Annotated in this window: 48 protein-coding genes; 23 read left to right on the top strand and 25 right to left on the bottom strand. The window is 35.2% G+C overall.

Features of this window, described 5'->3' with window-relative positions; translation table 11 throughout:
• Positions 1–690 precede the first annotated feature (690 nt).
• Entirely contained in the window at positions 691–2,787 is a 2,097-nt protein-coding gene (recG, locus tag VB776_RS13135) for an ATP-dependent DNA helicase RecG (protein ID WP_323330361.1), read from the bottom strand.
• A gap of 249 nt (positions 2,788–3,036) precedes the next feature.
• Here recG and VB776_RS13140 point away from each other — a divergent pair, with 249 nt between their 5' ends.
• The 4 genes from VB776_RS13140 (at position 3,037) to VB776_RS13155 (ending at position 7,363) form a co-directional block, all read left to right on the top strand.
• Complete coding sequence (locus VB776_RS13140) at positions 3,037–5,466, top strand: gliding motility-associated C-terminal domain-containing protein (protein ID WP_323330363.1); 2,430 nt, start codon at positions 3,037–3,039, stop codon at positions 5,464–5,466.
• 87 nt (positions 5,467–5,553) lie between these two features.
• Positions 5,554–6,108: an NADH-quinone oxidoreductase subunit NuoB gene (nuoB, locus tag VB776_RS13145; RefSeq protein WP_323257304.1), complete on the top strand. Its 555-nt coding sequence runs from the start codon at positions 5,554–5,556 to the stop codon at positions 6,106–6,108.
• Positions 6,109–6,113: 5 nt separating this feature from the next.
• Positions 6,114–6,602 (top strand): NADH-quinone oxidoreductase subunit C, encoded by a 489-nt coding sequence (locus VB776_RS13150; RefSeq protein WP_323330365.1) that lies wholly within the window; start codon positions 6,114–6,116, stop codon positions 6,600–6,602.
• 17 nt (positions 6,603–6,619) lie between these two features.
• Complete coding sequence (locus VB776_RS13155) at positions 6,620–7,363, top strand: glycosyltransferase family 2 protein (RefSeq protein WP_323330367.1); 744 nt, start codon at positions 6,620–6,622, stop codon at positions 7,361–7,363.
• Here the strand turns inward: VB776_RS13155 and VB776_RS13160 are convergent.
• Genes VB776_RS13160 through VB776_RS13170 form a run of 3 tightly spaced genes read right to left on the bottom strand, consistent with a single transcriptional unit; the run spans position 7,326 to position 10,217 of the window.
• Positions 7,326–8,117 carry a polysaccharide deacetylase family protein gene (locus VB776_RS13160; protein ID WP_323330370.1) on the bottom strand — a complete coding sequence of 264 codons (792 nt, stop codon included), beginning with the start codon at positions 8,115–8,117 and terminating at the stop codon, positions 7,326–7,328. The genes VB776_RS13155 and VB776_RS13160 overlap by 38 nt on opposite strands.
• Positions 8,092–9,051, bottom strand: a complete 960-nt coding sequence (locus VB776_RS13165; protein WP_323330372.1) for a glycosyltransferase family 2 protein — start codon at positions 9,049–9,051, stop codon at positions 8,092–8,094. The genes VB776_RS13160 and VB776_RS13165 overlap by 26 nt, the downstream gene beginning before the upstream one ends.
• Positions 9,033–10,217, bottom strand: a complete 1,185-nt coding sequence (locus tag VB776_RS13170) for a glycosyltransferase family 87 protein (RefSeq protein ID WP_323330374.1) — start codon at positions 10,215–10,217, stop codon at positions 9,033–9,035. The genes VB776_RS13165 and VB776_RS13170 overlap by 19 nt, the downstream gene beginning before the upstream one ends.
• A gap of 121 nt (positions 10,218–10,338) precedes the next feature.
• Here VB776_RS13170 and VB776_RS13175 point away from each other — a divergent pair, with 121 nt between their 5' ends.
• From VB776_RS13175 to VB776_RS13190, 4 genes are all read left to right on the top strand, one after another.
• Positions 10,339–10,500, top strand: a complete 162-nt coding sequence (locus VB776_RS13175; protein WP_323330375.1) for a hypothetical protein — start codon at positions 10,339–10,341, stop codon at positions 10,498–10,500.
• Between the two features lie 240 nt (positions 10,501–10,740).
• A complete protein-coding gene (locus tag VB776_RS13180; protein WP_323330377.1) occupies positions 10,741–12,576 on the top strand; it encodes an ABC transporter ATP-binding protein in 1,836 nt (611 codons plus the stop codon).
• Between the two features lie 285 nt (positions 12,577–12,861).
• A complete protein-coding gene (locus tag VB776_RS13185; RefSeq protein WP_323330379.1) occupies positions 12,862–13,068 on the top strand; it encodes a cysteine-rich CWC family protein in 207 nt (68 codons plus the stop codon).
• Between the two features lie 222 nt (positions 13,069–13,290).
• Entirely contained in the window at positions 13,291–14,133 is an 843-nt protein-coding gene (locus VB776_RS13190; RefSeq protein WP_323330381.1) for an endonuclease/exonuclease/phosphatase family protein, read from the top strand.
• A 122-nt stretch (positions 14,134–14,255) separates the two neighbouring features.
• Here VB776_RS13190 and prmC read toward each other — a convergent pair whose 3' ends face one another.
• Positions 14,256–15,116, bottom strand: a complete 861-nt coding sequence (gene prmC / locus VB776_RS13195) for a peptide chain release factor N(5)-glutamine methyltransferase (protein ID WP_323330383.1) — start codon at positions 15,114–15,116, stop codon at positions 14,256–14,258.
• Between the two features lie 245 nt (positions 15,117–15,361).
• Between prmC and ribD the strand changes: the two genes are divergently transcribed.
• Positions 15,362–16,408 (top strand): bifunctional diaminohydroxyphosphoribosylaminopyrimidine deaminase/5-amino-6-(5-phosphoribosylamino)uracil reductase RibD, encoded by a 1,047-nt coding sequence (ribD, locus tag VB776_RS13200; protein WP_323330386.1) that lies wholly within the window; start codon positions 15,362–15,364, stop codon positions 16,406–16,408.
• On the opposite strand, the gene VB776_RS13205 is transcribed toward ribD, so the two are convergent.
• From VB776_RS13205 to VB776_RS13255, 11 genes are all read right to left on the bottom strand, one after another.
• Complete coding sequence (locus tag VB776_RS13205; protein WP_323330388.1) at positions 16,392–16,763, bottom strand: DMT family transporter; 372 nt, start codon at positions 16,761–16,763, stop codon at positions 16,392–16,394. The two genes, ribD and VB776_RS13205, sit on opposite strands and share 17 nt — an antisense overlap.
• On the bottom strand, positions 16,764–17,675 hold the full coding sequence (locus VB776_RS13210; RefSeq protein WP_323330390.1) for a sterol desaturase family protein: 912 nt from the start codon (positions 17,673–17,675) through the stop codon (positions 16,764–16,766).
• A 237-nt stretch (positions 17,676–17,912) separates the two neighbouring features.
• Positions 17,913–18,818 carry an N-acetylneuraminate synthase family protein gene (locus VB776_RS13215; RefSeq protein ID WP_323330392.1) on the bottom strand — a complete coding sequence of 302 codons (906 nt, stop codon included), beginning with the start codon at positions 18,816–18,818 and terminating at the stop codon, positions 17,913–17,915.
• A gap of 145 nt (positions 18,819–18,963) precedes the next feature.
• Complete coding sequence (locus VB776_RS13220; RefSeq protein ID WP_323330394.1) at positions 18,964–19,455, bottom strand: KdsC family phosphatase; 492 nt, start codon at positions 19,453–19,455, stop codon at positions 18,964–18,966.
• 177 nt (positions 19,456–19,632) lie between these two features.
• Positions 19,633–20,463 carry an SDR family oxidoreductase gene (locus VB776_RS13225; RefSeq protein ID WP_323330396.1) on the bottom strand — a complete coding sequence of 277 codons (831 nt, stop codon included), beginning with the start codon at positions 20,461–20,463 and terminating at the stop codon, positions 19,633–19,635.
• 195 nt (positions 20,464–20,658) lie between these two features.
• Positions 20,659–22,002 (bottom strand): aminotransferase class III-fold pyridoxal phosphate-dependent enzyme, encoded by a 1,344-nt coding sequence (locus VB776_RS13230; RefSeq protein WP_323330398.1) that lies wholly within the window; start codon positions 22,000–22,002, stop codon positions 20,659–20,661.
• A gap of 144 nt (positions 22,003–22,146) precedes the next feature.
• Entirely contained in the window at positions 22,147–23,061 is a 915-nt protein-coding gene (locus tag VB776_RS13235; protein WP_323330400.1) for a transketolase family protein, read from the bottom strand.
• A 155-nt stretch (positions 23,062–23,216) separates the two neighbouring features.
• Complete coding sequence (locus VB776_RS13240; RefSeq protein ID WP_323330401.1) at positions 23,217–24,074, bottom strand: transketolase; 858 nt, start codon at positions 24,072–24,074, stop codon at positions 23,217–23,219.
• 21 nt (positions 24,075–24,095) lie between these two features.
• The gene (locus tag VB776_RS13245; RefSeq protein WP_323330404.1) at positions 24,096–24,899 is read right to left on the bottom strand and encodes a glycosyltransferase family protein; all 804 of its coding nucleotides are present in this window, start codon (positions 24,897–24,899) and stop codon (positions 24,096–24,098) included.
• A gap of 17 nt (positions 24,900–24,916) precedes the next feature.
• Complete coding sequence (locus tag VB776_RS13250; protein WP_323330406.1) at positions 24,917–25,954, bottom strand: hypothetical protein; 1,038 nt, start codon at positions 25,952–25,954, stop codon at positions 24,917–24,919.
• Positions 25,955–26,162: 208 nt separating this feature from the next.
• Positions 26,163–28,727 carry a DUF5686 and carboxypeptidase-like regulatory domain-containing protein gene (locus VB776_RS13255; RefSeq protein WP_323330408.1) on the bottom strand — a complete coding sequence of 855 codons (2,565 nt, stop codon included), beginning with the start codon at positions 28,725–28,727 and terminating at the stop codon, positions 26,163–26,165.
• A gap of 286 nt (positions 28,728–29,013) precedes the next feature.
• Between VB776_RS13255 and VB776_RS13260 the strand changes: the two genes are divergently transcribed.
• On the top strand, positions 29,014–30,192 hold the full coding sequence (locus tag VB776_RS13260; RefSeq protein ID WP_323330412.1) for an alkaline phosphatase family protein: 1,179 nt from the start codon (positions 29,014–29,016) through the stop codon (positions 30,190–30,192).
• Positions 30,193–30,289: 97 nt separating this feature from the next.
• Here the strand turns inward: VB776_RS13260 and VB776_RS13265 are convergent, their stop codons facing one another.
• The 3 genes from VB776_RS13265 to VB776_RS13275 form a co-directional block, all read right to left on the bottom strand.
• Positions 30,290–30,745: a hypothetical protein gene (locus VB776_RS13265; RefSeq protein ID WP_323330414.1), complete on the bottom strand. Its 456-nt coding sequence runs from the start codon at positions 30,743–30,745 to the stop codon at positions 30,290–30,292.
• A gap of 173 nt (positions 30,746–30,918) precedes the next feature.
• Positions 30,919–32,067 carry a TIGR03364 family FAD-dependent oxidoreductase gene (locus VB776_RS13270; protein WP_323330416.1) on the bottom strand — a complete coding sequence of 383 codons (1,149 nt, stop codon included), beginning with the start codon at positions 32,065–32,067 and terminating at the stop codon, positions 30,919–30,921.
• Between the two features lie 330 nt (positions 32,068–32,397).
• A complete protein-coding gene (locus VB776_RS13275; protein ID WP_323330418.1) occupies positions 32,398–33,180 on the bottom strand; it encodes an HAD hydrolase-like protein in 783 nt (260 codons plus the stop codon).
• Positions 33,181–33,428: 248 nt separating this feature from the next.
• On the opposite strand from VB776_RS13275, the gene VB776_RS13280 reads away from it, so the two are divergent.
• The 9 genes from VB776_RS13280 to VB776_RS13320 all read left to right on the top strand — a co-directional run bounded on the left by VB776_RS13280 (position 33,429) and on the right by VB776_RS13320 (position 43,373).
• Positions 33,429–34,724 carry a DUF5690 family protein gene (locus VB776_RS13280; RefSeq protein ID WP_323330421.1) on the top strand — a complete coding sequence of 432 codons (1,296 nt, stop codon included), beginning with the start codon at positions 33,429–33,431 and terminating at the stop codon, positions 34,722–34,724.
• A 134-nt stretch (positions 34,725–34,858) separates the two neighbouring features.
• Positions 34,859–35,404: a hypothetical protein gene (locus tag VB776_RS13285; protein WP_323330423.1), complete on the top strand. Its 546-nt coding sequence runs from the start codon at positions 34,859–34,861 to the stop codon at positions 35,402–35,404.
• Positions 35,405–35,504: 100 nt separating this feature from the next.
• Positions 35,505–36,047: a carboxymuconolactone decarboxylase family protein gene (locus tag VB776_RS13290; RefSeq protein WP_323330425.1), complete on the top strand. Its 543-nt coding sequence runs from the start codon at positions 35,505–35,507 to the stop codon at positions 36,045–36,047.
• 240 nt (positions 36,048–36,287) lie between these two features.
• Positions 36,288–36,743 carry a Panacea domain-containing protein gene (locus tag VB776_RS13295; RefSeq protein WP_323330427.1) on the top strand — a complete coding sequence of 152 codons (456 nt, stop codon included), beginning with the start codon at positions 36,288–36,290 and terminating at the stop codon, positions 36,741–36,743.
• A gap of 24 nt (positions 36,744–36,767) precedes the next feature.
• The gene (locus tag VB776_RS13300; protein WP_323330429.1) at positions 36,768–37,142 is read left to right on the top strand and encodes a hypothetical protein; all 375 of its coding nucleotides are present in this window, start codon (positions 36,768–36,770) and stop codon (positions 37,140–37,142) included.
• A 224-nt stretch (positions 37,143–37,366) separates the two neighbouring features.
• Entirely contained in the window at positions 37,367–40,660 is a 3,294-nt protein-coding gene (locus VB776_RS13305; protein ID WP_323330431.1) for a SusC/RagA family TonB-linked outer membrane protein, read from the top strand.
• Between the two features lie 63 nt (positions 40,661–40,723).
• A complete protein-coding gene (locus tag VB776_RS13310; RefSeq protein ID WP_323330432.1) occupies positions 40,724–41,272 on the top strand; it encodes a hypothetical protein in 549 nt (182 codons plus the stop codon).
• A gap of 31 nt (positions 41,273–41,303) precedes the next feature.
• Positions 41,304–42,782 carry a SusD/RagB family nutrient-binding outer membrane lipoprotein gene (locus VB776_RS13315; RefSeq protein WP_323330434.1) on the top strand — a complete coding sequence of 493 codons (1,479 nt, stop codon included), beginning with the start codon at positions 41,304–41,306 and terminating at the stop codon, positions 42,780–42,782.
• A 15-nt stretch (positions 42,783–42,797) separates the two neighbouring features.
• Positions 42,798–43,373, top strand: a complete 576-nt coding sequence (locus tag VB776_RS13320; protein WP_184129843.1) for an HD domain-containing protein — start codon at positions 42,798–42,800, stop codon at positions 43,371–43,373.
• 94 nt (positions 43,374–43,467) lie between these two features.
• Here the strand turns inward: VB776_RS13320 and VB776_RS13325 are convergent, their stop codons facing one another.
• Entirely contained in the window at positions 43,468–43,866 is a 399-nt protein-coding gene (locus tag VB776_RS13325) for a DUF3244 domain-containing protein (protein ID WP_323330439.1), read from the bottom strand.
• 606 nt (positions 43,867–44,472) lie between these two features.
• Between VB776_RS13325 and VB776_RS13330 the strand changes: the two genes are divergently transcribed.
• Positions 44,473–46,506, top strand: coding sequence for a serine hydrolase (locus VB776_RS13330; RefSeq protein WP_323330441.1), 2,034 nt, complete (start codon positions 44,473–44,475; stop codon positions 46,504–46,506).
• 92 nt (positions 46,507–46,598) lie between these two features.
• Here VB776_RS13330 and VB776_RS13335 read toward each other — a convergent pair whose 3' ends face one another.
• From VB776_RS13335 to VB776_RS13345, 3 genes are all read right to left on the bottom strand, one after another.
• Complete coding sequence (locus tag VB776_RS13335; protein ID WP_323330443.1) at positions 46,599–47,774, bottom strand: acetyl-CoA C-acyltransferase; 1,176 nt, start codon at positions 47,772–47,774, stop codon at positions 46,599–46,601.
• A gap of 202 nt (positions 47,775–47,976) precedes the next feature.
• Complete coding sequence (locus tag VB776_RS13340; RefSeq protein ID WP_323330444.1) at positions 47,977–50,376, bottom strand: 3-hydroxyacyl-CoA dehydrogenase/enoyl-CoA hydratase family protein; 2,400 nt, start codon at positions 50,374–50,376, stop codon at positions 47,977–47,979.
• 197 nt (positions 50,377–50,573) lie between these two features.
• Positions 50,574–51,104 carry a GNAT family N-acetyltransferase gene (locus VB776_RS13345; protein WP_323330446.1) on the bottom strand — a complete coding sequence of 177 codons (531 nt, stop codon included), beginning with the start codon at positions 51,102–51,104 and terminating at the stop codon, positions 50,574–50,576.
• A gap of 159 nt (positions 51,105–51,263) precedes the next feature.
• On the opposite strand from VB776_RS13345, the gene VB776_RS13350 reads away from it, so the two are divergent.
• Together VB776_RS13350 and VB776_RS13355 are read left to right on the top strand one after the other, a co-directional pair.
• The gene (locus VB776_RS13350) at positions 51,264–52,166 is read left to right on the top strand and encodes a LysR family transcriptional regulator (RefSeq protein ID WP_323330448.1); all 903 of its coding nucleotides are present in this window, start codon (positions 51,264–51,266) and stop codon (positions 52,164–52,166) included.
• Positions 52,167–52,183: 17 nt separating this feature from the next.
• Positions 52,184–52,651, top strand: coding sequence for an Lrp/AsnC family transcriptional regulator (locus VB776_RS13355; protein ID WP_323257228.1), 468 nt, complete (start codon positions 52,184–52,186; stop codon positions 52,649–52,651).
• Positions 52,652–52,716: 65 nt separating this feature from the next.
• Here VB776_RS13355 and VB776_RS13360 read toward each other — a convergent pair whose 3' ends face one another.
• Positions 52,717–53,676: an MlaD family protein gene (locus VB776_RS13360; RefSeq protein ID WP_323330451.1), complete on the bottom strand. Its 960-nt coding sequence runs from the start codon at positions 53,674–53,676 to the stop codon at positions 52,717–52,719.
• Between the two features lie 74 nt (positions 53,677–53,750).
• Positions 53,751–54,563, bottom strand: coding sequence for an N-acetylmuramoyl-L-alanine amidase family protein (locus VB776_RS13365; protein WP_323330453.1), 813 nt, complete (start codon positions 54,561–54,563; stop codon positions 53,751–53,753).
• A 176-nt stretch (positions 54,564–54,739) separates the two neighbouring features.
• On the opposite strand from VB776_RS13365, the gene VB776_RS13370 reads away from it, so the two are divergent.
• A complete protein-coding gene (locus VB776_RS13370) occupies positions 54,740–57,544 on the top strand; it encodes a putative LPS assembly protein LptD (RefSeq protein WP_323330455.1) in 2,805 nt (934 codons plus the stop codon).
• Positions 57,545–57,671 lie beyond the last annotated feature (127 nt).

The following is a 57,671-nucleotide window of genomic DNA, read 5'->3' on the forward strand; positions in this document are numbered from 1 at the left end:
AGTCAAATAAAATTGTATTTTTTTAATAAATCACCGTAAGTGAAATGAAAAATCCACCCAGAATATGAGTGGATTTTATTCTAAATCAATATCGAAAAACAATTTTCAAGGGAAGCCTATTCTGTTCAATGTTCTGAAATTAAGTCAAAGATGATTTCTATGACCTTAAAAATGAGAAGTTTTGTTCGACTTAAAAAAGAAATTACGATAAGTATTGAAGTTGAAAATACAGGATAAATAAACTTATTAATTTAATAAACGCTGTTAATTTAAATTTTCAGAAAAATTCCCATCGTTTCTTCCACTTCTAAAATTCAAAATTCAACTTTAGTGTAAGAGTAAGTCAATAGCTCGTATATAGTTAGTTACAGTGTTAACTTGCGTAAAATTTCATACTTCATCACACCAAATAAATCTATAAAATACTCATTTTACAATTTCTATTTACGGGGAACAGTACCATGTTGTTTGCAGAAGCAACTAAGCAACTGTAAAAATATAATTGCATTTTACAAAACGTTAAAATTATGACTAAGCGAAAAATCTCTTTGTTTGCTGTATTAATCTTACTTTTTTTGGTATGTATGGTAATGTCTGCCTCCGTTCTCATTTGGGGATACGTAGAGTTTGCCTCATTGCTTTTATCCGATAATTTTTAAAAGATTGCTATCCATACCAATTGTTAATCTTTTAACTAATTCTCGCCCAGTTGCTGGCATTGGCTCTTTGGTTTTCTACTTGCTCTTTTATCATAGCATTTTTGGGCAATTCTAAATCGTTGTCTTCTTCCAAAATAGCAGTTGCAGATTCTCTGGCTACTCTCAGTATTTCCCCATCTTTAGCCAAGTCGGCAATGAGCAAATCTATCACACCACTTTGTTGCGTTCCCGATAAATCGCCAGGTCCACGTAATTGTAAGTCAACATCAGCAATTTCAAAACCATCTGTTGTTCGTACCATGGTTTCTAAACGAATACGAGTATCTTTTGACAATTTTACGTCCGTCATCAAAATACAATAACTTTGCTCTGCACCACGACCAACTCGTCCACGTAATTGGTGCAATTGTGCCAAGCCAAAACGTTCGGCACTTTCTATCACCATAATTGAAGCATTCGGTACATTTACGCCAACTTCAATCACAGTAGTTGCTACCATAATTTGCGTTTCTTTTTTGATGAAACGTTGCATTTCAAAATCCTTATCAGCAGGTTTCATTTTTCCATGAACGATACTTACATGATATTCTGGAAATGCACGAACGATACTTTCATAGCCATCCGTCAGGAATTTATAATCTAATTTTTCAGATTCTTCAATCAGTGGATAAACTACATATACTTGTCGCCCTTTTTTGATTTCATCTCGCATGAAACCAAAAACATTCAAACGATGCGAGTCGTAGCGATGGACAGTTTTAATCGGTTTTCGTCCTTTAGGTAGTTCATCAATGATTGAAACATCTAAATCTCCATAAAGTGTCATCGCCAAAGTTCTTGGAATTGGCGTAGCTGTCATCACCAAAATATGTGGATGTATCACTGAATTTTTCTCCCAAAGTTTTGCACGTTGTGCTACGCCAAAGCGATGTTGTTCATCAATTACGACAAAACCTAAATTCTGAAATTGTACAATATCTTCCAAAATGGCATGCGTACCAACAAGTATTTTGAGCGAACCATCCAGCAAACCTTCATGAATAATACCACGAGCTTTTTTACGAACAGAACCTGTTAATTTATCAATTTTAATACCAAGACTTTCGGCAAAATCTTTTAAACCTTGATAGTGCTGGTCAGCTAAAATTTCAGTAGGAGCAATGATACAAGCCTGTGTCCCATTACTGATTGCCAAAAGCATACAAATAAATGCGACAATGGTTTTACCAGAACCCACATCTCCTTGCAATAATCGGTTCATTTGTTTGCCCGATTTCATATCTTCAAAAATCTCTTTAATTACTTTCTTTTGAGCATTGGTTAAATCAAAAGGTAAGTGATTTTTGTAGAATTCTGTCACCAAACTTGTACTCTTAAATACTTGTCCGTTGTAATCAATTCTTCGGCTCAACTTTTGTTTGATAAGTCTGAGCTGATTATAAAAAAGTTCTTCAAACTTCAATCTACGTTTTGCTTGATGTAGCCAAGCTTCTGATTGTGGAAGATGAATGTTATAAACAGCATCTTTTTTTTCAACCAAACGGAATTTTAGTCTGAGATTATCAGGAAGCGTTTCTCGGATTTTATCGTAAGCCAAATCCAACAAATTGCGTTGCATAGTCGCAATTACTTTTGAGTCGATATAACGTTTTTTGAGCTTTTCAGTTAAACTATAAACAGGCTGAAAGTAACCACCTTTTTCATTGATAGGATTTGGTAATTCCATTTCTGGATGTTGCATTTGCGGGCGACCTTGAAAAAAAGCAGGTTTTCCATAAATGATATATTCAGTACTAGGTCTTAATTTTTTCTCTAAAAAACTTACTCCTTGAAACCAAGTAAGTTCCATTGAGCCTGTTCCATCCGAAAACTGAGCCGTCAATCTGGCTTTGTGTCCTTCGCCAATTTTTTCTACAAAATGTAGTCTCCCTTTAATTTGGGCAACATCCATACCATCATATAAGTCGGAAATTTTATGAAACTTAGTGCGGTCTTCGTAGCGAAAAGGATAGTATTGAATTAAATCTCCATAGGTGAAAATTTGTAGTTCGGTATTCAATAGTAAAGCTCTTGCAGCACCTACTCCTTTGAGAAATTCTATACGAGTATCGAAAAAATTGTTTTGCATAATTTACACTTAATTGCAACGTTATTAGTAAGTTAGTAGTCTTAAATGTATCCTTACAGATTATCCCTTCAATCGTTCTTCTCTCTATCAAACACATAATTTTTATTACCAAGAAAAAACAATTATGTGAAAATACTGATTTTTAAATCAAAATACTCAAGACCTTCCCCTCATAATTCGCCTAAATATCCTTCATACCTTTTTATTTCTACTTTTTGAATACTCAATATGCTCTGAAATCCAAAAACTATGAAGAAAATTTACAGCATTTTTATACTGTTTACGTGCCTTTTATTGAGCTTTGAACTTAAAGCTAGTCATATTCTTGGAGGGAATTTTAGCCTTGTCAGAGGGAGTACACATGGTGCATTTACTTTAACGATGCACGTGTATTTTGATAAAGTACGTAGAACCCCTAATCAGGAAGATAATGGATTAAAAGTTGGTATTTTTAGGAAAAGAGACAATGTTCTGATGAGAACGCTAGTTTTATTTGCTAATGATTTGAATGGACAACCATTTGTTTACAACAACGCCGCTTGTGCTACTACTCAAGGCTTAGATATTGTCAATATTACTTATACACAAAATTTACAGCTAGACCCAACTCAATATACTGATGCAGAAGGTTATTATATTATACATGATAGATGTTGTAGAAATGTAGCTAATAATATTCGTAACTCAGAAAATACTGGCATGCTGTTTTATTTGGAGTTTCCAGCTTTAAAGAAAAATGGAGCAGATTTTGTTAATTCTTCTCCAGAGTTTTCTTTTCCTAAAGGTGAATATATTTGTAAAGGACAGCCATTTAGTTTTGATAATTCTGCTACAGATGCCGATGGCGACCAATTGCGTTACTCTTTTGTAACACCTTACAGAGGGTTTAGCTCACCAGGAATGAATGGTACTCCTAACCCAATTGGCTCTTCTAATATGCCAACTATTACATGGAATAGTGGATATAGTGCTACAACTGCCATTCCAGCGGAAAGCCCAGGCATGAAGATTGATAATCAAGGAATAATTACGCTCACGGCTACCGAACTTGGGCTTTTTGTCTATTCTGTTTTGGTTGAAGAAATACGAAACGGCGTAGTGATTGGTCAGACCCGAAGGGATTTTCAATTGAAAGTAATAGACTGTTTTGATGCTCCAGCAAAACCTGCTGTTTTTAGAGATTTAGCTCCTGTGAAAATTCATGCAACCACGATTGATTTCTGTCATTATGGTTTTGTAGAACTCGCTACTGAAATTAATGTAAGATATACCTATCAATGGCAAAAAGACAATGTTAATCTAGCCAACGAAAATCGCTATAAAATTAGAGTGGATGAGCCTGGGAAATATACTGTGATTATTGGCTACAATACAGGTTGTAGCGAAACATCAACTTCTGATGAAACCATCGTAAAAAAAGTAACAGGGGAACAATATGCTATTAGTCCTGATGAAAAAAAGGTTTGTCTTGATGAGATTCCAGTTAAACTAACGATTCAAAAACAAGATGGAAGTACTTTTGCGACAAGTGCGTATAGTTATTCTTGGACTCGTAATAGTTTTGATGTTCCAAACAGTGATAGTCACGAAATGGAAGTTAGTATTTCTGGAGAATATCGGGCAAGAATGACTCAAATTGGAGGTATTTGCGAATATGAACCAATTACTAAAGTAACAGTTTATGCTTTACCTGATGCTTTGTTTACAAACCGAATTGATAAAAAGGTAATCTGCGATGGAGAAAGTATTCCATTAATTGCTAATCAAGGCTACAATTTAAAGTATGATTGGTATAAAGATGATGTTTCCATTCAAAATTCAGCCGATAATAAATTTGATGTGAAAACTTCAGGTATTTACAAAGTACAGGTTACGGATGAAAACAATTGTAAAAAAATGTCGGATACTTTAAAACTGACAGTCAATCCATTAACGACCATCAAATTTGATACAATTTCCCCCTTTTGTGGTACGGCAAATCTGAAACTTGATTTACTAAATTATGTTACCCCTTATGATGCAACGATGGCAAAATTCATAGGTAGAGGAGTAAATGGCACTACTTTTTCTCCTTTGATTTATGGTGCTTCGCCCATTACTTATCAATATACCAATGGTTTTGGTTGTGTTTCTAAAATCACTAGAATCACTTTTGTGGATTTGCCCCCCAAAGTATTATTGGGCAACGATGTAGTGATTTTCAGAGGAGATACTATTACGCTAAAAAGCCAAGCAAGCGGAGGTTTTGATAATAATCTAACTTACGAATGGTCGCCAGCCAATAGTTTAAATAATGCTAATATTCCAACGCCAATAGCTTCGCCAATTGCAGATACTGAATATACATTAAAAGTAACCTCATCCCTAAGTAATTGTACCAATACTGATGATATTTTGGTGAAAGTAAAAGCAAAAATTATTGTTCCTTCAGGTTTTACTCCTAACGAAGACAATGTGAATGATGTTTGGGTGTTGGAAGGAATCGAAGAATATCCCAATGCTGAAGTGAAAATTTATAACCGTTGGGGAAGTGAAATTTTTAGCACAATAAATTATTCGTCCAATCCTTTTAATGGGCGAAAAGACAGTGAAAATTTGCCAGCAGCTACTTATTATTACGTCATCAAAGCAGATGATGACATTCGTCCAATTACAGGATATTTAACCATTGTTCGATAATTTTTGAGAATAAACCAATAAAATGCAGGATTGAGATTAAATTTGCAGTTCGGGATAAGTTATTTTATCCTCAAAATCTAAATCATTATGCAAGGATTACTCGATCAACAGTTCAATGAAGGCGGTGTTGTAATTACCAAAGTAGATGACCTCATCAATTGGGCAAGGCTTAGCTCGCTTTGGCCTATGGGTTTTGGTTTGGCTTGTTGTGCTATTGAAATGATGCAAACGATGGCTTCTGGCTATGATTTAGACCGTTTTGGGGTTTTTCCGAGACCTTCGCCACGCCAGTCAGATGTGATGATTGTAGCAGGAACAGTTACTTTCAAAATGGCTGATAGAATTCGTCGCCTTTATGAACAAATGCCCGAACCTCGTTATGTAATTTCGATGGGAAGTTGTTCAAATTGTGGAGGTCCTTACTGGGAACATGGTTATCACGTTGTAAAAGGTGTTGACAGAATTATTCCAGTAGATGTATATGTGCCAGGTTGTCCACCTCGTCCAGAAGCTTTAATTGGTGGTTTTTTACAGTTGCAAGAAAAAATCAGAAATGAAAGCTTGGTTGCTCCTAAAGCATTATTAGAAATGGAAGCAGAAGAGGCAAGAAACCAAAAACCAGCCTTTGCTGTGAAAGCATAAACAAGATGAACATAGAGAACTTTAAAAATATTCTGATAGAAAAATTCGGAGAAGCGATCATACTTCAATCCGATTACCAAAGTATTACAGTACCCACGGCAAATATTGCAGAGGTGTGCAATTTGATGCTTGAACATGAAGAATGTTATTTCGATATGCTTTCTTGTTTGACGGCTTTAGATAATGGTGTGGATAAAGGTACGATGGAAGTAATTTATAATTTGTACTCCATTCCCTACGAACATAAATTGATGCTGAAAGTGATTTTTCCAAGAAATGAAAAAGGCGAAGCTTTACCAGAAGTACCAACAGTAAGCCATATTTGGAAAACGGCTGATTGGCACGAAAGAGAAGCTTTTGATTTAGTAGGAATTAATTTTATAGGTCATCCAGATTTACGAAGAATTCTTTTGCCAGAAGATTGGGACGGGCATCCGCTCAGAAAAGATTACCAAGCACAAGAATATTATCACGGCATTCAAGTAAAGTATTGATTTCAATTTAAAACCAAATGAAAATTAGCGTAGTTCTGATTACTTTTAATTCTGAAAAAACACTGGCTAAAGTATTGGAAGCCGTTACTTGGGCAGATGAAATTGTGCTGGTGGATTCTGGAAGTAGTGATAAAACGCTAAAAATTGCTGAAGTTTTTAAGGCAAAAGTAATATACCGAAAGTTTGATAATTATGGTAGTCAAAAGAATTTTGCTACACTTCAAGCATCAAACGATTGGATTCTTTCTTTAGACGATGATGAAATTTTAAGTACTGAATTACAAACAGAAATTCAGAATTTATCCCTTGAAAATACTGAATTTCAAGCGTATAAAATCCCTCGCTCTCTGATTTTTCTTGGTAAATTATTGCGTTTTAGTGGCGAATACAAAAGACTTACGCTACGACTTTTCAACAGAAATTTCGGCAATTGGAATACTGAACACGTTCACGAAAGTGTGGAAATAAAAGGGAAAATTGGTGTGTTAGCGAATCATATTTTACACGATAGTTATCGTGATTTGACGGATTACTTCAATAAATTCAATAAATATACTTCGCTCGGAGCAAAAACGTTGGCGGAACGTGGAAAGAAAGCTTCCGTTTCAACCATCGTTTTGCGTTTCCCGATTACTTTCCTAAAAGTTTACTTCCTAAAAGCCGCCTGTTTAGATGGCTACGCTGGTTTTATGTGGGCATTGCTTTCGGCGATGAACCCCGTCATTAAATATGCGAAACTGAAGGAATCAGAAAGTCTTTAGTCGTTTTAAATTCAAAACCTTCTTTTTGTAAAAAAGCCATCAATTTATCGAATCGCTCCAACATTTTTTTGCCGTTATTTCTGTGCAAATAAAATGGATACTTAGCTCCGTTGGGCAAATCTGTATAATCGGTAAACTCCCAAGGATGAAAGTATAAATGCAAATAACCATCAGCTTCCACTACTTTTTTGCATAAGTAAAAGAAGTAAGACAATGGAAAATTATGAAAAGCAATCCAAAACAAAGGTACACGCCAAGCAGGCGAAACCGAAGCTGGAAAATGAATTAAATCATTTTCAGTAAAAAAGGTACGAGAAATATGTCGGTAATCGTATCGTCCCGGCAAATAAGTCGGATTGATAGAAGCATTATACAAATAACCCGCTTCCAACAAATCAGCATCCGAAACGGGTGCCATTCTTGGCATTCTAAAACCTACAACTTCTTTTTGCGTAATGTTTTCTAAAATAGCTTTAGAAGTACTCAAATCCTCTTTTTTATGACTTGAATGATAATGATTATGCGAAGCAATTTCATGCTTTTTGCTTAAATCTTTGATTTGTTCGGTTTTTGCCAAAGCGTAAACGCCCGTGCAATAAAACGTTGCGGAGGCATTGTACTTGTCCAAAACAGAGGTAATGGTTTGTAAACCTTGATTAGAAGTAGCGATTTGTTCATCCATCGCAGGTTTTCCACCATATTCAAAAGGCATATCAAACTCTTCTACATCAAAACTCAACAAGGCTATTTTCATGAATATTTTGTTCTTGTATAATGTACAAAGGTCTTTCTTTATTTTGGATTAAAATTTTACCAATATAAATTCCTAAAACACCGAGTACAATTAAATTTAATCCTCCAAAAAAGGCAATCGTCATTAAGATTGAAGCCCAACCGTCAACAGCCTGCCCGATTGCAAAACTATAAAGTACATAAGGCAAATACAAAAATGACATCAATGCAAAAAAGAAACCAATATAAATTGCAGTATAAAGTGGTTTGATACTGAACGAAGTAATGCCCGCCAAAGCCAACCGCATCATTTTAGCGAAAGTATATTTACTTTCTCCAGCAAAACGCTTGTTAGCTTTGTATTTTATGGTGGCTTGGTCGTAGCCAATCCATTGAATCATTCCTCTTAAAAAAACATCTTGTTCTTTGGTGTTTTTTAAGGTTTCTGTTACTTGTCGGTCGATTAAACGGAAATCAGCCTGACCAGGTTCTAACTTTAAATCGCTTACTTTATTCAATACTTGATAAAAACCTTTGCTTGACTGTTTTTTGAACCATGATAAATCTTGGTCTTCTTCACGAAGTGTATTGACCATGTTCACTTTTTTCTTCAACCAAAGGTCAATCAATTCGGGAATCATCTCAGGCGGATGTTGCAAATCGCTATCCATCATAATAATGGCGTCGGCATTGATGGTATCAATGCCAGCTTTTAAAGCAATTTGTTGTCCGAAATTCCTAGAAAAGGAAAGATATTTAACGGATTCATCTTTCTTCGCTAATGTTCTAATTACCGAAAGCGTATCATCTTTACTGCCATCGTTTACAAAACAAAACTCAAAGGAATAAGGAAGTTTATCAATTACTTTTTTTACGGCATGATAAAAAACTAAAAGGTTTTCACCTTCATTGTACGCTGCCGAGAGGATACAAATGTTTAGTCTTGATTGATCCATAATGTTTTAATTTCTGAGGTTTCATCGAATAAGAGTTGGTAAACACAAGCAAACCAAACCAAACAACATGGAAAGGCTTTGATTGAATACAAAATGATTTTCATTCGTAACCAATCTGGAAAAACATCGGTTGCCGTAAGGGAAGTCACGAGCGTAACATTAATCAGTAAAATCCAAACCCATTTTTGTATCGGAAAATCCTGAGTGATAAACCAAATTGCCACACCCGTTACTGCAATAATAAATGTTGGAGATTCGGATGAAGAAGAAAAAATAACTACAAAAATGGACAGGGAGGCAAGGAATCTTAATTGAAAGAGTAAGTTTTTATATTGTTTAAATCTTAATAAAGGAAGTATTTGTAAAATAAAGCCTGGAATGATAAAAAATAGATTAGATAGCTGTGGGAAACCGCCTACTCGTCTCACCAAACCCATTAGCGAAACATCTTGCATACTTGTTCCCATACCATTTGCTACTCCTTGATTTTGGATGTTTTTATGCACCAAGCTGTTGAACCAATCGAAGTAAGATTGCACAACAAACGACGGGGAACTAATTGCCATCGGTAACACAAACAGTACTATTGCCCATAAAAAACAATAAGCAATGTATTTGATTTTACTTTCTGAAAATACCCAGAATGCTAAACCAACAATTCCGTACAGTTTCACAAAAGCACCAAGCATTACGAACAATGTAGCCCAAATTACTTGGTCTTTTTTAACAAAATGCCAAGAGAAAATAATAAAAGCTACTACTGTAGCATTAACCTGAGCACTGTGTGCTGCGGTATTTAAATCTACCAAGCAAATAGCCAGTAAAATCCATTGGTAAGCAGGTTTTATAGGTAAAAGCGTAAGTGCTTTATAGAGTGCAAATGCTTGTAAACAATTCCAGAGAGGTATGCCAAAACCTTTAGGAATAAAAGTAAATGGCATAATAATAAGACTAAACAAAGGACCGTAATGATTGCTGTCAAAATATTCCTGTGGATAAAAATCATACAAATTGATACCCGCCACCAAGTGGTGGTAAACACCTATAAAAATATTATAATTATTAACTTCACCTAGTCGCCACTTTAGAAAGCCTGCAAGTAGGGGCGTGAAAAACCATAAAAATGGAAAGAGCTTTCGCTTATCTTTAAATAGAGAAAATGTCATTTTAATCGGTATATATTTATATTAGCAATTAGTACTTTATCATAAAAATCTTCCTTAATCGACCTGACTTTTGGGTATTCTTCCAATATTTTAGCCAGAAAAATTATAACAAAGTGCTATAATGGACGCTAATTCGGTCGAGAAGGTTGGATTTGAAACAATAAAAAGAGTGAAAGAAATGCTGAATAGCATTACAAGGAAAGGTTTGGTTCGAGAAAACCTTTTGCCAGAAAGAATAGAAAGTAAATTCTACCTCATAAAACCTCAACCCGAAAACAGGTAAAGGTCTTAATGGTTGTAAAGACATTTTCATAAAAGCAATTAGTATATTAAAGAGATTTCAAAGCCTTAGTGAGAGCTTATATACAAAACTAGTATTAATCTTTTACAATTTAGTGATTTTTTAGCGAATCCTTAAAGTACTATTTTACAGATATAATGTTCTAGGAAAATAGTCAACACATTTTTACTAAATTTGTATGAGTTATTTTTAATTAACGTTCAAAATCTGAAACAATTTTCATTGAAAACTTACTTTCGTATTCTTCAATATGCTGAGTCTTTAAGAGCCTTTGCATTTCCATATTTTATACTTTCATTGCTCGCAAGCTTATTTGGTATTCTTAATTTTACTTTACTAATTCCTTTACTTGATGTTCTTTTTGATAAAGTGCAAGCTGCTGATTTACAGAAATTTAGTATAAAACCTGAGTTTTCTCTTGAATCAGATTACTTTAAAGAAATCTTCAATTATTACTTCTATCAAATCATTGGTTTGTATGGTAGAATGGGTGCGTTGAAATTTGCCTGTGTTGCCATTGTAGTATCGGTAGTTTGTTCTAATATTTTTAGGTATTTCTCTCAAAGAATTCTTAAAACAGTAGAAGCACAAACCATTGCTTCATTACGTCAAGCCATTTTTGAAAAGACACTTAACCTACATTTTGGTTTCTTCAATAATGAAAGAAAAGGGAACCTGATGGCACATCTCACTACCGACGTTCAAGAAGTAGAAAACTCTGTCGGTAGAGCTTTTACAGCAAGTTTTAAAGAAGTATTTACTTTGGTAATGTACTTTGTTTTTTTGTTCAATATGTCGGTGAAGCTGACGCTTTTCTCATTATTAATTTTACCAATCTCTGGTGGAGTAATTGCCACGATAAGTCGTCGTTTACGTCGTGCCGCTCGTGAAGTACAGGAACGCCAAAGTGCCATGATTGGCACGCTTGATGAAGTATTCGGCGGAATGAGAATTGTAAAGGGTTTCAATGCTGAAAAAGTAGTAGCTGAAAAATTCAAGGAGCAAAATTATGGTTACAAATCAGCGGTATTACGCATGGTCTATCGTCAAGAAATGACTTCTCCAGTTTCAGAAGCTTTGGGAGTAACCGTTATTGCTGGAATTTTATTGTATGGCGGTTCTTTGGTGATTAATAACGACGAAAGTTTGAGTGCTTCTACTTTTATTTCATTCATTATTCTGTTTTCGCAAGTAATGCGACCAGCCAAAGTAATTGCGGATGCTTTTAGTGGTGTACAAAGAGGCATTGCTTCGGCAGAAAGAATCTTGAAATTGATTGATACAGTTCCTGCCATTCAAGATGCGAAAGATGCTGTTGCCATTCCAGAATTTAAGGAAGAAATAGAATTCAAAAATGTAAGTTTTGAATACCAAGAAGGTAGAAAAGTACTAGATAATATTTCTTTCAAAATCCAAAAAGGAAAAACCATTGCTTTGGTGGGAACTTCGGGCGGAGGAAAATCAACCCTAGCCGACCTTGTACCAAGATTTTATGACCCGACGGAGGGACAAATTTTAATGGACGGTATCGACCTAAAACAAATCCAACAGGCTTCATTGAGCAAGCAAATCGGTATCGTTACCCAAGAATCTATTTTGTTTAATGATACCGTTGCGAACAATATTACTTTCGGTTCAGTAGCGACGGATGCCCAAATTGAAGAAGCTGCGAAGATTGCCAATGCACATCAATATATTTCACAATTGGCTGATGGCTACCAAACTTTTATTGGCGACCGAGGAGGACGTTTGTCGGGCGGACAACGCCAGCGTTTGAGTATCGCAAGAGCAGTTTTGAAAAATCCTCCGATTTTAATTTTGGACGAAGCTACCTCTGCTTTAGATACTGAATCAGAAAAGTTAGTGCAAGAAGCCCTGACGCACTTGATGAAAAATCGTACAACTTTGGTAATTGCCCATAGACTGAGTACAATTCAACATGCAGATGAAATTTTGGTCATCAATCATGGTAAAATTGTAGAAAGAGGAACGCATAACGAGCTTTTGGCAAATGAAAATGGTTTTTATAAAAAGTTGAATAGCATGCAGGAAATATAAAGCGACTAAGAGGAAGATTCAATAGCCTCAGCGGAAAATTATTTCTGGATTGTGTAAGATTCAATAGCTTCAGCGGAAAAATATTTCTGGATTGTGTAAGATTCAATAGCCTCAGCGGAAAATTATTTCTGGATTGTGTAAGATTCAATAGTCTCAGAGGAAAATTATTTTTGAATTGTGTAAGATTAAATAGTCTCAGCGGAAAAATATTTCTGGATTGTGTAAAATTCAAAGTAAAAGACAAGACAGTAGCACGAGTTTCCAACTCGTAAAACAAGAAAAATCATGGAAAAACACGCTCAAGAAAGTTGTCCAAGATGCCAGAAACTGTTTACCTGCAAAGTAAACAACATTCTACAATGCGACTGCATGAAAGTAAATCTCACAAAAAAGCAAATAGAATACATCGCCGACGTCAGTCAATGGGAATTTGACGGAGCTTGTTTGTGCAATAATTGTTTAGAAGAACTGAAAGCGATTTCAGATTTGTGATTTCGGAAGTTGGATTTTTAAATAGATACTATACTCCAACCTTCCGCCTAAAATCTTACTTCTTTCGTTTTAATCTTCTGTCTTGATTCTTTCATCTTAAATCTTCTGTCTTACTTCTTGTCTCTTACTTCTCAACATTCTTTACACAAATTTTATCCATATCAGGGCAAGCCTATGATTGGAAATGAATAGTTTTGCTGAAAATATCCAAACAATCAGCAAATGAAAAAAACTTTCTATTCTCTGCTATTAATACTTTTGATAAGTACTTCTATGAGCAGTTTTTCTCAGCAAAAAATCAATATAATGACCTTCAATATCCGTCTGGAAACAGTACAAGATGGTGAAAACCAATGGTCAAAACGCAAAGAAAACCTTGCCAGTATGCTTGAATTTTACGAAGCAGATATTTGTGGAATGCAAGAAGTATTAGTCGGACAAATCAGAAACCTAAGTACTTTATTACCAAGCTATGCTTATGTAGGCGTTGGGCGTGATGATGGTAAAGAAGCAGGCGAATTTTCTCCTATTTTTTACAGAAAAGACAAATTTACAGTCTTAGAAAGCAATACATTTTGGTTAAGTCAAACGCCAGAAACACCCAGTAAAAGTTGGGATGCAGCTTTGAATCGTGTGGTGACTTATGCCAAATTCAAAGACAATAAAACAAAAAAAGTATTCTATGTTTTCAACACACACTTCGACCATATCGGACAAGTAGCTCGCCGTGAAAGTGCAAAAATGTTAGTCGCAAAAATCAAGGCAATCGACCCGAAAATACCAGTGATTTTGACAGGAGATTTCAATAGTACGCCACAAGAAGAGCCAACTATCATTATTAACGAAGGTTTGATAGATGCACAGAAAGTAACCAAACAGCCGCATTTCGGACCAATCAGTACATTTAATGGTTTTCAGGCAAAAGAAATTGAAGGAAAATTGATTGACTATATTTTCCTGAACACTGATAAAATTAAAGTATTAAAACACGGAACATTAAGCAATACTTGGGGCGGTCGTTTTGCTTCAGATCATCATGCAGTGTTTGCGGAATTAATGTTTTAGTTTTTGTTGGCTTTCGGTCTTCGGAAGTCGGATTTCAGATTTTAAAATGATTAATTTTAGATAAGTAAAAAATCTGAAATCCGACATCCGAAAGCCGAAGACCGAAATCCGACAGCTAACCGCTATATCATCGCTTTCACCATTCTATCTTTCCCAAAGAAATCCTTGATTACTTCTACACTTTTAAAACCTTCTTTCCAGAACAAATCAGCCGTTTCAATCCCAAAAGCTTGATTAATTTCTACGATACAAAAACCATTTTCAGTCAAATGTTTTTTAGCAAATTTGGCAATAGCTTTATAAAAAATTAGCGGATTATCGTCTTCCACAAACAGTGCTAAATGCGGTTCAAAATCCAGTACATGATGTTCCATTTCCTGTTTTTCAAAGTTTGTAACATAAGGTGGATTTGAAAGAATAATATCAAAAACAGGTAAAGAATCGTGGATTGATTCATCCAAGAAATCAACCTTTTCAAAGTTTATTGTTACTTCATTCAATACAGCATTTTGCTTTGCCATTTTCAAAGCTTCCTCCGAAATATCAAAAGCCGTAACAACGGAATGTTGAATATTAGCAGCCGTCGAAATCGCAATACAGCCTGTTCCTGTACCAATATCTAATATTTTGGGAGACGAAGAAATGAGTTGCTTTTTAACTAAATCTTGAAAAGTATGAATCGTTAATTCAACCAGTTCTTCTGTTTCTGGTCGTGGAATTAAAGTAGCAGGACTTACTTTAAAAACTCTACCATAAAATTCTGTTTCGCCAATAATGTATTGAACAGGTTCATGTTGTTTGATTCTATGAATAATTGCTTGATAATCGAAAGTTTTTTTCAGCGGATTGTCTAATAAAATATCCGTTTTAGAAATACCTTGAAAGTATTCTAAAAGTAAATAAACGATGCTTTTCGCTTCGTTTTCATCGTAAACAGCCTTAATTTCGGAGAAAAGTTCTTGGAATATTTTTTTAGTGGACATACAGGTTAGGTATGAGTTATGAATTATGAGTGAGGAGTTTATTGTGTAATAACATGATTTACTACTTGTATTCGTATTTTTTGCTTGATTACTGAACAAATTCAAAAATAACGTAGTATTTCAAAGAAAAATGATGAAACTATTATCCTTTTTTCTATTAGCAGGCGAATTAATTCGCCTGCTAATAGAAATTTGTCTAGGAATAAGATTTTTTACTTTTATAGAGTAACAATCAATAAACATTTATGCAAAGTTACGAAGAATATTACGCCAAGCCTGCTGAAATGTGGATGGCTCGTGCATTACAATTGGCTCGTTTGGGTGCGGGAACGGTTTCGCCGAATCCGATGGTGGGCTGTGTGATTGTGCATGAAGGCAAAATTATTGGCGAAGGATGGCATAAAAAATATGGCGAAGCTCACGCAGAAGTAAATGCCGTGAACTCGGTTGAAGATAAATCATTGTTGTCCGAATCGGAAGTTTATGTGACGCTTGAGCCATGTTCGCACTTCGGGAAAACGCCTCCTTGTGCAGATTTACTGGTAAAACATCAAGTAAAAAAAGTAATTATTTGTAATGTAGATTCAAATCCATTGGTCGGTGGAAAAGGAATTGCCAAACTAAAAGCCGCTGGAATCGAAGTAGAAACGGGAGTTTTGGAAGCAGAAGGAAGAGCTTTGAACAAACGTTTTTTTACTTCAATTGAGAAAAATCGACCATACATTATTTTAAAATGGGCTGAAACGGCTGATGGTTTTATTGCCAAAGAAAACTTTGAGGCTGTACAGATTTCCAATCCACTTTCCAGAAGGTTTGTGCATAAAATGAGAAGTGATGAAGATGCTATAATGATCGGCACAAATACTGCTCGTTACGATAATCCAGCGTTGAATACTCGCTTTTGGACGGGCAAAAATCCTTTAAGAATTGTGTTAGACAAGAACCTTAGTTTGCCTAAATCCTTAAAGATTTTCGATAACTCTCAGCCAACGATTTGCTATAATTTGCTTGAAAATAAAGTAATTGAAAATACTTCTTTTGTGAAAATTGAAGAAGAAGATTTACTCAAAAACATTATTCAAGATTTAGCCACAAGAAAAGTTCAATCGCTGATTGTGGAAGGAGGAAGTACTTTGCTTCAAAGTTTTATTGATGCCAAATTTTGGGACGAAGCCATCGTTTTGAAAAGTAAAAAAGCATTACAATCGGGCATTTTAGCACCGAAAATTGAAGGAAGTATTAGCAATTTTTCAGATTTAGATACGGATAAATTGATTACGATTTTCCGCTAACGACTTTCAAACCCACAATTCCAACGGTAATTAACATTAAGAAAAAAGCTTCTACCCAATTGAGTTTTTCGTGAAAGAAAAGTATTTCGGCAATTTTGATGAAGATTAAAGCCGAGGCTGTCCACACAGCCATTGCAGTTGCAGTAGGAATAGTTTTCAGTGCAATCGAAAAAAAGTAAATATTGCCAATCCCAAAAACGATATAACCCAATAAAGGAATAATTTTTAGAATCCCTTCCATCTCCAAATACTTGTGGAGTGGAAGGGATTTTATATCTTTAAAACTGAGGAATTTCAGCGAAAATGTCCATGCTGATTCAAATAAAGCAGCAATTAAAATATAAATCCAAGCCATTTATTTGAGATCAGAATGATGATTATGAGATTCTGGTTTTTCTTCGTTTTTGTGTTGTTCTATACTACGATAATTCATCGTGGAGTTTTCAACCAAAAAGTAATGTTCAATATCTTCCATCCAATGCGTAATTTTCTTTAAAATATTCGGACGCAAGTTGTAATACCAAGCAAACCATTTGTAGCGAAGTAATTTCTTTTCATCAAAACGCTTTACTGAAAAAGCATGTTGCAAGAAATAATCTTTCGGATAATCATAGTACAAACCCCAGTTTTCACGCTCATTTCCTGGTTTATGTCCTGGAAAGTATGCAGTGCCGAAAAGGTAATCCCAAAAAGCAAATTTGGTAGAAAAATTAGCATGAAATACTTCTTGATAATTGGCGTGATGCCATAAGTGTAATTCTGGTGAATTGAAAATATACTTCCATTTGCCCATTTTTACATTAATATTGGCATGAATAAACATACCAAAAACAGCATCTAATAAGGCTTTAATCGGTAAAACAGCTGGGTCGGCACCAAGTACGATAATGGGTAAAAATTCTATCGTTTGATTAATGATAATTTCCACAATATGTGAACGTGAACCTTCTAAAAAATCTACTTCTTTACCCGAATGATGTGCTTCGTGGGTTCTCCAGAAAAATTTATTGGCGTGTTGTAAACGATGAAACCAATAAATATAAAAATCGTGTGTAATCAAAAAGAAAAGTACTTGAGCTGGAATAGACCAATGCTTGACAAATTGATAATCAGACCAATCGAAATGAACATTAATCGGTTGAATGATATAATCAAAAATAAGGATTTTAAGAAAGTAACTTTGAATGATTGTGTACCAAACCAAATCCACCCAAAAGCCTTCTCTGAAAAATTTGAGTCCTTTTCGATAAGGATAAAGCCTCTCCATCAGGATGATGAAAATTATCCAACATACAAGTATCGAAGTGGTTATTGTTAAGAGATTCATATTGGTTTATGTGATTTTTTCAAGCGTAATGACAAAAAAAGGATTCAATTTTGTAGAAAAGAGATTGTATCAAATAAGAAAATAAGCCAATATTCTGCGGTTAAATATCTAACTTTTATCAATAGGAAGAGGTTTAAACTCCCTATTGATAAAAGTTGTTGAAAAATACACTCACAACTACATTGAATACTCCGCTGAAATATGTTTTCTAAGCTTTTTCATTTGACCAATTTCGGCTTCATATACTTTTTTGATGCCATCGCCTACAGCGATTTCTACATCACGAATATCTTTTACCAAGCGTGCCAAACCTTGTGGTTCAACAGAAGCAGCATGGTCTGAACCCCACATCGCACGGTCTAAAGTAAAGTGACGTTCTACAAAGGTAGCACCTAAAGCCACAGCAGCAACAGTAGTTGCCAAACCAGTTTCGTGACCAGAGTAACCAATTGGCGTATCTGGGAACATTTCGCCCAAAGTTCTAATCATACTCAAATTCAATTCTTCTGGTTTACAAGGGTAAGCCGAAGTAGAGTGAGCAATCATCAATGGATAATTTTCGTCGAAATTTTTAATGAAAGCTACTGTTTCAGTAATTTCTTTCACCGTTGACATCCCTGTTGAAATCATCAATGGACGACCTGTATGAAGAATTTTTTCAATTAATTCTAAATCCGTCAAAGAAGCAGAAGCCAATTTGTACAAAACTGGGCTAAAATGTTCAAGGAAAGTAACTGATTCAACATCCCAAGGTGAAGCAAACCAGTCGATTCCTCTTTGTTTTGCGTGTTGGTCAATGGCAGAGTATTCTAAATTGCCAAATTCAGTTTTACGTTTATAGTCGATGTACGACATTCTTCCCCAAGGAGTATCACGTTGGATTTCCCATTGGTCAAGTGGAACACATAATTCAGGTGTTCTTTTCTGGAATTTTACTGCATCTGCTTTAGCATTTGCACCTTCATCAATGAGCTGTTTTGCGATGTCTAAAGAACCATTATGATTGATTCCAATTTCGGCAATAATGTAGCATGGCTGACCTTTACCGATAACTTTTCCTGATGATAATGTAACGTTTTTCATTTGTAATGGACGTAAAAACCCCCTGACCCCAAAGGAGGGTTTGTTTAGAAAAGTATGAATGTCTTGGGGATAAGGATTGTTCAGATGTGATTTTTTGGACAATCCACAAAAGACAGTATGGATAAAATATTTTTATGAAATTCGATTAAGATTGTGCGGCGATGATTAATTCTGCAAATTCTCTGAAACAGCCTTCGCCACCTTTGTTTTCACAGATATAATCGGCTACTTCTTTGGTAAAACTGATGGCATCGCTTGGGCAAGCGGTTAATCCAACGTTTTGCATAATTTCAATATCATTCACATCGTCGCCGATGTAAGCAATGTTATTCTTGGTGAGATTTCTGTTGACCATAATTTGAACCAACACAGCCAATTTATCTTTAATGCCCAAATGCAATTCTGTAATCCTTAGTTTTTCGGCTCTTTTGGCAACCGAAGGCGATACTTCTCCAGTGATAATAGCCGTTTCAACATTGACTAATTTGCGAAGTCTTTCAACACCCATTCCGTCACGGATATTGAATTTTTTTAATACTTCACCATTTTCGCCATAATAAACGCCCGCATCCGTCAACACACCATCACAATCGGTAATGAGTAATTTGATATGCTTTGCCTTTTCGTGTAAGCTCATATTTAGTGAGTTAGTGAATTAGTGATTGATTTTTAATTGAGCGATTGAGTGAGTTGTGATTGAGTGATTATTTTTTAATTGTGAATTAGAGAGTTAGTGATTGAGTAATTTTTTTAAATTATGAATTTCAATCTTTTACTTTTTTAATCACTAACTCACTCATTCACTAAATCACAACTAAATAGCCGTCCATCCGCCATCTACAACCAGATTTGCACCTGTCATATATGCCGAAGCGTCGGACGCTAAGTAAATTAATGCTCCTTGATAATCGCTTGAAGTCGCCATTCTTCCCAGAAGAGTTTTGGCTGAATAGTTTTTTACGAAATACTCATCTTGCGAATTTTCTACACCGCCGGGCGAAAGTGTATTGACTCTCACGCCTTTGTTGCCCCAATAAGCTGCCAAATAGCGAGTAAAATTGATGATTGCTCCTTTGGTAGTTGGGTACGATGGCGATTTGAAAAACAACTGTTCGCCAGCTTCATTGCGGTAAATACTTTGGTCTGGACCAACGATTCCGTAGGTAGAAGCAATGTTGATGATACTTCCGCTACCTTGTTCAGCCATTACCGTTCCGAATACTTGTGAGCATAAAAACACACCCAACACATTTACTTCTAAAGATTTTCGGAATGATTCTAATGGATATTTTTCAAAAGCAGAAAGCGAAGCCGCCAATTCTGGATTTTCAAACATATCGTTAATAGCGGCATTGTTCACCAAAATATCAATCGAGCCGAAGCGAGCTAAGATTTCGTTTTTTGCGTCTATCAAAGAGGTTTCATTAGTAACATCAATATTTACGCCCAAAGCATTTTCTCCAAATGTTTCAGCAAAAGCTTTTGGATTCGCTTGAGCGATGTCTGCCACTACAACGTTTGCTCCAACTGCAATTAAAGCTTCACAATGCTTCTTTCCGATAAGTCCAGTTCCGCCTGTAACAATTGCCGTTTTTCCGACCAATGAAAACAGTTGAGGGATGGGACTTGTAAGTATATTTTCCATGATTATTAATTCGTTCAGATTACTGTACATTTTCCAAATCGTAGCGGTAACTCTTGCAGTTACCGTTTCGTTTCAGGTAGGCAACCGCAAGGGTTGCCACTACATCAAATTGTTGGGCTAAGAAAAACATTTTGAGTACTTATTGAATCCTTTAGTACAGCAATGACAATTCATAATTCAAAACTCATATCTCCATTAAGCTTTTGCCAAAGCAGGCTTAATATTATAATTGCTTGTTTTTCTGAAAACAGCTTCTAATACTTCACCTTTCAAGTATGATTTTACATCTTTACTTTCGATGGCTTCTTTTAAAATTGGCATTACTTCACGGTAAGCCGAAAGCGTGTATTGAATATCTTCATCAGAATGACTGAAACACATATTATGAAAACCAGCCCACAATACGCCACGCTTAATCATTTCTTGTTGCATCAAAGCTTTTACTTCTAATCCATTGCCTGCTTCTGGAGCGAAAGTCACCATTGAACGGCAGTTGTAGCCGATACATTTAGTCAGGTTTTCTAAACCAAATTCTTTAGCGATTTCGTTGTAGCCGTCTTTGATAATGCCACCTTTTTCATCCAAATAAGCAGGAACATTTTTATCTCTGATTTCTTTAATGGTAGCAATACTTGCCGCCAAAGAAAGTGCTTCGCCTCCGAAAGTTGTGTAGCTAAATACTTCGCTGTTGAACAATTCCATTACATCTGCACGACCTGTCAATAAAGCAATCGGCATTCCGTTGGCACAAGCTTTTGAGTAAACCGCTAAATCGGGAGTAACTTTGAAATACTCTTGAGCTCCACCCAAAGCAATGCGAAAACCTGTCCACATTTCATCAAAAATGAGCAAAGTGCCATTTTCATGACAAACCTGAGCTAATTCTTGCAAGAAGTTATTTTGTGGTGCTTCAAAAATGAAAGGTTCAAGAATGATGGCGGCAACGTCTTCGTCCAAAGCTTCTTTGATGGCTTCGATATTGTTGTATTCAAAAGTGTAAGTCATGTTTTGAATGGCTTCTGGAATACCTGCATTACGGCTTGTAATACCGATATACCAATCGTGCCAACCGTGATAACCACAACAGAAAATCTTTTCACGACCAGTAAATGCACGAGCTACACGAATAGCCGCCGAACAAACGTCAGCACCTGTTTTCGAGATTTTTACAGCTTCAGCATTTGGAATGACTTCTTGAATTAATTCAGAAAGTTCTACTTCCAAAGGGTGCATCAAGGAAAAAGTGATGCCATCTTCCAATTGTTTTTTGATGGCTTCGTCCACCGCTGGATAAGCATAACCCAAAGAAAGTGGGCCAATCGCAGCGTTGAAATCTATGTATTCGTTGCCATCAACATCCCACACGTGCGAGCCTTTGCCTTTTTGTAAATACTTTGGTGCTACACCTTTGGTGAATTGTCCCGGACCTTTGGCAAGTGTTTGTGTGATGGGCTTTTGTACTTTTAAAGCTCTGTTATACCAACTATCTGACTCTGTGATGTTGGGATAATTTTCGTTAGATTTTATTGTATTTGGCATTTTTTTTAGACTTTAGGATTTTGGACTTGAAGACTTTAGGACTTAAAGATGAAAGAGAAAAGACGCAAGAGACAAGATATAAGACAAAAGAAGCAAGACTCAAGATATATAAGATTTGAATCACAATAACTAAAAGCTCATTACTTATTGTCTTAAGCTTACAGCCTCTTCATACACTAATATTTTCTCTGCCATTTGTTTTCCTGTGAAACCTTCGTATGCTAATACTTCATTCAAACGAGCAGGTTTGAACCATTTTTCATTCAAAGCAATCGGTAAAACATCGGCTGTCATTCTGTTTTTTAACAATGTTTCAGCCACGATACTGTACAAGCCGCCTGTTAAGAAATGGTCTTCAATCGTTACGATTAGCTCCGATTGTTGAGCTGCTTTAATGATAGCTTTTTCATCTACAGGTTTCAAGCTTCTCATGTTAATCAAACCAACAGATTTGCCTTGTTCACGCAAGATTTCAGCAGTAATTAAGGCTTGTTCAAACATAAAACCGTAAACCAAAATCGTAACGTCTGTACCTTCTGAAATGATTTCAGCTTTACCAATTTCAAAATTTGTATCGTGCTGATACTTGGCTGGTCTAGTACAAATACGTACATACGCAGGATTTGGCGTTTGCCAGATTTGCGGTAACATCGTCACTAAATCTTCTTCATCCGCAGGAGCAAAAACCTGCATATTTGGAATACCACGCATGATGCTTACATCTTCAATGGCTTGGTGCGTTGGTCCATTTCCATCCGACAAAAAACCCGGAATAAAACTGCTCAACTTCACAGGAAGATTGGCAATACCTGCATCGGTACGGATGAATTCAAAAGCACGCATCGACAAAAATGCCGACAAAGCATGAACCACCGGAATACGTCCACGTAAAGCCAAACCTGCGGCAGCACCCAACATCGTTTGTTCGGTAATACCTGTATCTATAAATCTTTTTCCCAAAACTGCTGGTAAATTTCTCACCAAAGCACGGTTTTCGGCAGTCATTACCACAAAACGCTCGTCAGCAAGGGCTGTATTTTTTAATAATTCTTCGTACATGATTTTATTATTTTGGGCTGTCAGCTTTCGGTCATCGGATTTTGGAATTAGGATTTCGAATTTTGGTCATCTTATTATTTCAGATTTCAGTCATCGATTTTTATTTCTATTTCCGAAATCTGATAGCCGAAATCCGACATCCGAAAGCCAAGAAGCTATCTAACCACCAATACCTCTGATTCTATATTTGCTGCGTGAACGCCATGTAATTCTTCCATCAATTGTGAAACCTCATTTTCTGAAAAATTACAGAACCAACGGTCAGCACGGGCTTCGATACTTGGTAAGCCTTTTCCACGAACAGTATCAGCAATAACTACATGAAGTTTTCCTTTGCGTTCGTCCAAACTTGTAAATGCTTCTTCTAAATCCAAGAAATTATGTCCATCAATTCTTACGACATCCGCCCCAAAAGCTTTGAATTTATCTGCCAAAGGTTCTAAAGGAATTAATTCCTCTGTGGCAACATTCGCTTGGAAATGATTTCGGTCAATCACAAAAACCAGATTGTCTAATTTGTAAGCATTCGCTACCAAAACGGCTTCCCAACAAGAACCTTCATTCAATTCTCCATCGCCCAAAATACAAACAATACGGTTTTCAGTTCCTCTGATTTTGCAATCCAATGCTACACCAAGTGAAACCGCAGGAAGATGCCCCAATGAACCAGAATGAAATTCAATACCGGGAATTTTTGTGTTTGGATGCCAGTAGATATTATCGTTTGCTGAAAGGTGATTTTGTAAACGTTCAGCCTCTAAAATGCCCATTTCAACTAAAGTACCGTATAAAGCGGGAACGTCGTGTCCTTTTGAAAGAAATAGATAATCACGATTAGGGTCGTCGAGGTTTTCTTTGGAAATATTCAAAAAATCGTTGTATAGATAAACCATCAAATCGGTAGCTGAAAGGGACGCACCTACAAAGCAACCGCCATCCGTGGACATTCCGATGATGTGTTCACGTACTCGCAAAGCGATACTTTTTAAGGTTTCTAGTTTTTCTTCGGTCATTTTATTTATTTGGAATTTATGCTAAATGCTCAATTTTGTTTGTTCTGGTGTAATGGTTTTTAGTTCACCTAAATGATTTCTGTACCAATTTACACCAGCAAAATGTTGGTTGATTTCATAGATTTCAGGTTTTTCTTGCAGAAGTGTCAAAATATCATCTAATGAAAATCGAGGATTCTGTGGATATAATTCTTCAAAAACTCGTTTGATAAATAAGTAATCTTCATGATAGTCAATCGTAAAACGATGCGACATAGAATAGTCTAAACCAGTTTCCCAAGTCACATTCGCCAAGCGAAATTTGTCTGGATTTTCCCAGAAGTACGGCGTTGTATGTTCTAACTCCAAAGGACGAGTGGCTTCTTGCCAAGCTTTTTTCAAAGCCTCAAAAGTCATGATTTCAACATCGTTGCCATCTGGATAAGTAGCAGGGTGGAGGTTACTTACAAAGTCGTATTTCCCTTCGTTTTCAAAATAAAAATCTAATACTTTATCCACAATACGTGGGTCAATCAATGGACAATCAGAAGGGATTTTGATAATAATATCTGCATTGGTTAATTTCCCAACTTGATAATGTCTATCTAATAAATTATTCAAACTTCCTCGGAAACAAGTTATGTTTTTTGTTTGACAAAAAGTTTCAATAACATCATCTTGTTGGTCTTCAGAAGTAGCAATTACAATTGTTGCTTTGTGTTTGATTTGCTGCAAACGTTCTATCATTCTATAGAGGAGACTTTCGCCTAAAATGGGTAATAAAACCTTTTTGGGTAATCTACTCGACGACATACGGGCTTGAACAACAATAGTAATGGCAGTCATTTATATTATTTTAAATGTTATTGAAATACTAATTCTGACGTAACAGCTTTGTATTGATAAGTTTTGACAAAGTCTTCTTTTTTACCTTTGAAAGCTAAAAAATCACGACAAACCTGAGCAATATTTTTAGCAGAAGTGCCTTTGTTTTGAATCGGCATTTGTCTTTCTAATTCTTCTTTATCGAAATAAGAATGTACTTTTTTGCCCAATGCCATACCAACATACACAGCCGATGAATATTGTGTGATGAATTCTTCGCAGTTCGCAATCATTGGGTTAATATTTCCAGAAGTATAAATCAACGTTCCTTCAGGCGTATTTTCCTTGATTTCTGCTACCGCTCTTTCCATAATTTCGTTAGGGTGAAGTTTGAAGATGAGTTGTCTTCCAGCTGCTTTGGTTACACAATCTTTAATAAAGCCAATTCTATCTTCAGGTCTGAAACACTCTCTGCTATCAGATGTCGCTACAAGCACATAATTATGTAATGGAAAATCGTTTTCAAAATATTGTTCGCAATTATCAAAATTAGGAATACCTGTTACAAATATTTTGTTTGAATTAGTACCAATTTTGGTGAAGCGTTCTTTGTAGCCTTTCGAAGCAGCACAATAGATATCACAAAGATTTGAAGAGCCGTTTAAAGCAGTGCCAATTGCCCAATAGCGAGGAAGATTTAATTTTTTGATGATTTTACTGAAAAAGTTATACTCATCAACCATTCCTTCTTGTACCCAAATAGTTTTTCTTTGAAGTAGTCTATCAGGAATAATCATGTCAGAACAATAAACCACTAAATCATATTGATTCTTTTTGGCTTTGTAATCCATTTGAAGTCCATTTTCAAGGCAAAACTTTTCAGAATTTGTTTTGAACTGACCAGATAAAACCGTTTTAGCTAAAAAATCAGTTTCATCAAGAACCCATTGTATAAAAGGAGAATCCACAAAAATTTGACTAAACCAACAATCATATTCAGGCAATTGCTTCGCAATTTGATGCATTTGAGTGGTTTGGTTGATTGAACCAGTGATGAATAATATCTTCTTTTGCATAAATGATTTGTGTTGGATTTAAAACAAAATTATCAAGCAAGTATTAGGTTAATATTATCTTGAAATTAAGTATTTGGTAAGTTTTCAAGATAATCAACGCAATTATAAATTCATGTGGTCAGTCAAATGTAAAGTAAAGTTACTGATTAGTGACCAAAATTGTTCATTCATAGCTTTTGATATAGCTATTTAGCATGAAAAAGGCTCATTAAAAATCAAAACGCATTCTAAATCTTATCGTTGGACTGGCACTTACATTTGGGTTTTCCAAGTAACTCAAACGCTTTACCAAGTCTAGTCTTAATACTTTAAAAATATTTTCAATACCAAAACTTACTTCCATATAAGGTTTCTTCTCTAATGAAAACGTACTTGGTTTGCCATTTTCATCGGTAGGTAGTACCATTAATCCATTTTCAGCAGTTGCTTTGTTTTGGTCGCTGAGTTTTCCAATCAAACCTTTAAAAGTAATTACTTCTCTTAGTTTCAATTTTCTGATTAGCGGTAATTTGTTGAAAATGAATCCATTAAAATGATGGTCGATAAATAAAGCCCCGTACTGGTCACTCACAAATTCTAAGAAATTCATTAAGTTATAGGCTTCTGGCTGATAAGCATAAGTTTGGTTGGCTCTATGAATTGTCAACAAAGCAAAAGGTAAAGGATTAAACGTTTTACCGCCTTCTAAAGCTACATCTGTATAACCAATTGGTGGAATGTAAATTCTTTTCTGAGCATAAGCCACTAGTCGATGAAAATTGTACTGACCATCCAACAATCCTTTCACGCCCAAGGTATATCTAATTTGGAAAGACGGATACTTATTAATTATCGGGATACGATAATTTTTTCCTTGATAAAACTGTTCGTTTGGTGCATACCTTAGCCCAATCATTAATTCGCTACTGATGATTTCTGGAATACTTTTTAGTGTGCCATCATTTTGTAAAGTATTGAAATACAAAGAACCAGTAGGCGTTTGGCGAATATTTTTGAAATTAATATTGACCGATAAACCTGTTTTTGATTCATTCAAATAATCAAGATTGAGTACTTTATTGTAGGTCATTTTATTATTCTGACCTCTTTTGAAAGAAAGTAAAAAGTTATCTTCCTGCACAAATTGTAATTCTTGTCCTGGAATTTTGATTTCATTTTGATACGAAATTCTAAAATGTTTGATGGGATAAGTATAAGTATTATGGTCGGTTAAGGAGAAGGTTGCCGAGGCAAAATACTTATAACGTTCATCTCTAAAACCATAAGCGGCATAAGTTTCAAAAGCCATACGTTCACTAAAAGTTGGCGTTGTTCTTCCGCCAATTCTAGCCCTAAATCCTTCAATCGGGTTGAAACTGTAAAAAGTATTGACGGGGCCAATCTCAAAACCTCCCATTGGTTTGTAACCTTCTAGTAGAAAAGTTGCCGTGTTCATTACTCTTTGGAAGGCAGGTACTTTTTTTACACTGTCCACCATCGAATAAATGCCCAATTCTTTGCTTGATAAAGAATGGTGGCGTGCTTGTTCCCAGAAAGCATCATCCCGTTTTTCGGCATCTTTTTGAATGTCAGTTTTTAAGCCTTCAAAAATATTTTTTTCAATCGTTTTATTAATTACATAGTCTTTATACGACACACTCCTTTGCCCGAAAAGTCCCATGCCATTTTCTTTTTTGAGGAGGTTGAATTCAATCGCTAAATCATCTTTAGTTAGCATCAAGCCTTCGTTTTCAATAAAATCATATTCTTGCGAAACCCGTAAATCTGTTACAAAATTCACATTAATGTCTTTCGAAAAACCCATTTGTACTTTTCTAATCGCATAGCTTGAATCTAAAGAAATAAGCATTGTTCCTTGAAAAAGCTGGTCGTTTGAATTTCTTGGAGAAAAGCCTAAATTCACACATTTTGTCCCTTTAAATTCTGTGGTGTCGATAATCACGTAACGATAAAATTGCGGAGCAACGGGAGCGGTTGGACCTAAAAATTGCGTAGCTAAGAGTAAAATATTGTTGTCATAAACATTTACGTCTTGATAAAGTGCTTCTAAATATAGCTTAATGCCATTGTTATCCACATAATTTCCCAAGCCCGTCATTTTTTCACCTTTTATTATCTCCTTTTTATTTTCAGGTAATTTTCTGAAATAAACGTCAGAAATAGTTTCCTTCAAATACATCGGCAAATTGACTTTCCCCGTGATTTGAGAAGTATCTAAATGGTTAAAAACGAAGTCGAACTTTCTGAGGGAACGTTTATTCCTAAACTTTTCAGAAACATTACTTAAATCAAATTCTAATTTTTCGTACTTGTTGTATTGATAAAAATCTAGGGATTCTTTTCTGTTTTGGGCTTTATGGTCAATTACTTTTCTGATTAATACAACTGCAGGATTATCTTTATTTCGGTAGCGGTCTTTTTTGCCTTTTACGGTTACTTCTTGTAAATCAGTGTTTTGTGTTTTGAGTTTAAAAGTTATAGAAACAATTTTTCCGCCATCTATTTCTCTTACTTCAGGCGAATATCCTACAAAAGCGACTCTAAGGGTGGGTTTTAATTGAGGGGTTTCTAAATAAAAACTACCGTTCATATCGGTCTGAGTACCTTGTTTAGTACCCATAATACTAATGTTTACAAAGGGTAAAGTTTCTCCAGTTTTAGCATCTATAACTTTGCCTTTGATTCTGGTAGTCTGTGCAAAAACCGGGCTAACAGCAAATACTAATAGTGTTAAGACAGAGTAAATTTTGAGTATTTTGAAATATGCACTCATTATAATTTTATGATTAAAATAAAGCAGTGAAGTACTTTTTGTACTCCTTTATTAAGCTGTTTGAAAAAATCACTTGGCTTTCCTATAGAAGCGTATCAAAAAAAAGGAAAACAAAGTTCCTAGATGATTTTAGAAGAGCGGCTAATTAATATTTATATAATATTGCCTCAAAAGTAATAACTTATAATTAATATTTCAGTAACTGTTTGGCTGTTTGAAATGTCTATTTTTGATTCCCTTATATTTTACAAGCAGACAACCATTAGTGTTGTTAAAAAACAAGAGAATGAATATTTTACCAAGTGCTTCAACCATGATAAAACTAATGGTAAGCGATTATGTATTTCAACTAAGAAAAATTTTGTTAGTTTTTCCACGGAAACTGTCAAATGGACTTATTTTAACGGTTTTTGCACTATTGTTTTTTCAACAGGAAATGTATGCTCAACATAAAACGGAGCATGTTTTTTTGATTACAACCGATGGTTTCCGTTGGGAAGAAGTTTTTGGCGGTGTTGACTCTGTGTTATTGAACAGTAAAGAATACACCAAAAATAAAGATAGAGTAAAACAAAATTTTTGGTCGGATACAGCAGAAATCAGTCGCAAAAAAATCATGCCTTTTGTTTGGAATACAATGGCAAAACAAGGACAACTTTATGGAAACCGTTGGGCAGGAAATAAAGTAAATGTAAAAAATCCGTACTGGTTTTCGTATCCGGGCTATAACGAAATCTTGACGGGTTATGCCGACGAAAAAGTAAATTCAAACGATAAAATTTTGAATGAAAATACCACCGTTTTAGAGTTTTTGAACAATCAACCAAAGTATAAAGGAAAAGTAGCGGCATATTCTACTTGGGATGTTTTTCCCTACATTATCAATGAAAAAAGAAGTGGAATTCCAGTAAATTCTGGTAAAGAATTGGTTGAAGGAAATCTGACAGAAAAAGAAAAAATATTGAATGAAATACAAAGTACGTATCCAAGTTTAGCCAGCGACCGTCACGATTTTATTACTTATTATTTGGCAAAAGAATACATTAAGAAAAATCAACCAAGCGTTTTCTTTTTATCTTTTGATGAAACGGACGAATTTGCTCATGAAGCAAAATATGATGAATACCTTTTTGCAGCCAATACTGTGGATAAGTTTGTAGGTGATTTATGGAATTACTGCCAAAGCAACCCAAAATACAAAGACAAAACGACCATTATTTTAACGACCGACCACGGAAGAGGAAACAAAATCAAAAGCCAGTGGACAAGTCATGGACAAAAAGTACCCGATTGTTATGAAATTTGGTTTGGTGTAATTGGACCAGATACACCAGCTTTGGGCGAAATCAAAACCGAAGGACAGTATTTTCAAAACCAAATTGCGAAGACTTTAGCGAAATTTTTAGGCTACGATTTTCAGAATGGAAAGGAAATTGGAGAAGTTATTAAACAAACAATGAAGTAGTACACTATTTATTGAAATAGTAATGTAAAAATAGGTTGAGATTAAATTCTCAACCTATTTTTTTTTGATTAATTATTTTAAACCGAATTGCATTAGTCTAGTCTTTGTAAAACTCATAATGTAAAGTAAAATCACCAAAGTTCTCATCAGCTTTAATTTTGGCAGTTGCGATTAAATTTTGAGGTTGACCAGTTACGAAATCAAGCAATCTGAGTTTTTGTTTATAGATTACTTTATCTAAAGTAAACGTTACAACCACTTCATTTCTATTGCTACTACTTGTTTCTTTGATGCTATCAATAAAAGTTTTTTCTACGACTGAATCATCAATTTCTTTTGTGTAAATAGGTACAGTTTTTTGAAAAGAATCTAAGGTAATAATCTCTTTCTTATCACTGGGTACTTGTTTCCCATTAATATCAGTATAAAGTAGTCGCCAAGATTTAAGAAAGCTCAACTCAACTGGATAAGTACAGCCACAATTCTCAGAGCCGCACGAGCTAATAAAAAATATGCTAGAAAGTAGCAACAGGAGTAAAGATGTTTTTTTCATGTAATTGTTTGTTAAAGGTTTAAATACTTGTTTTAAATTAGATGATGTTCATTTACTGTGATAAAAATACTAAGAATAGCCAATAGTTGGGCAATCTTGAGATAATAAAAAAAATATAACATTAGCAAAGGAAGTCATCATCAACAAATAGTCCATTTAACAAATATTCAAAATCAAAAAATCTCCTCAACACGTTTACGGCTATAACCTGCCGCCGTCGTCATGCCTTTTCCGCCGATGCCTGTTGAAATAAAAATTTTATCTTCAATTTGATACTCATAAGAACCGCCGTCTGCCGTTTGTGAATAATAACCAGCCCAATAATTCTGAATTTTCCAGTTCGGCAAAGCCATTATTCTTTTGGCTTCTTTCAGGATTAAATCGTTGATATTCATATCAATTCCTAAAGGCAATTTGGCATTTTCGTCCACATCAGCGTACTCATGCGAGTCGCCAATGATGATAGAGCCATTCAAAGCCTGTTTAAACAAAATATGAATGCCCCATTCTTTATAAGGCTTTTGCCATTCAGGCGTTTGTAAATGCTGGTAGGAATTACAAGATTTAAAACTATCGTAACGGCGAATCGAAAGCCCTGATAAAATATTGCCGTTCAGTTTTACTTCTGGTAACGGATAAGTCTGCATCATATTCAGTTTACAGACTTTCATCCCACTTTGGTTGAAAATTTCTGGAAACAAAATTTTAAATTCATGTCCGTTACAAATGGCTACTTTATCAGCAAATATTTTTTGGTTCGTAGCCGTACTTACTACACAAATGCCATTTTTGATTTCGCAGTTGATAACAGCCGTATTGTTCATAAATACCAAACCAAAATCTTGTATCAACATTTGGCGAACTCGATGCACCATCGTTCTAGGCTCAACCGATACTTCGTCAGGGAAGAATAAACCGCCTTTATAATATTCAGAATTGAGGTTGGGAAAGCGTTCATAACATGATTTTCTGGAAAGTAGGGTAGAAGAGTACTCTCTGATTTTGAACAAAGCTTTGGCTTCTTCTAAAAGTACCATTTCCTCATCGTCGGAAGCGAAGTAATAAGTACCATTTTGGCGAGCCGTAATATCAAATTTTGCTTGGATTTTTTTATAAATTCCCAAAGATTCACGACCGTACTCAAACCAAGTATCCAAAGCTTGTCCAGAAGGTACAACTTGCCCGAAATTTCTAACAGTTGCTTCAATCGGTTCAGAATCTTTGTCGATTAGTAATACAGATTTTCCTTGTGATAGAGCGTGATAAGCATGAAAAGTACCAACATTTCCTGCTCCGATAACGATTAAATCATATTTGTTCATAAAGTGGTTTGTGCAAAGAAGATTGTTTTAATTGTGAGTTAGTGATTGAGTGATTTTACATAAACTTGCTGCTGTAGTAATCTTTGTATTTGCCCTTCTCAAAATGTTTTTAAAATTCATATTTTGTTGTAATGGCAACCGCAAGGGTTTGCCGCTACTTTTTAGGTTTAAAAGCAGTTTTCTTTCTTGTCGATTATTGTTCAAATAAAATGGGCAGTTCTAAATGTTTTTACAATACTAAGGTTTAATTATCAATCACTTATAAAAATAAAAAATCCGAATGAAAGACGATTTTAAATGTTCTCAAAGCTGACAGCTCAGAGCTATCAGCTACAATAGAAAATTAAGTTTTTTCAAGAAAGGGAAATCCATTTTATCTTCTGTTTTTTCTTTTTGAAGATTTTCAATGATGTCTTTGATGTCCGAAACTTTGTTTAACAACCCATCATTTCTATGGATACTCAATTGTTGGCGAGTATGAGTGCCGTTGGTTACTCCCAAAGACATTCTACAACCAGCACGCACACCAGATTTTAAATCCGAAGGCGTATCACCAATATTGATTACTTTTTGCGAATCATTTACTTGAAGTATTTGCATCGCTTTCTGAATCATCAAAGGTTCAGGGCGACCTTTCAGTACTTCGTCAGATGCGATAGATACTTGAATTAAGGTGTTTGCATTACCAGCATAATTGGCGTTGAGTCCGTCTAACCAACCTAATTTTTGTAAAATAATATTGGTTACTTTTCTGTAAAAACCTGTTGTCAAAGCAATTTTTATCTGTTTATTTTTCAGATAATCAAAAATTTCTAAACAACCATCTGTTGGAAAAATGTCATTATTTAGATAATGATTTTCCAAAATTTCGCAGAAAACATGATATGAATTATTTACGAATTCACGTAAATCTGGATGATTGTCGCCAATCATTTCAGACCATAATAACTCAAAAACATATTTTTTAGAATATCCCTGTAGTGCCAAAACACGTTCTGGAGAAACGGTTAGACCTGTTTGTGTAGCGGCTTCTATAAAGCATTTTTCTACTTCATGATGGTCTTGAACGGTAGTTCCAGCCATATCAAAAACGACTAATTCAATAAGTGACATTTGCTTTTTGATTTAATAATAACAAGCATTTTAAGACAGTATTATAATGCTATTTTCTCAGGTTCGAGATGTTATTTTTCTTTTGAGTCAAAGATAATTACTCTCATTTTAAGCATAGGTTAAATCTTGATTAAGGCTTTGTAAAGTGTTGATTTGTAGGCTTTTTTGTTTGTAATGTTGTGACAAAAAATCTTCTTTTGGATCACTCTTGGAGTACAAGAATGCTTTATTAGAAGTGTTTTTCATTCATGAACAAACTCGAAAAATTCCTTCATCGCCAATCTCAAATATTTCTTGCTATTTACTTAGGTTTAGCGGCATTCAGTACTTACTTCTGTATGTATGCTTTCCGAAAACCCTTTACAGCTGGAGATTTTCACGATGTTACTCTTTGGGGAATCGACTACAAAATAGTATTGGTCATTTCGCAAGTATTAGGCTATGCCACAGCCAAAGGATTGGGAATCAAGATAGTTTCCGAAGTAAAAGCGCATCAAAGAGCGAAGTATATCATAGGCATGATTTTATTTGCTGAAGTGAATTTATTATTCTTTGGTTTAGTGCCGTCGCCATACAATTGGGTGTTTTTGTATCTAAATGGTTTGGGTTTAGGAATGGTTTATGGTTTAGTCTTTAGTTTTTTAGAAGGCAGACAAATTACCGAAATTTTGGGGGCGGGTTTGGCTGTAAGTTTTATCGTAGCTTCGGGCATGGTAAAATCTATCGGCAAGTATTTTGTGAATATTGGCGTGAATGAATATTGGATGCCTTTTTTAACTGGCTTGGTATTTTTCCCTTTGCTACTACTTTCAGTCTATGCGATGTCAATTGCACCCAAACCAAGTAAAATTGATGAATCAGAACGTTCAGAACGTTTGCCAATGGATGCCACAGACAGAAAAAGTTTTTTGAAAAAGTATGGATTTGGCTTAATTTCCTTGATTGCGATTTATGTATTAATGACGATTCTGAGAGATATTAGAGATAATTTTGGCGTAGAAATTTGGCGAGAAATAGGTGTGACCAACGCTTCTATTTTCACACAGACTGAATCCTTAATTGGTTTAGTGATTTGTGCTTTCACTGCTTTTATGTACTTTGTGAAAGACCATAAACAAGCTTTTTGGATGAATCACTTAATGATTTTTTCAGGTTCAGTCTTAATTCTAATTGCTACAATTTCGTTTTTAAATCATACTACTTCTCCTTTTTGGTGGTCGGTTTATTTGGGCATTGGGCTTTATATGGCTTATGTACCATTTAACGGAATGCTTTTTGAACGCCTTTTGGCTGTGTTGAAAGAAAAAGCCAATGTGGGTTTCTTGTTTTACTTAGCAGATTTTAGTGGTTACGTAGGCAGTGTCGTAATTTTGATTTATCAGAATTTTGGTACTAAAAATACTTCGTGGCTTAATTTATTAACAGATTTATCTTTGATTTTACCTTTAATTTCGATGGTATTGATAACGATTTCCTTCTTTTATTTCAACCGAAAATTAACGTCTAATACTTCTTCATCTATTAGTTCTATAAGTACAATTTAAGTTTTGTTGATATGCAAAGTTCGAAAACTGAATGTTGTTCGGATTTTAAAAAGAATGCTAATTTAAGTCTAAAAAAATCTGAATAATATTCAAAAATTTGTATAAATTTGAGGGTAATTATCAATTGCTTAGTCTTGAAAAGAATCATTAGCATATCACTTCTTTGTCTTTTGCTGTACAATATGTTCAGTACGGGAATAGTTTTGCTATGTTTTGATAAAGAATACGCTCAAGCAACACCTTTTGAAGCCAATGATGAATTCTTGGAAGTTAAAATTCCGATTTCATTGCCTTATACCGCAGATTTTCATAATACTTCTCCTACGGAAGCTTTGATTCAATACAAAGGCGAATTTTACAACATTATTGAACAACGTTATGAAAATGATACTTTAATTACGAAGATTAAAACGAATCAATCGGCAAGAGAACGATTTGCTTCTTTGTCAGATGAAATCAATACAATTCTTGCTCGTGATCATTCAGAGAAAGAATCTCCACTCAAAAAAGCCTTGGAACTTTGTAAATCTTTATCCGTTAATTATATTCAAAGCAATGAAATGTATCTTGCTAAATCTCAATGGGCGGAATTGAGCAAGGCTATCCAAACTTTTGCCTACAAAGCATATTTACCTACTGATTACAGTAATGCTTTTTTTACACCTCCCGAATTGTCTTAAATTCCAATGATTTTTACCATCGTATCGCTGATACTTTGGCATTTGTTGCTATGCAAATAGGGATAGATTTTAATTTCCATCAATCAAAGAATTTAAGACAATGGCATATATAACACTTACCAACCCAAATTTACCAGGCATTACTGGCTTATTAGATTACAGCAAAGTAACGGCTGTTCCTTTATTAAACCTTGCAGAGGCTTTACTTCGTAGCGATTCAAGTTTGAATAGTGCAGAATGTGAATTGATTGCTGCACACGTTTCATATTTAAATGATTGTCATTTTTGCCATACTTCTCATGCGGCGGCAGCGGTAGCACATTTAGGTTGTGATGCAAGTTTGATAGATGACATCAAAGAAAACTTTGCTTCAACACCCATTTCTCCAAAACTAAGAGCTTTATTAGATATTGCTACCAAAGTACAAATAGGAGGGAAAAATGTATTGCCAGAAGACATCGCCAAAGCTCGTGAACATCAAGCAACAGATCGTGAAATTCATGATACAGTTTTAATTGCTTCGGCATTTTGTATGTATAATCGTTATGTGGACGGACTTGGTACTTGGGCACCGCAACAAAAGGAAGAATATCTTGAAATGGGGCAAGAGGTAGCCTTAATGGGCTACGAGCGTGCAATTTAATCGTTAGAATAGATTAGCCTTTTTATATTTGAAAATATTACCCTTTAGAGAGATTTAATTACTTTTTAAGGGGTAATATTTTCATGAAAAGCAGTATGATGTGTAATTTTGATATTAAATATGTTTTCATTATATTTAATATCAAAATATAATCTCCGTCCATAATGCTGGTTTTGTTGAATATTAATAAAAGAAGACTTTAATTTACTTAATGTTTTTTATAATGTTAAATAGAGGAAAATGAAATATGATAGTATAACAGCTGCTAAATATATGGTAGCTTTGGCACGTGAGCAAAACAAGTTGCTGAATGCCACTCAACTACAAAAATTACTTTTTATAGCTTACGGTTTTGCGCTAGCAAAAAGCGATAGTAATGAAAGCTTATTGAATGAAAGCCCAAGAGTATGGCCTTTTGGACCTGTATTTCCAAAAGTTCATAGTCAATTTAAATATTTTGACTCAAATATTGATAAAGACTCTTTAGGGGCAATTGCACAAGATGTTGAAGTAACAACTCTCTTTAATAAAATTATTAATAGTTATTCTAGATACTCAGCGAGCCAACTATCAGACTGGTCTCACTCAAAAGGGAGTCCATGGGAAATTACTACTAGAGACAATGGGTATGTTTGGGATACAACTATTTCAGATGAAGTAATAATGAATTATTTTAAGAAGTTTGACGATAATTAATCTATTTAATTGATAATTTAGAAAATGACCACCTTAAGTTCTATAATTGAAGAATCTAGTAACAGTACTACTCCTAATATTGGAGATGTTGATGCTATGTCTTTACAAGGTCAAAGATTTATATTAATGGGAATAGAAGAAGTACTAAGATTTAATCAAGATACTAGGAATAGAACAAGACTAGCAGGATGGGCTGCAATTGTAGTTACAGGATGGCTTTTTATGGTCTTAGTGCTTTTATTTGTTAATCAAAATACCGTTTGTGTCTTAAATCATGTTCTACAAATTAAAGTAAGTGATCAAGTCCTAATTTCTTTATTAGTAACAACAACTCTCAATGTATTAGGCTTAACTTTTATAGTGCTTAAAGGCTATTTCCCTGAGAAAAAGGAAATATAAAATTATAAGTATTATTATTTTGAGTATGAATTTAAAAATTAGTAAACTGCTTATAAATTCTTATAAACCCCTTTTTACCTTCTCATAATATTCTCCTAACAATACTCACAATAATGGGTATTGATTACTCTTTATTGTTCACAGATTGATAATGCTACCCTAAAGTTGTGGTTAAAGCAAGGTTTTACTTTTGTGCCGAATTAAAAACCTTACTCACAATCAACATGAAAAACATTTTACGAATTGAATTTAAAAGGAATCTTAACTTGACTAAGAGTGCAATGTTCTTAGCAGTGATGTTTCTTTTCTTGTCGTTCGTTACGCAAGCCCAAGAACGCATTGTTACGGGTAAAGTAACAGACAGTGCAGACAACACTCCTGTAGCAGGAGCAAGTGTAAGAATTAAAGGTTCTAACAAAGGAACGACTACAAACGCAGATGGAACGTATAAAATCGCTACTTCATCTTCAGCTACTTTACAATTTTCATTTGTTGGTTATTCAGCTCAAGAAGTACAAGTAGGAGCGAAGTCGGTAGTAAATGTAGTATTAGCTTTAGACACAAAAGAAATTGGAGAAGTTGTTTTTACTGCTTTGGGTATTTCTAAAGAAAGAAGAACGGTTTCAAACTCAATTCAAACAGTAAAAGGTGCAGATTTAATCAAAGCTCGTGAGCCAAACTCTATTAACTCTTTAACGGGTAAAGTAGCAGGTTTAACGGTTGGTCCATCTGCTGAATTATTAGGTCGCCCGAATGTAGTGTTAAGAGGTAACTCAGATATTTTGTATGTAGTAGATGGTGTACCTATCAACTCGGATACTTGGAATATTTCTGCGGACGACATCGAAACATATTCTGTACTGAAAGGTGCTAACGCTGCCGCTCTTTATGGTTTCAGAGGAAAAAATGGTGCTATTTTAATTACAACTAAAAAAGGCACAAAAGATAAACGTGGTTTCTCGGTCGAGTTCAATTCTTCGACCATGATTGAGAGTGGTTTCAATACCATACCAAGAGTACAAGACCTTTATGGCCCAGGTGACCACGGTAGTTATGAGTTCGTAGATGGTAGAGGTGGTGGAAAAAATGATGGTGACTATGATATTTGGGGACCAAAATTTGACCCAACTGGTCAGAAAAAAATCGCTCAATACGATTCACCTATCGACCCAGCAACTGGAAAACGTATTCCTACTGCTTGGACTGCTCGTGGAGCAAATAACCTTACACGTTTTTTACGTGATGCTGTTTTGACGAACAACAATATTTCGGTAGCAAGTAGCAATGATAAAATGGATATTCGTTTCTCATTGTCACATAATTACCAAAAAGGTATTGTCCCTAACACACAACTAAATACTGCTAACTTCAACATTTCTACAAAATACAGATTTTCAGATAAATTAACATTTGACGCCAACCTTAACTACAATCGTCAATCTACACCTAATATTCCAGACGTAAATTATGGACCAAACTCATTGATTTACAACATGGTAATTTGGGGTGGTGCCGACTGGAGCGTTGACGATATGCGTAATTACTGGCAAGCAGGTAAAGAAGGTAGTCAACAAATTTATGCTGAATATCAACGTTATAACAACCCTTATTTTGTGGCTTATGAATGGTTGAGAAGTCATTATAAAAATGATATTTACGGATATGCTTCTTTAGATTATAAAATCAATAATAATTTAAGTATTACAGGTCGTACTTCAATTACAACGTATGATATATTCCGTTCAGAAAAATTCCCTTACTCTGCCACTGTTTATGGTCGTGAAGAAGCAAAAGGAGATTATCGTGAAGACAAGCGTACTTTGTTTGAAAACAACACAGACGTTTTGGTGAAATTTGACACGAAGTTTGCTAATGATTTTGACGTAAAAATTTGGGCAGGTGGAAATATCCGTAGTTTCAAATACAATTCAAGTTATGTTACTACCGATTATTTAAATACACCAGGTGTTTATACTTTTGCCAACTCTTTGAGACCAATTAAGGCATTCAGTTATTTGTCTGATATGGAAGTACAAAGTGCTTATTATTCAGCTGACTTTACTTATAAAGGTTTATTTACTTTATCTGCAACGGGTCGTCTTGACCGTCTTTCAACTTTGCCAAAAGGAAATAATTCATTCTTCTATCCTTCATTTGGTTTAACAACAGTTGTTTCGGATTATGTGAAAATGCCAGAAGTTGTTTCTTTCTTGAAATTCCGTGCATCTTATGCAAACGTAAAAGACGGTTTGACTCGCTCTACAATCGGTTCAACGCCGGGAGCTAGTTATCCAATCGGTTATGGTTCAGACTATGCTTCTTCTTATGATGGTCCAAACTATGCAAACTCAGTTGGTTATGGAATCAGTCCAACTTATAATAACCTTCCAGGTGCTGGATATTCGAACACTATCAATAACCCATCTTTAAAACCAAATACTTCTGAGCAAATTGAAGCTGGTTTAGAATTGAGTTTATTGAAAAACCGTTTCTCTGCTGATGTTACTTACTTTACTTCTAATGATGGACCAAGAATTTTTAACCGTGATTTATCACAAACTACTGGTTATACTTCTGCTATCGTGAATGGTATCTTGACAAAGAAAACAGGTTGGGAAATTACTTTAAAAGGAACGCCACTGAAACGTAATAATTTATCGTGGGATGTTGCCTTGAACTGGTCAACTTTCAAAGAAACTTTACAAGAAGTTTATAACGAAAACGGAATTAAAATTGACAGATTGGCTTCAAACTATTTTGTTGGTGGTAATTCAGGTTCTCAGTTTATCAACGTTGGTGATAGAATTGATAAAGTATATTTAGCTACTTTCCAAAGAACAGCTGATGGTCAAATTATCAACGATGCGGGTGGTCGTCCAATTCAGAACAATGCTGGTTCATTAGTTGGTTATGCTAATCCAGACTACGTTTGGGGAATCAACAACAAAGTAAATTATAAAAACTGGTCATTATCTTTCCAATTTGATGGTCGTGTAGGTGGTATCATCGAAGACTATATCCGTAAGCAAACATTCCGTGGTGGTCGCCACATCGAAACTACTGAAGGAGCTTATGGTATCGCTCGTGATTTTGATGCACAAGGTATTAAAACTTATGTGGGCGAAGGTGTAATGATAGTAGAAGGTACTCCAACTTACGATGCACAAACTGGTTTAATCAACAATTATGCTCAGTTGAAATTTGCACCCAATACGATTAAAACTTATGCTCAAGATTATATCAGCCGTTATAACTCAACAGCAGAAGGAAACTTGATGAGCAAAACCTTCTCGAAATTGCGTGAAGTAACCTTGGGTTATACTTTACCACAAACAGTTTTAAGAAAAACTTTCATCAAGCAAGCTTCAGTATCGTTGGTTGGTCGTAATTTATTTTACTTCATCGACAGCAAGCATGATGGTGTTGACTTAGACCAATACACAGGTTTAAACGCTTCTTCAGGTTTACAAACACCAACGATGAAACGTTACGGTATCAATATCAATATTGTATTCTAAATAAGTTTAGACTCTCCTCTTAATTAAATCTTTGTGATATAGTTAAGAGGAGATAATAATGCCATGAACTTTTCAGATTACTTAAAAAAAATACTTGATATATATCCAAGAGATATTGACTTCCTAAGTGAAGGTTTTGAAAAGCACGAAATAATACAACAAATCAGAAGAACTTTTGAAATTGAATCACAAAAGCAATTTCCACAATTTGAAGCTTTGTTGAAAAGTCTTGAAGAAAAGTATTTCAATGTTTTAAGTAATTACGGGCTCTCGTTTAGGTCTTTAGATATTAGGATAAAAGTATCAGAAGATGCTGATTTTTTTATTGATATAAGTATCAGTATGTTAATTCCTTTTCATTGTATTATCTGTTGGAGACCAGAAAGTCCTGAGAAGAATTATTATCAAGTCGAGGTATATAGTCCTGATTATGACCAATACATAGATGAGATTAATCGGTTAGTAAAACAAAATTTTGAGTCAGAATTGATAGATAATAAAACTATTAGCAAAGTACTTTTGAACCTTGAAGTTGAGGGTAATACTGTTGAAAATAGTGCAATAGTGTACAACCTGTTCTTTGCTACTTTCCCTATCACTTTTTTAAAGTAAGTTTTTAAATAAAATTTAATAAGAAATTCTCATGAAAAAATATATTTTATCATTCTTAATTATCACACTCTTAGCGAGTTGTAGTGATTACCAATTGTTGGAGCAAAATCCCAACTTACCAACCTCTGTACCTTCTTCAATTATTCTTAGAAGTGTATTGAACGGAATGAACGAAGGTGCTTGGAACGGTACAATGCGTAACAACCAGTTTTACTGTTCAAATTATGCGTATTACGATACCAATGAATACAACTGGCAATACGCTTCTTTGCAATTTACTACTTTGAAAAACGTAGTGAAATTAGAAGAAGAAGCCCTTAAAAGTGGTGCAAAAGCATTGAATCCGTATTCAGCTTTGGGTAAATTTTTAAGAGCTTACTCTTACACCAACATGACTTTAAGAGTAGGTGATTTACCTGTAAAAGATGCCTTGAAGGGTATTGAAGTAGATAAACCAAAATATGATACGCAGAAAGAAGTATTCATTCAAGTGTTAAAATGGTTAGAAGAATCAAATAATGATTTAGCTACTTTAATTACTGCTGGTGATAAATCTTTAGACGGTGATATTTATTATGCTGGTGATTTAAGAAAATGGCAAAAAGCTGTTAATACTTTTAGATTAAGAGTATTGATTCATTTAAGTAAAAAAGCAGATGATGCAGATTTGAAAGTAAAACAAGATTTTGCGGCTATCATTGCTAACCCTACTAAATATCCATTGATGACGGATGTATCAGAGTCTTTACAATATGTTTGGAGTGTAAACAACAAATATCCACGTAACCCTGATAACTTAGGAAATAATGCTACTCGTGAAAATATGTCGAAAACTTATATCGACTTATTGAAAAACAACAATGACCCACGTCTTTTTGTAGTATCAGAACCTGCTGAAGCACAAATTGCAAAAGGCTTAAAAGCTACTGATGTTGAAGCTTACGTGGGTGCAAGTTCTGGAGAAGATTTAGCGGATATGTCATCAAAAGCTGGTCGTGGAGAGTATTCTTTCCAAAGCCGTAAGCGTTATTATAGTTCATACACTGGCGAAAATACTTTCTTGGTATCTTATCCAGAAATGTGTTTCAACATAGCTGAGGCCGTTAATCAAGGTTGGGTTACTGGTAATGCACAAGATTGGTACGAACGTGGTATAAAAGCTTCGATGTCGTTCTATGGTATTTCAGATGCTACAGCTTACTTAGCACAAGCTTCTGTAAAATATGCAGGAAATAATGCAGCAGGTTTAACACAAATTTTGAGTCAAAAATATATCGCTTTCTTCCAAAATTCAGGTTATGAAGCTTATTATAACTGGCGTAGAACAGGTGTTCCAAGTTTCTTAATTGGTGCTGGAACAGGAAACGGAACAAAAATACCTTTACGTTTTAGATATCCACAATCTGAGCAATCGACTAATATTGATAATTTAAAAGAAGCCTTGACTCGCCAGTTTGGAGTAGGAATTGAAGGTGAAAATATCAATGCAGCCATGTGGTTAATTAAATAAAATACCTATCATTCAATGACAATCTCTGAATCTATCCTCCGTCAAAGACTTGATTCAATCTTTGGTCTTTATGAAATCAATGGCGCCGACGAATACGTCGGCGAACCATTAACTATCCTAGAACATAGTTTTCAAGCTGCCATGTTAGCAGAAGAAGAAGGCTATGATGAAGAAGTAATCTTAGCGGCTTTCTTTCATGATATTGGACATTTTTTGCCTAATCGTGATGAAATGAATGGTTTAGGAAACATCAGACATGAAATTGCAGGAGCTAATTTTCTGTACAAGAATGGTTTTTCAAATAGAATTGCCCTTTTAGTCAGAAATCATGTTGAAGCAAAAAGATACTTAACATTCAAGTATCCTGATTATTACCATAAACTTTCGGAAGCCAGTAAGAAAACATTGGAGTATCAAGGTGGAGTAATGACAGAAGAGGATGCAAAATCATTTGAAAGAATGCCTCTTTTCGATTTATACATTAGAATGAGAGATTGGGACGATAAAGCAAAAGAAGTAGAATTTGAAAAGCCATCTTTAGAAAAATACAAACAAATGGCTTGGAAACACATTGGTTATCGATTGAATTAAGAAACTTTAGTATCCAATAAATTTACTGCTATAAAAACGGATAGGCTGTCAGAATTCTGACAGCCTATCCGTTTTTATAAAGTTATATATTAGCTTACTCCACTACGATTGTACGAGTAATCTCTTGTGGTTTAGCAGAATTGATATTGATTGTACGAGTAATCGTATCAGTACCATCTGTGATTTCAATGGTATAAGCACCATCGTTAAGTTCTTGTAAATCAAATTTTCCATGATATGAGCGAGCATTTTTAGCAATTTTTTCAGTGTGGATAACTTGTCCAGTTTTGTCTTTGATTGAAACATTTACTGTTTTGCCAGCTACCTTATCTAAAGTAAGGTGCATGTCTAAAGTACCAACACTTTGGTACATTCCGATGGCGAAATTATTCGCTTTGTTAGCATTTGTACTTGTTTCTCCTGCGATAGGATTTGCAAAAATTGAGCTAGTTGTTAAAGTAGCAATGGCGATGATTTGTGCTAAAGTTCTCATTTTATTATTTGTTTAGATACGGTTAAATTTTTATTTTGAAATTAAAATTAAGAGGTTAAACAGTTGTTTATTAATTACTTACAAATGTTTTTTGCTTTATTGTTGAATCAAAATTAGCAGATGGCTTGATACTTTCAATTCAAAAACCAATGGTCGGTTTGCGTTATTGATAAACGGCAATTTTAGTAGGGGCGACCAAAAGTGACTTCTTCCGACTGGTCATTTTTAGGGATGAATGGCAAGTGCTTATTTAAGTGATTTTTGAGAAATGTTTCCATCATCAAAAAGAGAATTAAAACAATGAAAAAGAATGTCTGGAGATACTGAAAGTATGTCGAGAGATACATTTTTGCGGGAAATTGCGGTATTTAGTATCTCGTGATATTCTTTTAGTATCTCACGAGATACTTTTTTGCGGTATTTTGCGGTAATTAGTATGTCGAGAGATACTTCAAGTATATATGGATATACTTGAAGTATATAAAAACCGAAGAAAACCGCAAATTGTCTTGTGAGCTTAGATAGTGATTATATTTGATAAATTATCTGACTCAGAATGAAAGAGTTAAGTAGTTTTTTCGTTTTTCAATAAAGCTAACAGCCATCATGTATCATAGATTATCTCTAATCTTTATTTTTCTGATATTGTCCAATCTTAATTTTGGACAAAGAATCATTAAAGGAAAAACACTTAACAGAAGTACCAAAGAGGCTGTGCCTTACGTAAATATTGGAATTAGAAACACTAACGTTGGGACTATTTCTAATTTAGATGGAAGTTTTTCAATCGTTATTCCTCAAAAGCTCAGTTCTGATACTTTAATTTTTTCTACCCTTGGTTTTGCGAAAAGGATGATTCCTCTCAAATTGCTTGAACAAGATAAAGACCTTATTATTTATTTGATTGAGAAAATTACTTTGCTCAATCAAATTACAGTCACAGCATCTAAGCAAAAAAATAAAACTTTTGAATTGGGTAATAGGTCTTTCAATGGTGGAGTCTATGAACCAGACACCACTTATGCTGGTCGTTGTATTGCATTACTGATAGAAAACAAAGACTCTAACATCCAAAAGGGACTCGTTTTTCCTGCTTATTTGGGTAAAGTAAATCTTAGAATATTCAGAAACAACCTGAAAACATTTAAGTTTAGAATTCGATTGAATGATGTCGATAGTTTGACAGGGCAACCGAACGAAGACCTTCTTCAACAAAGTATTATTGTTGAATCTTCTATGAAAAATGGGTGGCTGAATTTTGACCTTTCTCATTTGAATTATCAAATCACAAAACCCTTTTTTGTAACATTTGAACAAATCCTTGATATAAACGATAGAACTATCATTGCAGATGGCTATAGAGATTTCATGAAAAAACATCCTGAAAGACTAAAAAATGATACTGTTGAGTTTGAAGGGAAAAAGGTAGTTCACCAAAAAATCATGAGAGGAGGTATCGATTTACCCGGAACCTTTATTGGAATATCAAGTACAAAGACTAATCTTTTTTCTTGCTTTGAGAGAGAAAATAGCTGGGGGAATTGGAAAAAAGTACACGGTATAGTATGTGCTTATGTAATACTTAATACCCAGACTCAAGCAAATAATGATGTAACAACAAGCATAGAAATTCCATATAAAGATGCTCTTGAATGTAAAATACAAAAGCTCTGTAAAGATTTTATGGACGAAAGTGCTATGAATGGAATGCAGCTCAATATTAGTAAAGGAAATAAAACCAAGTACTCTTTTAGTTTAGGTTATGCCGATATAGAAAATAATATTCGAGTTACTGATTCTACCCGTTTCCGAATAAATAGCATATCTAAAGCTATGACCTCGGTTGCATTAATCAAGCTTATGTCTGAGCGTAAACTTGATTTAGATGCACCTGTGCAAAGATACCTTCCTGATTTTCCTGAAAAAAAATATCCAATAACTACTCGACAATTGGCTGGTCATTTAGCGGGATTCCGTGACTACAAAGAGAATGATTTAAGCGATTATATTCGTACAGAACATTTTGATAATGCAACACAAGCACTGAAAGTATTTAAAGATGACTCTTTACTTTTTGAACCGAATACACAATTTCATTATTCAAGTTTTGGCTGGAGTTTAATTGGAGCAATCATTGAAGGGGCGAGTGGTGAAAGCTATTTAGCGTACATGAATAAGAATATTTGGCAACCCTTAAAATTATTCAATACTTGTGGAGATAACACAAAAAGTACAATAAACAATAGAAGTAAGTTTTATGATGCTACTGGACTGGAAAACGATTTAGGAGATTTGAGTTACAAATATGCTGGTGGAGGACTTTTATCAACGACAGAAGACTTAGTAAAATTTGGTAATGAATTACTGCATGGAAATAATTTTGATCCGAACTTAAAAAAAATACTTTTTGAAAGCCAACATACAACTGATAAAAAAGCAACGGGCTACGGCATTGGTTGGTACACAGGTAAAGACAAAAATGGTCATCGTATTTGGTATCATGCGGGCGACTCATTTAGTGGTAGCTCGTATTTAATTATTTATCCAGACGATGATATTGTCATTGCCTTTCTTGGGAATTCGCAAGCGGGAGTTTTATTTGATATTCAGAAAATAGGAGAGCTGGTTTATGGAGAGTAACCTGTGTTTAGAAAGTATTTATAAATAATTAAATTGGTCAAAAAGCAAAAAGGGCAAGTAAACCCGCCCTTTTCAACTCATACGTCTATAAACTATAACAATTCATAAATACCAGCTACGCCTTGGCCGCCACCAACGCAAGCCGATACCATGCCGTATTTTTGATTTCTACGACGCATTTCATTAAATAATTGTATCGAAAGTTTCGCTCCCGAACAGCCCAGCGGATGTCCTAAAGCAATAGCTCCACCATTTACATTTATCTTGGAGCGGTCTAAATCTAACTCTTTGATGACCGCCAATGACTGTGCCGCAAAAGCTTCGTTCAGTTCTATTTGGTCGATGTCGTTGATACTTAATCCTGCTCTTTTCAAAGCTAATGGAATCGCTGCTACAGGTCCAATGCCCATGATGCGTGGTTCAACGCCAGCCGTTGTATAAGTAACCATTCTGGCGATAGGTTCAAGATTTAATTTTTTTACCATCGCTTCTGACATTACCATTACAAAAGCTGCACCGTCTGAAGTTTGAGAAGAATTACCCGCCGTTACTGTTCCGCCAGCGGCAAAAACAGGTTTTAAATTAGCTAAAGCCTCCATCGTTGTCCCAACTCTTGGTCCTTCGTCAGTATCCACTACGTACTCACGGTTTTTCTTTTTGCCAGTATTGGCATCAAAATAAGTTTCCTTTACCGTAATCGGTACGATTTCATCTTTGAATAAACCATTCGCTTGTGCGGCCAAAGCTTTGGTATGAGATGCTACCGAAAATTCATCTTGCTCTTCACGAGAAATCTTGAATTGTTCACGTACTTGTTCGGCTGTTAAACCCATGCCGATATAATAATCTGGATGTTTCTGAGCAATTTCAAAATTCAATGCCATTTTGTAGCCCGTTGTAGGTACTAAAGACATAGATTCTGCTCCGCCAGCAATGATACAATCTGCTAAACCCGAATGAATTTTAGCAGAAGCCAAAGCGATGGCTTCTAAACCTGAACCACAATAACGATTGATAGTAAAACCGGGTACATTTTGTGGCAAAGACAAAAGAGCAATATAGCGAGCAATTTGCATTCCTTGCTCTGCTTCTGGCACGGCATTTCCTACAATTAAATCATCTACACGAGTAGGGTCTAAAGCAGGTACTTGTGCCACCAAATGTTTGATAACTTCCGCTGCCAAATCATCGGGTCTTGTAAAACGGAAAACACCTCTTGGGGCTTTTCCAACAGCGGTACGATAGCCCGCTACGATATATGCGTTCATTTCTTTTTGCTTTAAGCCATAAGCTGTAAGCTTTAGGCAGGGACAATAACAAATACTTCGTTAGATAATTGAAATAAAACCAATTCGTAAAAGCAAAGACTATATAAGCTTATAGCCTATCGCTTGTATTCCATACCAAACTTTGGAATATTACCAGGGCAAAGACTAAATAAGCCTACAGCTTACAGCCTATCGCCTACTGCTAATTCCTTAACGGTTTTCCGCCATTTAATAAACTTTGGATACGCTCTAAAGTCTTTTTCTCTGCCGAAAGCGAAAGGAAAGCTTCACGTTCTAAGTCTAATAAGTACTGTTCTGAAACCAATTGTGGATAACTCAAATCTCCTCCAGAAATTACGTAGGCTAATTTCTCCGCAATTTTGGCATCATGTTCTGAAATGTATCTTCCCATTTTCATTCCTTGAATACCTGCTTTGAAAAGAGCAATGCCTGCTTTGCCTTGTACTTTAATATCAGTACGTTTTTTAGGCTGAGTATAACCAGCTTCGGCTAATTCAATAGCGGCTTGTTTAGCATCGGCAATCAAGCGAGAGCGATTCAAAACAATTTCATCACCACGACGCAAGTAATTCATTTCAAAAGCTTCCTGTGCTGAAGTACTTACTTTTGCCATCGCAATATTCATAAAGGCATTTTGCAAAGTATTCAATTCTGGGTCGCCATTTTTGTATAAATCTGAGCAACGCAAAGCCATTTCTTTTGTTCCGCCTCCAGCAGGAATCAAACCTACGCCAACTTCTACCAAACCCATATAAGTTTCAGCACCAGCCACTACTCTGTCGGCATGAAGATTGATTTCGCAACCACCACCCAAAGCCAGAGAATGCGGAGCAACCACCACAGGAATCGAAGAGTATCGTACTCGCATCATCGTTTGTTGGAATTGAGCAATCATCATATTGATTTCATCATACTCCTGCTCAATCGCAAACATGAATAACATCGCCAAATTTGCCCCAGCCGAAAATGCTTCTGTACTATCATTTCCAATAACCAAACCACGGAAGTCTTTTTCTGCCAAAGCAATGGATTTCTGAATACCTTCAATCACGCCAGCACCCATCGTATTCATTTTTGAACGGAATTCTAAACCTAAAATGCCATCGCCCAAATCATAGACATTGCTTTCTGCATTTTTCCAGACGATATTATTTGAAAGATTTTCTAAAATAATGAAGGATTCTGTACCTGGAATTACTTTATACGATTTCGTCGGAATATCATAATACAAGCGTTTTCCACCTTCTCTTTTGTAGAAAGTTTTTGCTCCCGAAGCCAACATTTCATGCACCCAATCTGCCGATTTCATGCCTTCGTTTTGCATTAGTTCAAGCCCTTTTTCTACACCAATAGCATCCCAAGTTTCAAATAAGCCGATTTCCCAACCAAAACCTGCACAGATGGCGGCATCAATTCGGTATAATTCATCTGAAATTTCTGGGATACGTTTCGTTACATAACTAAATCCATCTAAAATAGTCTTTCTGTAAAATTCGCCTGCTTTACCTTTGTCGGCCAATAAAACTGCAAAGCGGTCTTTCAAAGCCAAGGTTTTGGTTTGTTCAAAAACGGAGAATTTTACTTTTTGTGAAGGTTCGTACTCGAAAGTTTTAAGGTTCAATGCCAAAATTTCTGATTTGCCATTTGCTCCTTTGATTTTCTTATAAAAACCTTGACCAGTTTTATCGCCCAACCATTTATTTTCTTGGAGTTTCTTCACCATTGCTGGTAAAACAAAAGTGTCCTTAGCGTCGTCGTCGGTTAAACCAGCGAATAAATTATTAGAAACGTTGATGGTGGTATCTAAACCTACAACGTCAGACAAGCGGAAAGTACCAGATTTCGGGCGACCAACCACTACCGAAGTAAGTTTATCAACTTCTTCTACCGTCAGCCCCATTTCTTCTACTACTTGCATGGTTTTCATCATCGAGTACACACCCACACGGTTGGCAATGAAAGCAGGAGTATCTTTACACAAAACGGTAGTTTTACCCAGAAAACGGTCGCCGTAGTGCATCAAGAAATCAATCACCGAAGCATCAGTAGCAGGCGTTGGAATGATTTCCAACAATTTCAGGTAACGAGGAGGATTGAAAAAGTGTGTTCCGCAGAAATGTTTTTGAAAATCTTCCGAACGTCCTTCTGCCATTAAATGAATCGGAATCCCCGAAGTATTAGAAGTAATCAAAGTACCTGCTTTACGAAAAGCATCTACTTTTTCATATAAAGATTTTTTTATCGCTAAATTTTCAACCACAACTTCAATTACCCAATCGTATTGATTGATTTCCGAAAGGTTATCATCAAAGTTTCCTAATTTAATTCTGTTGGCAAAAGAGGCAGAATATAATGCTGCCGGATTAGCCTTTAAAGTTTGTTGAAAGGCTGTGTTCACGATGCGATTTCGTACCGCAGGATGTTGAATACTCAGCCCTTTAGCTTTTTCTGCATCGTTGGGTTCTTTCGGAACAATATCCAAAAGCATGACCTCAACGCCAATATTAGCAAAATGGCAAGCAATACGACTTCCCATAATCCCAGAGCCAAGTACGGCTACTTTTCTAATTGAACGGTTCATGTTGTTTGTTTTATAAAAAATATAGGTAAAGTTAAATAAAAATAAATTTGTTATGCAAGCATACTATTTATTTATTTCAATATTTTCTAAAACAAAAATCCCCACCAACGGTAGGGATTTTATGTATTAACCTTTTCTAAAAATTCACACGAAAAGTGTAAATGCCTTTGATACTCATTGGTAAAAAAAACGAGTATTTATACTTTAAGTATATTTAATTCTTTTGTCATTAAGTAATCTGTCTGCTCATCATCTCCCAGCACAAAAATATGTGTCCCACTTATTTCAAACCCCCAGCTTTTATAAAAGTTAAGTGCTTTTAAATTATACTCCCAAACACCCAACCAGAGCAGGTCACAGCCGACAGCCTTTGTTTTTTCAATACATTGTTCAAGTAAATAAGCTCCTAGTTTTTTCCCATGATATGCCTTTTTTACATAGATACGTTCAAGTTCAAGAGCATTTCTGTCAGAGAACTCTGCTTTATTTACTCTTAGTTTGGCATAACCTACCATTTCTTCATCCAATTCAACCATTAAGAAAATCGTACCTTCTGTTTTAATTTCACTTAATAGCTGTTCTTGACTAAAATGTTTAGACAGGTACGCTTGCAGGTTTTCAGGAGTATTTTGATGCCCGTAAGTTTCGATAAAAGTCTGTTCACCAAGCTTACAAAGTATTGCTACATCTGTGCTATTTGCTTCTTTAATTTGAGGGTTATTACTCATAAGTAACGAGCTTTTTAAACGTATATTATTATTCTTTACAAATAAACCATTTTCTATTTATAATAAAAAATGCTTAATTTATATCAACTTATACTTTTTAGGCATAAATAGAAAATACCGCACTTATCCATTTACTTTTTGATTTTAACATATTAAACGATGGATTTTAGACAGTTAACTTATTTTTTGGGAGTCGCTTCTGAGCTTCATTTTTCAAAAGCATCAGAAAAATTGTTCATTGCTCAGCCAGCTTTGAGCAGGCAAATACAGCAATTAGAAAAAGAATTGGGTGTTTTATTATTTGAACGTGATAAGCGAAATGTAAAACTTACGCCAGCGGGAGAGTATTTGAGTAATGAAGCACAAAAAATACTCTCTCAATTAGATAATATCAAACACAGAACGCAATTGATTCATAATGGAGAGGAGGGAGAAATTAGAATTGGACATCCCGGTTCGGCGATTTACTCGGTTATTCCGCCACTTTTGTCGGCTTTAAAATTGTTTTTTCCGAACATTAAAACCAATTTATCTGAAATGCTTGATAGCTCTGTGATTGAAGCATTGAAGAAACATGAAATTGACGTTGCTTTTATTCGGGAACTCCATCCTGATAAGTATCTTACCGCAAAAGTTGTTTTTAGAGAACCTTTTGCGTTAATTTTACCAGAAAGCCATCCCATCAATGAAAATAACTTTGAAAGTTTGGCACAAGTAAAAAATGATAATTTTATTTTACCACCACGAAATTCAAGTTCGGTGTATCATGATTTACTCTTGAGGATTTGTGAGCGAGAAGGTTTTTTGCCGAATATTGTGCATGAATCAAACTATGGGGCAACGATTTTGAAATTGGTTGAACATAATTTGGGGATTTCGGTAATGCCAATTTCATATAAATTTAGTTCGGCAATGAAAGTGAAATTTATCGAAATGAAAAACATTCCAGAACGAACGAATCTATCAATCATCTGGCGAAAAGACGATACCAATCCTGTTTTACAGAATTTCCTGAAAGTATCAGAGTCTTTAGATTTTAGTGATGCACGCTTGTTAAAATAACATTTAATTTCCTGATTATGGCAGCTTTAGATAATATCGATTTACAAATATTACAGTTTTTGCAAGCGAATGCTTTGATGACAAACAAAGAAATTGCTTCAAGATTGAACCTCACGACTACGCCTATTCATGAAAGAATAAAACGTTTGGAAAACGAAGGCGTAATCGAAAAATATACAGCCATCCTGAATAAATCTAAATTGGGGAAAAGTCTGGTGGTTTTGGTAGATGTAACGCTGAAAGAACACGCAGCGAGTTTTTTGGAACAGTTTGAAAAAGATGTCTTACTCTTGCCCGAAGTAGTAGAATGCTATTGTATTTCGGGTGGTTCTGATTTTCTGTTGAAAGTATTGGTGAAAGATATGGATGAGTATCGCCATTTTATTTTACATAAATTAGCGACACTCTCGAATATTGGAAATGCCCAAAGCAGGTTTGTTGTCAACGAAATAAAAAGCCAAACGCCTGTACCGATTAATTTGTGATTGAGTGAGTAGGTTAGTTTCCTAAAGAAAATCAATCACTAAATCACAACTCACTCATTCACAGATTATTTAACCGCAGGTGGTGGGGTTTTCTTGCCTCCGAAAACAGAAATATTTACATATCGTTTTGGAGCTAGTCTGAAATCAATTAAAAGCTTATCTAAATCTGCTACCGAACGATTCAAGTTAGTATAAAGTGAATCGTCTTTCAACAGTTTACCCATTGAACCTTGCCCTTTTTCAATGCCTTGCATAATGCGTTGTAGTCCTTCTAAAGATTTTTGAGTGGTGGCTACCGCTTCGCTAATTTTCAAGGCATTTAGCGAATCTGCCATTGTGTTAAATTTACCAATCAGTGGTTTTAAACTTCTTTCTGTTTCAATTAAATTACCAGAAAGGGTTTTCATATTGGCAGAAATTCCTGCTAAGTTATTTCTATTTTCGTTGATAGTAGCATTCAATGAAGAAGTTAAAACACCAACGGAACGATCTGAATTTTTTACAAAACCATTTACCACAACACCTGTATTTTCAAAACTTTTAGCAACGATACGAAGCGATTTTGTTAGGGAATCAAGATTTTGAATCAATGGAAGGGCTTTTTCTTTTAATAAATCAGTTACGCCTGTTTCAGAAGAAGCAACTAGATTTCCACCATCGTCAATGAATTTCCCTGTGAATTTACCCATTTCAATTCTGATGAGTTTTCCACCTAATAATCCATCAGAAGCTAAAACAGCTTTGGTGCCTTCTGGTAATTGTAAATCTTTACGGATACTGATTACTACTTTTACGTGATTGTTTTCCCCTTTTATTAACTCAACAGCCTTTACTTGCCCAATTTTCATTCCACTTAATGAAACTTGATTGGCGGCTGTTAGTCCTTGTACGTCTTTGTAGATTACTACGTATTTATTTTCTTGGGTAAAGAAATCTTGTCCTTTTAAAAAATTGAATCCTAGGTATAAAATTACAAAGGTTGTAAGGGCAAGTATTCCTATTTTGGTTTCTTTAGAGATGTTCATGTGTTGATTATTGAAGTTTTAGCAATTGATTAATCGGAACAAATGTGATTTTTTGCTAGAAACAATCAATTATTCTAATTTTCAATTTCTTCTTTATATGATTTGAATGCTCTGAAAATAGCTTCTGCAACATCGTTTTGACCAGACTGAGAAGCTAAATATTGTTCTTCGTTTTTATTGGTTAAAAAACCAGCTTCTACCAAAACACTTGGCATTGCGGTTTCCCAAAGTACTAAAAAACCAGCTTGTTTTACACCGTAGCTATGTCTTTCAGTTTTTTGTTTGAATTGTTTTTCAATTTTTTGTGCCAACTTAATACTATTCATCATAAAGGCACTTTGGTAATTTGCCATCATGATATGCCCTAATGGAGAATTCGGATTAAAGCCATTATAGTTTTTTTCATAATTGGCTTCTTGCAAAATTACGGAGTTTTCTCGCTTTGCCACATCAAGGTTGCTACTTGTTTTATGTAACCCCATTGTGTAGGTCTCAGTTCCTGCAAGTTTAGAGGAATGATGTGCATTGCAATGTACCGAAATAAATAAATCTGCTTTATTTCTATTGGCAATGGCAGAACGTTCGTGTAAATCTACAAAGACATTTTTTGTACGAGTATAAATTACTCTTACTTCTGGATATTCATCTTTGATTCTTTCTCCTAGTTCTAAAACAATTTTAAGGGCTATTTTAGATTCGTCGTTGCTGGCACCGTGGCAACCTGGGTCTTTCCCGCCATGACCAGCATCCAGTACAACGGTTCTTACTCTGGTCTGCAATGAAACAGGCTGATTTGCTGATTCTTCAACAAGTGAATCTTGAAAAGTAAAACCACTGAGCGAGCAAATCCAAGTGATTATTAAAAAACCTTTAACAAACTTTAACATTATTTTCGGGTTGGTACGCTATGTTCAACAAGTAATGAAGTATTTTTGTGCGTTGTTTAATAAAAGACAAATATAAATTTTAAAGACTTCTGAAAAAAGCAATCCACATATTCAGTATAGTAATTAGCTTACTTTTAGGGCTTTTAACGCTAAATCAGTCTTCTGCTCAGAGATTATTGGGCGGAAAACCCTATAAGCCTAAAGCCAGTAAAGCTAATACAGTAATTCCTAAAGATACTGCTAGTTTAGACTCTACTAAGAAAAGTCTTACAAAAAGCGTACCTGATTCTTTAAAAAAAGAAAGTGATCTTACCACTACGGTTATTTACTCTGCCAAAGACTCTACCATTATGGATACCGAAAACCAAGTGGTGTATCTGTATGGTGAAGCCAAAGTTACTTATGGTGATGTTTCACTGGAAGCAAATTTCATTCAGCTCGACTGGGCGAAGAATGTAGTGTCTGCTCATGGAACTAAAGATTCGACGACGAATAAAATCGTTGGAAAACCCATTTTTAAACAAGGTGGCGAGCCTTATGATGCAGAGGAAATCAGGTATAATTTTAAAAGTAGAAAGGCTTTTATCAAAGGACTTATCACCACGCAAGGCGATGGTTTGATTCAAGGGGAAAAAGTGAAAAAAGATAATGAAGATAACCTTTATATCAGAAACGCTATTTATACTACTTGTAATCTGGAACATCCCCACTTTAATATTCGGGCTACTAAAATTAAGGTGGTTGGTAAAAGGGAAATTGTAGCAGGCCCTTTCCATTTTGAGTTGAATGAGATTCCTTTACCAATTGGTTTACCTTTTGGTTTCTTCCCTTATAAACCCCCTCAAGAATCAGGTACTTCTGGAATTATCATGCCTACTTATGGTGAAGAACCACAAGGTAGAGGTTTCTTTTTGCGGGATGGTGGTTATTATTTTGCTTTAAGTCCGAACATCGGTTTAAGACTTACAGGTGAGATTTACTCGAAAGGAAGTTTCGGGATTGCTGCCAATTCACAGTATATCAAACGCTATCGCTATTCAGGTACTTTTAATTTGAATTTCAGAAAAAGTAATAATGGTAGCGAATTCGACCGCCAGTCGAGAAGTGACTATGGTATTCAATGGTCGCATTCACCACAAAGTCGTGGAAATTCTAGTTTCTCGGCATCGGTTAACTTACAAAGTAATTCAAACAGTCAGTACAATAGTGTCAATACAAGTAGTTATATTTCTACGGCTTTAAACTCTTCCGTACAATATTCACGCAATTTTGGACAAACCATTCGTACAAGTTTAAGTTTACAGGCTGACCAAAACACAGTAACGAAGGCAGTAAATGTCAATACCAATTATACTTTTGGTTTGAACCAGTTTCAGCCTTTTAAGAAGAAAAATGCTGTTACCGACCGTTTTATCGACCAATTCCGTATGGGTTTAGATGTTTCTGGAACGTATGGAATCACCAACCAAGTAGCATTAACCAACCGTTCTTACAACAACTTTGGTTATACTGTTTATAGAACCATTGATACACTTGACCTTGACCCAACCAGACCTGTTATCATCGACCCTAGAACAGCCGCCAATTCAGCAACGAATCTTGCCAGAGACGGTGTAATTCCATTCAACTTATCAACTTTACCAGAGTTGTTAAAGAATGCCCAGTTCAAGGCACAATACAGCATTCCGATTTCATTACCCAATATCAAAATTGGTAAGTACATTAACTTAACGCCTGGTTTTAACTTTTCTGGAAACATTTATCAACAGAAGTATAGATACGAGTTCAAAAAAGTTAATGATTTAGCAGCTGTTTATAGTAAAGATACTACTTCGAAAAAAGGTGCAGTAGCTATTGATACACTGAGAGGCGGTGCATTTTATGCAGATTACACTTATGCTTTCTCGATGAGTATGAATACTCGTTTGTACGGAACAGTGAGATTCAAAAAAGGGAGATTAGAAGGCATACGCCATACATTATCTCCGTCTTTAAGTATTAACTATACTCCCGATTTTACAGACCCGAAATATGGTTTTTATCAAACGGTTCAAATCAATAATAGAGTTCATAAATACCAAAAAGGAGAGACCATTCCAAGTTCTTTAGCGGGACAAGAAACGCTTCCGGGTGATTTCTTGAACATCTCAAGCTTTAACCCTTCGCAAACCAACCGTGGTAGTCAGTCTGGAGGGATAAGTTTTGGGATTCAGAATACTCTAGAAGCGAAACTCAGGGCGAAGTCGGATACAGCACAGAAAGAATCAGAGAAAATGATGTTGATTGATAACTTCTCGTTGACTGGAAATTATAACTTCTTTGCTACACAATACAAACTTTCTAACTTGAATTTCGGAGCGAATTCAAGAGTGAAAAAATTTGACATCAATTTGGGTGGTTCGTTAGATCCATACAAATATGTAAATGATGGATATTCAACTTCGGGACGTAGAATTGATACTTTGTTAATCAGTGTGGGCGAAGGTTTTGCCAAATTGGCAAGCTTAAACTTCTCGGTAAGTAAAAGCTTTAAACCTGCAGTAGCCGATAAAAAGAAACAAAATAGCAATGGTACTGAAGGACAAATGAATCAAATCAATAGAAATATCAACGATTATGTTGATTGGTCTGTGCCTTGGAGTTTCCAGTTTGGTTTTAACTATAATATGAACAAAACAGGTTTTGCACCTGCTACGATTGTAAGTGCGATGACTTTCAAAGGTGATGTGAAGCTGACCGAGAAATGGAATTTTACCTTGAGTTCTGGTTATGATTTTGTGAATAAAGGAATTTCACTAACCAACATTAGTATTCATAGAGATTTACACTGTTGGGAAGCTAATTTCGACTGGACGCCAATCGCCAGTCCATATTATGGTCGTTCAAGCACTTACAATTTCACCATCAGAGTAAAATCAGCGTTATTACAAGAATTAAAACTTTCACGTAGAAATACTTTCTATGATAAAGGAGGATTTTAATAGCTAAGATTTTTGCCTTGTGAGGGATGTATCCCTTAAAAATAAGTATTCCATCATCAGCCCAATTCGTTATTACGAGTTGGGCTGATTTGTTTATTGCAAAATGTATTTATTGGTCTGTATATCA

Source organism: Arcicella gelida, from assembly GCF_034931025.1.
Classification (GTDB): Bacteria; Bacteroidota; Bacteroidia; order Cytophagales; family Spirosomataceae; genus Arcicella; species Arcicella gelida.

Excerpts from the sequence above, each read along its gene's own strand:
- recG (WP_323330361.1), bottom strand. The coding sequence starts at position 2,787 with ATGCAAAACAATTTTTTCGATACTCGTATAGAATTTCTCAAAGGAGTA.
- VB776_RS13140 (WP_323330363.1), top strand. The coding sequence starts at position 3,037 with ATGAAGAAAATTTACAGCATTTTTATACTGTTTACGTGCCTTTTATTG.
- nuoB (WP_323257304.1), top strand. The coding sequence starts at position 5,554 with ATGCAAGGATTACTCGATCAACAGTTCAATGAAGGCGGTGTTGTAATT.
- VB776_RS13150 (WP_323330365.1), top strand. The coding sequence starts at position 6,114 with ATGAACATAGAGAACTTTAAAAATATTCTGATAGAAAAATTCGGAGAA.
- VB776_RS13155 (WP_323330367.1), top strand. The coding sequence starts at position 6,620 with ATGAAAATTAGCGTAGTTCTGATTACTTTTAATTCTGAAAAAACACTG.
- VB776_RS13160 (WP_323330370.1), bottom strand. The coding sequence starts at position 8,117 with ATGAAAATAGCCTTGTTGAGTTTTGATGTAGAAGAGTTTGATATGCCT.
- VB776_RS13165 (WP_323330372.1), bottom strand. The coding sequence starts at position 9,051 with ATGGATCAATCAAGACTAAACATTTGTATCCTCTCGGCAGCGTACAAT.
- VB776_RS13170 (WP_323330374.1), bottom strand. The coding sequence starts at position 10,217 with ATGACATTTTCTCTATTTAAAGATAAGCGAAAGCTCTTTCCATTTTTA.
- VB776_RS13175 (WP_323330375.1), top strand. The coding sequence starts at position 10,339 with ATGGACGCTAATTCGGTCGAGAAGGTTGGATTTGAAACAATAAAAAGA.
- VB776_RS13185 (WP_323330379.1), top strand. The coding sequence starts at position 12,862 with ATGGAAAAACACGCTCAAGAAAGTTGTCCAAGATGCCAGAAACTGTTT.
- VB776_RS13190 (WP_323330381.1), top strand. The coding sequence starts at position 13,291 with ATGAAAAAAACTTTCTATTCTCTGCTATTAATACTTTTGATAAGTACT.
- prmC (WP_323330383.1), bottom strand. The coding sequence starts at position 15,116 with ATGTCCACTAAAAAAATATTCCAAGAACTTTTCTCCGAAATTAAGGCT.
- ribD (WP_323330386.1), top strand. The coding sequence starts at position 15,362 with ATGCAAAGTTACGAAGAATATTACGCCAAGCCTGCTGAAATGTGGATG.
- VB776_RS13205 (WP_323330388.1), bottom strand. The coding sequence starts at position 16,763 with ATGGCTTGGATTTATATTTTAATTGCTGCTTTATTTGAATCAGCATGG.
- VB776_RS13210 (WP_323330390.1), bottom strand. The coding sequence starts at position 17,675 with ATGGAGAGGCTTTATCCTTATCGAAAAGGACTCAAATTTTTCAGAGAA.
- VB776_RS13215 (WP_323330392.1), bottom strand. The coding sequence starts at position 18,818 with ATGAAAAACGTTACATTATCATCAGGAAAAGTTATCGGTAAAGGTCAG.
- VB776_RS13220 (WP_323330394.1), bottom strand. The coding sequence starts at position 19,455 with ATGAGCTTACACGAAAAGGCAAAGCATATCAAATTACTCATTACCGAT.
- VB776_RS13225 (WP_323330396.1), bottom strand. The coding sequence starts at position 20,463 with ATGGAAAATATACTTACAAGTCCCATCCCTCAACTGTTTTCATTGGTC.
- VB776_RS13230 (WP_323330398.1), bottom strand. The coding sequence starts at position 22,002 with ATGCCAAATACAATAAAATCTAACGAAAATTATCCCAACATCACAGAG.
- VB776_RS13235 (WP_323330400.1), bottom strand. The coding sequence starts at position 23,061 with ATGTACGAAGAATTATTAAAAAATACAGCCCTTGCTGACGAGCGTTTT.
- VB776_RS13240 (WP_323330401.1), bottom strand. The coding sequence starts at position 24,074 with ATGACCGAAGAAAAACTAGAAACCTTAAAAAGTATCGCTTTGCGAGTA.
- VB776_RS13245 (WP_323330404.1), bottom strand. The coding sequence starts at position 24,899 with ATGACTGCCATTACTATTGTTGTTCAAGCCCGTATGTCGTCGAGTAGA.
- VB776_RS13250 (WP_323330406.1), bottom strand. The coding sequence starts at position 25,954 with ATGCAAAAGAAGATATTATTCATCACTGGTTCAATCAACCAAACCACT.
- VB776_RS13255 (WP_323330408.1), bottom strand. The coding sequence starts at position 28,727 with ATGAGTGCATATTTCAAAATACTCAAAATTTACTCTGTCTTAACACTA.
- VB776_RS13260 (WP_323330412.1), top strand. The coding sequence starts at position 29,014 with ATGAATATTTTACCAAGTGCTTCAACCATGATAAAACTAATGGTAAGC.
- VB776_RS13265 (WP_323330414.1), bottom strand. The coding sequence starts at position 30,745 with ATGAAAAAAACATCTTTACTCCTGTTGCTACTTTCTAGCATATTTTTT.
- VB776_RS13270 (WP_323330416.1), bottom strand. The coding sequence starts at position 32,067 with ATGAACAAATATGATTTAATCGTTATCGGAGCAGGAAATGTTGGTACT.
- VB776_RS13275 (WP_323330418.1), bottom strand. The coding sequence starts at position 33,180 with ATGTCACTTATTGAATTAGTCGTTTTTGATATGGCTGGAACTACCGTT.
- VB776_RS13280 (WP_323330421.1), top strand. The coding sequence starts at position 33,429 with ATGAACAAACTCGAAAAATTCCTTCATCGCCAATCTCAAATATTTCTT.
- VB776_RS13290 (WP_323330425.1), top strand. The coding sequence starts at position 35,505 with ATGGCATATATAACACTTACCAACCCAAATTTACCAGGCATTACTGGC.
- VB776_RS13295 (WP_323330427.1), top strand. The coding sequence starts at position 36,288 with ATGAAATATGATAGTATAACAGCTGCTAAATATATGGTAGCTTTGGCA.
- VB776_RS13300 (WP_323330429.1), top strand. The coding sequence starts at position 36,768 with ATGACCACCTTAAGTTCTATAATTGAAGAATCTAGTAACAGTACTACT.
- VB776_RS13305 (WP_323330431.1), top strand. The coding sequence starts at position 37,367 with ATGAAAAACATTTTACGAATTGAATTTAAAAGGAATCTTAACTTGACT.
- VB776_RS13310 (WP_323330432.1), top strand. The coding sequence starts at position 40,724 with ATGAACTTTTCAGATTACTTAAAAAAAATACTTGATATATATCCAAGA.
- VB776_RS13315 (WP_323330434.1), top strand. The coding sequence starts at position 41,304 with ATGAAAAAATATATTTTATCATTCTTAATTATCACACTCTTAGCGAGT.
- VB776_RS13320 (WP_184129843.1), top strand. The coding sequence starts at position 42,798 with ATGACAATCTCTGAATCTATCCTCCGTCAAAGACTTGATTCAATCTTT.
- VB776_RS13325 (WP_323330439.1), bottom strand. The coding sequence starts at position 43,866 with ATGAGAACTTTAGCACAAATCATCGCCATTGCTACTTTAACAACTAGC.
- VB776_RS13330 (WP_323330441.1), top strand. The coding sequence starts at position 44,473 with ATGTATCATAGATTATCTCTAATCTTTATTTTTCTGATATTGTCCAAT.
- VB776_RS13335 (WP_323330443.1), bottom strand. The coding sequence starts at position 47,774 with ATGAACGCATATATCGTAGCGGGCTATCGTACCGCTGTTGGAAAAGCC.
- VB776_RS13340 (WP_323330444.1), bottom strand. The coding sequence starts at position 50,376 with ATGAACCGTTCAATTAGAAAAGTAGCCGTACTTGGCTCTGGGATTATG.
- VB776_RS13345 (WP_323330446.1), bottom strand. The coding sequence starts at position 51,104 with ATGAGTAATAACCCTCAAATTAAAGAAGCAAATAGCACAGATGTAGCA.
- VB776_RS13350 (WP_323330448.1), top strand. The coding sequence starts at position 51,264 with ATGGATTTTAGACAGTTAACTTATTTTTTGGGAGTCGCTTCTGAGCTT.
- VB776_RS13355 (WP_323257228.1), top strand. The coding sequence starts at position 52,184 with ATGGCAGCTTTAGATAATATCGATTTACAAATATTACAGTTTTTGCAA.
- VB776_RS13360 (WP_323330451.1), bottom strand. The coding sequence starts at position 53,676 with ATGAACATCTCTAAAGAAACCAAAATAGGAATACTTGCCCTTACAACC.
- VB776_RS13365 (WP_323330453.1), bottom strand. The coding sequence starts at position 54,563 with ATGTTAAAGTTTGTTAAAGGTTTTTTAATAATCACTTGGATTTGCTCG.